The organism is Anaerotruncus sp. 80 (assembly GCF_009936115.1).
GTDB classification, from domain to species: domain Bacteria; phylum Bacillota; class Clostridia; order Peptostreptococcales; family Anaerovoracaceae; genus Senimuribacter; species Senimuribacter intestinalis.
In genome coordinates this window covers 1-54,792 of sequence record NZ_QWES01000020.1, presented here as the reverse complement: position 1 = coordinate 54,792, position 54,792 = coordinate 1, and the positions used below count along the sequence as shown (strand labels likewise).

At 44.2% G+C, this 54,792-nt stretch carries 71 protein-coding genes (1 of these 71 only partly in view); 10 read left to right on the top strand and 61 right to left on the bottom strand.

Features of this window, described 5'->3' with window-relative positions; translation table 11 throughout:
* From D1155_RS11115 to D1155_RS16015, 50 genes are all read right to left on the bottom strand, one after another.
* Positions 1 to 281, bottom strand: partial view of a type II toxin-antitoxin system RelE/ParE family toxin gene (locus D1155_RS11115; protein ID WP_160202476.1) — the 5' portion only. It extends 31 nt beyond the left edge of the window; the window shows 281 of its 312 coding nt (coding positions 1-281); the start codon lies at positions 279 to 281; its stop codon lies beyond the left edge, outside the window.
* Positions 271 to 531, bottom strand: a complete 261-nt coding sequence (locus tag D1155_RS11110) for a type II toxin-antitoxin system Phd/YefM family antitoxin (protein WP_160202475.1) — start codon at positions 529 to 531, stop codon at positions 271 to 273. Before D1155_RS11110 ends, D1155_RS11115 begins: the two co-directional genes overlap by 11 nt.
* Positions 532 to 599: 68 nt before the next feature.
* Positions 600 to 1,172 (bottom strand): N-acetylmuramoyl-L-alanine amidase, encoded by a 573-nt coding sequence (locus D1155_RS11105; RefSeq protein WP_160202474.1) that lies wholly within the window; start codon positions 1,170 to 1,172, stop codon positions 600 to 602.
* A 338-nt stretch (positions 1,173 to 1,510) separates the two neighbouring features.
* Complete coding sequence (locus D1155_RS11100; RefSeq protein ID WP_201759586.1) at positions 1,511 to 1,705, bottom strand: holin; 195 nt, start codon at positions 1,703 to 1,705, stop codon at positions 1,511 to 1,513.
* Positions 1,706 to 1,716: 11 nt separating this feature from the next.
* On the bottom strand, positions 1,717 to 1,989 hold the full coding sequence (locus tag D1155_RS11095; RefSeq protein WP_160202472.1) for a hypothetical protein: 273 nt from the start codon (positions 1,987 to 1,989) through the stop codon (positions 1,717 to 1,719).
* A 10-nt stretch (positions 1,990 to 1,999) separates the two neighbouring features.
* A complete protein-coding gene (locus tag D1155_RS11090) occupies positions 2,000 to 2,410 on the bottom strand; it encodes a carbohydrate-binding protein (RefSeq protein ID WP_160202471.1) in 411 nt (136 codons plus the stop codon).
* Complete coding sequence (locus D1155_RS11085; RefSeq protein ID WP_160202470.1) at positions 2,400 to 4,208, bottom strand: hypothetical protein; 1,809 nt, start codon at positions 4,206 to 4,208, stop codon at positions 2,400 to 2,402. The genes D1155_RS11090 and D1155_RS11085 overlap by 11 nt, the downstream gene beginning before the upstream one ends.
* 8 nt (positions 4,209 to 4,216) lie before the next feature.
* The gene (locus D1155_RS11080; RefSeq protein ID WP_160202469.1) at positions 4,217 to 4,534 is read right to left on the bottom strand and encodes a hypothetical protein; all 318 of its coding nucleotides are present in this window, start codon (positions 4,532 to 4,534) and stop codon (positions 4,217 to 4,219) included.
* A 4-nt stretch (positions 4,535 to 4,538) separates the two neighbouring features.
* Positions 4,539 to 5,999, bottom strand: a complete 1,461-nt coding sequence (locus D1155_RS11075; RefSeq protein WP_160202468.1) for a hypothetical protein — start codon at positions 5,997 to 5,999, stop codon at positions 4,539 to 4,541.
* 2 nt (positions 6,000 to 6,001) lie between these two features.
* A complete protein-coding gene (locus D1155_RS11070; protein ID WP_160202467.1) occupies positions 6,002 to 7,072 on the bottom strand; it encodes a hypothetical protein in 1,071 nt (356 codons plus the stop codon).
* On the bottom strand, positions 7,072 to 7,629 hold the full coding sequence (locus tag D1155_RS11065; protein ID WP_160202466.1) for a putative phage tail protein: 558 nt from the start codon (positions 7,627 to 7,629) through the stop codon (positions 7,072 to 7,074). The genes D1155_RS11070 and D1155_RS11065 overlap by 1 nt, the downstream gene beginning before the upstream one ends.
* The gene (locus D1155_RS11060) at positions 7,622 to 8,683 is read right to left on the bottom strand and encodes a baseplate J/gp47 family protein (protein WP_160202465.1); all 1,062 of its coding nucleotides are present in this window, start codon (positions 8,681 to 8,683) and stop codon (positions 7,622 to 7,624) included. Before D1155_RS11060 ends, D1155_RS11065 begins: the two co-directional genes overlap by 8 nt.
* Positions 8,676 to 9,098 carry a DUF2634 domain-containing protein gene (locus tag D1155_RS11055; RefSeq protein ID WP_160202464.1) on the bottom strand — a complete coding sequence of 141 codons (423 nt, stop codon included), beginning with the start codon at positions 9,096 to 9,098 and terminating at the stop codon, positions 8,676 to 8,678. The genes D1155_RS11060 and D1155_RS11055 overlap by 8 nt, the downstream gene beginning before the upstream one ends.
* Positions 9,099 to 9,407 (bottom strand): DUF2577 domain-containing protein, encoded by a 309-nt coding sequence (locus D1155_RS11050; RefSeq protein ID WP_160202463.1) that lies wholly within the window; start codon positions 9,405 to 9,407, stop codon positions 9,099 to 9,101.
* 1 nt (position 9,408) lies between these two features.
* Complete coding sequence (locus D1155_RS11045) at positions 9,409 to 10,929, bottom strand: CHAP domain-containing protein (protein ID WP_160202462.1); 1,521 nt, start codon at positions 10,927 to 10,929, stop codon at positions 9,409 to 9,411.
* Positions 10,930 to 10,933: 4 nt separating this feature from the next.
* Positions 10,934 to 11,647 carry a LysM peptidoglycan-binding domain-containing protein gene (locus D1155_RS11040; protein ID WP_243151078.1) on the bottom strand — a complete coding sequence of 238 codons (714 nt, stop codon included), beginning with the start codon at positions 11,645 to 11,647 and terminating at the stop codon, positions 10,934 to 10,936.
* A complete protein-coding gene (locus tag D1155_RS11035; RefSeq protein ID WP_160202461.1) occupies positions 11,648 to 13,564 on the bottom strand; it encodes a tape measure protein in 1,917 nt (638 codons plus the stop codon). It abuts the gene before it with no gap.
* A gap of 3 nt (positions 13,565 to 13,567) precedes the next feature.
* Positions 13,568 to 13,723: a hypothetical protein gene (locus D1155_RS11030; protein ID WP_201759589.1), complete on the bottom strand. Its 156-nt coding sequence runs from the start codon at positions 13,721 to 13,723 to the stop codon at positions 13,568 to 13,570.
* A gap of 23 nt (positions 13,724 to 13,746) precedes the next feature.
* The gene (locus D1155_RS11025) at positions 13,747 to 14,175 is read right to left on the bottom strand and encodes a hypothetical protein (RefSeq protein ID WP_160202460.1); all 429 of its coding nucleotides are present in this window, start codon (positions 14,173 to 14,175) and stop codon (positions 13,747 to 13,749) included.
* A gap of 11 nt (positions 14,176 to 14,186) precedes the next feature.
* Positions 14,187 to 14,669 (bottom strand): phage tail tube protein, encoded by a 483-nt coding sequence (locus tag D1155_RS11020; protein WP_160202459.1) that lies wholly within the window; start codon positions 14,667 to 14,669, stop codon positions 14,187 to 14,189.
* A gap of 10 nt (positions 14,670 to 14,679) precedes the next feature.
* Positions 14,680 to 15,984, bottom strand: coding sequence for a phage tail sheath family protein (locus tag D1155_RS11015; protein WP_160202458.1), 1,305 nt, complete (start codon positions 15,982 to 15,984; stop codon positions 14,680 to 14,682).
* The gene (locus D1155_RS11010; protein ID WP_160202457.1) at positions 15,985 to 16,167 is read right to left on the bottom strand and encodes a hypothetical protein; all 183 of its coding nucleotides are present in this window, start codon (positions 16,165 to 16,167) and stop codon (positions 15,985 to 15,987) included.
* 3 nt (positions 16,168 to 16,170) lie between these two features.
* Entirely contained in the window at positions 16,171 to 16,596 is a 426-nt protein-coding gene (locus D1155_RS11005; protein WP_201759585.1) for a DUF6838 family protein, read from the bottom strand.
* Entirely contained in the window at positions 16,593 to 17,063 is a 471-nt protein-coding gene (locus D1155_RS11000; protein WP_160202456.1) for an HK97 gp10 family phage protein, read from the bottom strand. Before D1155_RS11000 ends, D1155_RS11005 begins: the two co-directional genes overlap by 4 nt.
* Positions 17,063 to 17,437, bottom strand: coding sequence for a hypothetical protein (locus D1155_RS10995; RefSeq protein ID WP_160202455.1), 375 nt, complete (start codon positions 17,435 to 17,437; stop codon positions 17,063 to 17,065). The genes D1155_RS11000 and D1155_RS10995 overlap by 1 nt, the downstream gene beginning before the upstream one ends.
* Positions 17,413 to 17,808 carry a hypothetical protein gene (locus D1155_RS10990; RefSeq protein ID WP_160202454.1) on the bottom strand — a complete coding sequence of 132 codons (396 nt, stop codon included), beginning with the start codon at positions 17,806 to 17,808 and terminating at the stop codon, positions 17,413 to 17,415. The genes D1155_RS10995 and D1155_RS10990 overlap by 25 nt, the downstream gene beginning before the upstream one ends.
* Complete coding sequence (locus D1155_RS10985) at positions 17,765 to 17,986, bottom strand: hypothetical protein (RefSeq protein ID WP_160202453.1); 222 nt, start codon at positions 17,984 to 17,986, stop codon at positions 17,765 to 17,767. The genes D1155_RS10990 and D1155_RS10985 overlap by 44 nt, the downstream gene beginning before the upstream one ends.
* 10 nt (positions 17,987 to 17,996) lie before the next feature.
* Positions 17,997 to 18,875 carry a N4-gp56 family major capsid protein gene (locus D1155_RS10980; protein ID WP_160202452.1) on the bottom strand — a complete coding sequence of 293 codons (879 nt, stop codon included), beginning with the start codon at positions 18,873 to 18,875 and terminating at the stop codon, positions 17,997 to 17,999.
* A gap of 17 nt (positions 18,876 to 18,892) precedes the next feature.
* Positions 18,893 to 19,495: a phage scaffolding protein gene (locus D1155_RS10975; protein WP_160202451.1), complete on the bottom strand. Its 603-nt coding sequence runs from the start codon at positions 19,493 to 19,495 to the stop codon at positions 18,893 to 18,895.
* 161 nt (positions 19,496 to 19,656) lie between these two features.
* Complete coding sequence (locus D1155_RS10970; protein ID WP_160202450.1) at positions 19,657 to 19,836, bottom strand: hypothetical protein; 180 nt, start codon at positions 19,834 to 19,836, stop codon at positions 19,657 to 19,659.
* On the bottom strand, positions 19,833 to 21,434 hold the full coding sequence (locus tag D1155_RS10965; protein ID WP_161908945.1) for a minor capsid protein: 1,602 nt from the start codon (positions 21,432 to 21,434) through the stop codon (positions 19,833 to 19,835). Before D1155_RS10965 ends, D1155_RS10970 begins: the two co-directional genes overlap by 4 nt.
* On the bottom strand, positions 21,424 to 22,863 hold the full coding sequence (locus D1155_RS10960) for a phage portal protein (protein ID WP_201759584.1): 1,440 nt from the start codon (positions 22,861 to 22,863) through the stop codon (positions 21,424 to 21,426). Before D1155_RS10960 ends, D1155_RS10965 begins: the two co-directional genes overlap by 11 nt.
* Before the next feature lie 28 nt (positions 22,864 to 22,891).
* The gene (locus D1155_RS10955) at positions 22,892 to 24,130 is read right to left on the bottom strand and encodes a PBSX family phage terminase large subunit (RefSeq protein ID WP_306770893.1); all 1,239 of its coding nucleotides are present in this window, start codon (positions 24,128 to 24,130) and stop codon (positions 22,892 to 22,894) included.
* Positions 24,120 to 24,560 carry a terminase small subunit gene (locus D1155_RS10950; RefSeq protein WP_160202448.1) on the bottom strand — a complete coding sequence of 147 codons (441 nt, stop codon included), beginning with the start codon at positions 24,558 to 24,560 and terminating at the stop codon, positions 24,120 to 24,122. The genes D1155_RS10955 and D1155_RS10950 overlap by 11 nt, the downstream gene beginning before the upstream one ends.
* A 69-nt stretch (positions 24,561 to 24,629) precedes the next feature.
* On the bottom strand, positions 24,630 to 24,848 hold the full coding sequence (locus tag D1155_RS10945; protein WP_160202447.1) for a hypothetical protein: 219 nt from the start codon (positions 24,846 to 24,848) through the stop codon (positions 24,630 to 24,632).
* 246 nt (positions 24,849 to 25,094) lie between these two features.
* Positions 25,095 to 25,502: a sigma factor-like helix-turn-helix DNA-binding protein gene (locus D1155_RS10940; protein ID WP_160202446.1), complete on the bottom strand. Its 408-nt coding sequence runs from the start codon at positions 25,500 to 25,502 to the stop codon at positions 25,095 to 25,097.
* 25 nt (positions 25,503 to 25,527) lie between these two features.
* Entirely contained in the window at positions 25,528 to 25,749 is a 222-nt protein-coding gene (locus D1155_RS10935) for a hypothetical protein (protein ID WP_160202445.1), read from the bottom strand.
* Positions 25,736 to 26,014, bottom strand: a complete 279-nt coding sequence (locus D1155_RS10930) for a hypothetical protein (RefSeq protein ID WP_160202444.1) — start codon at positions 26,012 to 26,014, stop codon at positions 25,736 to 25,738. The genes D1155_RS10935 and D1155_RS10930 overlap by 14 nt, the downstream gene beginning before the upstream one ends.
* Positions 26,015 to 26,103: 89 nt before the next feature.
* Entirely contained in the window at positions 26,104 to 26,442 is a 339-nt protein-coding gene (locus D1155_RS10925; RefSeq protein WP_160202443.1) for a DUF4406 domain-containing protein, read from the bottom strand.
* Positions 26,439 to 27,833 carry a DEAD/DEAH box helicase gene (locus tag D1155_RS10920; RefSeq protein WP_160202442.1) on the bottom strand — a complete coding sequence of 465 codons (1,395 nt, stop codon included), beginning with the start codon at positions 27,831 to 27,833 and terminating at the stop codon, positions 26,439 to 26,441. Before D1155_RS10920 ends, D1155_RS10925 begins: the two co-directional genes overlap by 4 nt.
* A 3-nt stretch (positions 27,834 to 27,836) precedes the next feature.
* Complete coding sequence (locus D1155_RS10915) at positions 27,837 to 28,160, bottom strand: VRR-NUC domain-containing protein (RefSeq protein ID WP_160202441.1); 324 nt, start codon at positions 28,158 to 28,160, stop codon at positions 27,837 to 27,839.
* Between the two features lie 292 nt (positions 28,161 to 28,452).
* Positions 28,453 to 30,846 (bottom strand): virulence-associated E family protein, encoded by a 2,394-nt coding sequence (locus tag D1155_RS10910; RefSeq protein WP_160202440.1) that lies wholly within the window; start codon positions 30,844 to 30,846, stop codon positions 28,453 to 28,455.
* Between the two features lie 9 nt (positions 30,847 to 30,855).
* The gene (locus D1155_RS10905; RefSeq protein ID WP_160202439.1) at positions 30,856 to 32,823 is read right to left on the bottom strand and encodes a DNA polymerase; all 1,968 of its coding nucleotides are present in this window, start codon (positions 32,821 to 32,823) and stop codon (positions 30,856 to 30,858) included.
* A gap of 42 nt (positions 32,824 to 32,865) precedes the next feature.
* The gene (locus D1155_RS10900; RefSeq protein WP_201759583.1) at positions 32,866 to 33,477 is read right to left on the bottom strand and encodes a DUF2815 family protein; all 612 of its coding nucleotides are present in this window, start codon (positions 33,475 to 33,477) and stop codon (positions 32,866 to 32,868) included.
* Positions 33,478 to 34,653 (bottom strand): DUF2800 domain-containing protein, encoded by a 1,176-nt coding sequence (locus D1155_RS10895; protein ID WP_160202438.1) that lies wholly within the window; start codon positions 34,651 to 34,653, stop codon positions 33,478 to 33,480.
* Positions 34,650 to 35,114 carry a hypothetical protein gene (locus tag D1155_RS10890; RefSeq protein WP_160202437.1) on the bottom strand — a complete coding sequence of 155 codons (465 nt, stop codon included), beginning with the start codon at positions 35,112 to 35,114 and terminating at the stop codon, positions 34,650 to 34,652. The genes D1155_RS10895 and D1155_RS10890 overlap by 4 nt, the downstream gene beginning before the upstream one ends.
* Before the next feature lie 10 nt (positions 35,115 to 35,124).
* Positions 35,125 to 35,490 (bottom strand): hypothetical protein, encoded by a 366-nt coding sequence (locus D1155_RS10885; RefSeq protein WP_160202436.1) that lies wholly within the window; start codon positions 35,488 to 35,490, stop codon positions 35,125 to 35,127.
* Positions 35,472 to 35,651: a hypothetical protein gene (locus D1155_RS10880; protein WP_160202435.1), complete on the bottom strand. Its 180-nt coding sequence runs from the start codon at positions 35,649 to 35,651 to the stop codon at positions 35,472 to 35,474. Before D1155_RS10880 ends, D1155_RS10885 begins: the two co-directional genes overlap by 19 nt.
* Entirely contained in the window at positions 35,648 to 36,022 is a 375-nt protein-coding gene (locus D1155_RS10875) for a glucosaminidase domain-containing protein (RefSeq protein ID WP_160202434.1), read from the bottom strand. The genes D1155_RS10880 and D1155_RS10875 overlap by 4 nt, the downstream gene beginning before the upstream one ends.
* A gap of 42 nt (positions 36,023 to 36,064) precedes the next feature.
* Positions 36,065 to 36,187, bottom strand: a complete 123-nt coding sequence (locus tag D1155_RS16015) for a hypothetical protein (RefSeq protein WP_275557944.1) — start codon at positions 36,185 to 36,187, stop codon at positions 36,065 to 36,067.
* 636 nt (positions 36,188 to 36,823) lie between these two features.
* Between D1155_RS16015 and D1155_RS10870 the strand changes: the two genes are divergently transcribed.
* Complete coding sequence (locus D1155_RS10870; protein ID WP_160202433.1) at positions 36,824 to 37,033, top strand: hypothetical protein; 210 nt, start codon at positions 36,824 to 36,826, stop codon at positions 37,031 to 37,033.
* 108 nt (positions 37,034 to 37,141) lie between these two features.
* Here the strand turns inward: D1155_RS10870 and D1155_RS10865 are convergent, their stop codons facing one another.
* Entirely contained in the window at positions 37,142 to 37,342 is a 201-nt protein-coding gene (locus D1155_RS10865; RefSeq protein WP_160202432.1) for a hypothetical protein, read from the bottom strand.
* 147 nt (positions 37,343 to 37,489) lie between these two features.
* Between D1155_RS10865 and D1155_RS10860 the strand changes: the two genes are divergently transcribed.
* On the top strand, positions 37,490 to 37,855 hold the full coding sequence (locus tag D1155_RS10860; protein WP_160202431.1) for a hypothetical protein: 366 nt from the start codon (positions 37,490 to 37,492) through the stop codon (positions 37,853 to 37,855).
* Here D1155_RS10860 and D1155_RS10855 read toward each other — a convergent pair.
* Positions 37,845 to 37,997 carry a hypothetical protein gene (locus D1155_RS10855; RefSeq protein ID WP_160202430.1) on the bottom strand — a complete coding sequence of 51 codons (153 nt, stop codon included), beginning with the start codon at positions 37,995 to 37,997 and terminating at the stop codon, positions 37,845 to 37,847. The two genes, D1155_RS10860 and D1155_RS10855, sit on opposite strands and share 11 nt — an antisense overlap.
* Before the next feature lie 115 nt (positions 37,998 to 38,112).
* Between D1155_RS10855 and D1155_RS10850 the strand changes: the two genes are divergently transcribed.
* Positions 38,113 to 38,331, top strand: coding sequence for a hypothetical protein (locus tag D1155_RS10850; protein ID WP_160202429.1), 219 nt, complete (start codon positions 38,113 to 38,115; stop codon positions 38,329 to 38,331).
* A gap of 217 nt (positions 38,332 to 38,548) precedes the next feature.
* On the opposite strand, the gene D1155_RS10840 is transcribed toward D1155_RS10850, so the two are convergent.
* Positions 38,549 to 38,770: a helix-turn-helix transcriptional regulator gene (locus D1155_RS10840; protein WP_160202428.1), complete on the bottom strand. Its 222-nt coding sequence runs from the start codon at positions 38,768 to 38,770 to the stop codon at positions 38,549 to 38,551.
* 138 nt (positions 38,771 to 38,908) lie between these two features.
* On the opposite strand from D1155_RS10840, the gene D1155_RS10835 reads away from it, so the two are divergent.
* From D1155_RS10835 to D1155_RS10805, 7 genes are all read left to right on the top strand, one after another.
* Positions 38,909 to 39,256, top strand: coding sequence for a helix-turn-helix transcriptional regulator (locus tag D1155_RS10835; protein WP_160202427.1), 348 nt, complete (start codon positions 38,909 to 38,911; stop codon positions 39,254 to 39,256).
* 246 nt (positions 39,257 to 39,502) lie between these two features.
* A complete protein-coding gene (locus D1155_RS10830) occupies positions 39,503 to 40,354 on the top strand; it encodes a hypothetical protein (RefSeq protein ID WP_160202426.1) in 852 nt (283 codons plus the stop codon).
* A 246-nt stretch (positions 40,355 to 40,600) separates the two neighbouring features.
* Positions 40,601 to 41,464 carry an Abi family protein gene (locus D1155_RS10825; protein ID WP_160202425.1) on the top strand — a complete coding sequence of 288 codons (864 nt, stop codon included), beginning with the start codon at positions 40,601 to 40,603 and terminating at the stop codon, positions 41,462 to 41,464.
* Between the two features lie 207 nt (positions 41,465 to 41,671).
* Positions 41,672 to 43,204 (top strand): recombinase family protein, encoded by a 1,533-nt coding sequence (locus D1155_RS10820; RefSeq protein WP_160202424.1) that lies wholly within the window; start codon positions 41,672 to 41,674, stop codon positions 43,202 to 43,204.
* A gap of 61 nt (positions 43,205 to 43,265) precedes the next feature.
* Positions 43,266 to 43,613 (top strand): cell wall hydrolase, encoded by a 348-nt coding sequence (locus D1155_RS10815; RefSeq protein WP_161880237.1) that lies wholly within the window; start codon positions 43,266 to 43,268, stop codon positions 43,611 to 43,613.
* A 61-nt stretch (positions 43,614 to 43,674) separates the two neighbouring features.
* Positions 43,675 to 44,409 (top strand): hypothetical protein, encoded by a 735-nt coding sequence (locus D1155_RS10810; protein ID WP_160202422.1) that lies wholly within the window; start codon positions 43,675 to 43,677, stop codon positions 44,407 to 44,409.
* A 206-nt stretch (positions 44,410 to 44,615) separates the two neighbouring features.
* The gene (locus tag D1155_RS10805; RefSeq protein ID WP_160202421.1) at positions 44,616 to 45,845 is read left to right on the top strand and encodes a hypothetical protein; all 1,230 of its coding nucleotides are present in this window, start codon (positions 44,616 to 44,618) and stop codon (positions 45,843 to 45,845) included.
* A 262-nt stretch (positions 45,846 to 46,107) separates the two neighbouring features.
* Here the strand turns inward: D1155_RS10805 and D1155_RS10800 are convergent, their stop codons facing one another.
* The 8 genes from D1155_RS10800 to raiA form a co-directional block, all read right to left on the bottom strand.
* Positions 46,108 to 46,677, bottom strand: coding sequence for a TIGR01440 family protein (locus D1155_RS10800; protein WP_160202420.1), 570 nt, complete (start codon positions 46,675 to 46,677; stop codon positions 46,108 to 46,110).
* A 47-nt stretch (positions 46,678 to 46,724) separates the two neighbouring features.
* The gene (locus D1155_RS10795; RefSeq protein WP_160202419.1) at positions 46,725 to 47,975 is read right to left on the bottom strand and encodes an adenosylhomocysteinase; all 1,251 of its coding nucleotides are present in this window, start codon (positions 47,973 to 47,975) and stop codon (positions 46,725 to 46,727) included.
* Positions 47,976 to 48,002: 27 nt separating this feature from the next.
* Positions 48,003 to 48,512, bottom strand: a complete 510-nt coding sequence (locus D1155_RS10790) for a GerMN domain-containing protein (protein WP_160202418.1) — start codon at positions 48,510 to 48,512, stop codon at positions 48,003 to 48,005.
* 11 nt (positions 48,513 to 48,523) lie between these two features.
* The gene (glmS, locus tag D1155_RS10785) at positions 48,524 to 50,353 is read right to left on the bottom strand and encodes a glutamine--fructose-6-phosphate transaminase (isomerizing) (RefSeq protein ID WP_160202417.1); all 1,830 of its coding nucleotides are present in this window, start codon (positions 50,351 to 50,353) and stop codon (positions 48,524 to 48,526) included.
* 35 nt (positions 50,354 to 50,388) lie between these two features.
* Positions 50,389 to 51,741, bottom strand: coding sequence for a phosphoglucosamine mutase (glmM, locus tag D1155_RS10780; protein WP_160202416.1), 1,353 nt, complete (start codon positions 51,739 to 51,741; stop codon positions 50,389 to 50,391).
* 9 nt (positions 51,742 to 51,750) lie between these two features.
* Positions 51,751 to 52,956 (bottom strand): CdaR family protein, encoded by a 1,206-nt coding sequence (locus tag D1155_RS10775; protein ID WP_160202415.1) that lies wholly within the window; start codon positions 52,954 to 52,956, stop codon positions 51,751 to 51,753.
* On the bottom strand, positions 52,946 to 53,791 hold the full coding sequence (cdaA, locus tag D1155_RS10770; RefSeq protein ID WP_160202414.1) for a diadenylate cyclase CdaA: 846 nt from the start codon (positions 53,789 to 53,791) through the stop codon (positions 52,946 to 52,948). The genes D1155_RS10775 and cdaA overlap by 11 nt, the downstream gene beginning before the upstream one ends.
* 158 nt (positions 53,792 to 53,949) lie before the next feature.
* Positions 53,950 to 54,477 (bottom strand): ribosome-associated translation inhibitor RaiA, encoded by a 528-nt coding sequence (gene raiA / locus D1155_RS10765; protein ID WP_160202413.1) that lies wholly within the window; start codon positions 54,475 to 54,477, stop codon positions 53,950 to 53,952.
* Positions 54,478 to 54,792: the final 315 nt, after the last annotated feature.

The following is a 54,792-nucleotide window of genomic DNA, read 5'->3' as shown; positions in this document are numbered from 1 at the left end:
TAGAAAAGCCGAAGAATATAAACAGTTTTCTCCTTTTCCCCTACTCTGTAAATCAGAATATAGTTTTTGATTACAGCTTTGCGATATCCTAGCACACGAAGTCGTGAATCACGACACTGCTCATACATCAAAGGCATGCCCTCAAGATTAGTATAGCATTTTTCAACCTCATCGGCAAATGCTGCAGCGGCTGAAGGATTTGCGAGGGAATTTGCAATATATCCCAAAATCCCATCTAAGTCCTGCACCGCCTGCTCTGTTTCAACTACCTTATAACCCATACTTTCCTCTTAAATCGTTTAATGCGGTACGTGCCTCTACAAGCTTTCCTTCGCTAACTTCCGCTTCGGCTTCTGCTAATTTTGCATAAATTTCCTGCATCCATAGTTTTTCTTCATAAGCTTTCATACTCATGATAACCATATCGCCATATCCGTTTTTTGTGATATAAACCGGTTCCATGGATTCATTGCACATTTGAGAGATTGCTGCGGTATCTTTCAGATCCCTTATTGGAATTATTCTTGGCATAGAATCAGCTCCTTTCATGGCATAATTATATCATAATTGTGTCGCAAAGACAAGAACCGTAAATTGCTCTATTTATACTTCTCCCAGTACTTAATCAGCGCTCTTGCCGTCGCCTTGCCGTAAGCCTCTAGCTCTTTTTTTGTGTCAAAACCTTTCCGGTCGGTTTTGTTGTCCAAAAAGCCGTATTCCACCAGTACTGGCACGCCAACGCCCTTGAGGAAGTACAGGTCATTGGTATACTTAACGCCTCTGGTGTTCTGCCCTTCCTTTTTCAGTTCCGCGATAATCAGATCAGCTAGCACCTTGCCGAGGCGACTCTTTGTCACGGTGCCCTTCCATACCCAGACTTCGTCACCATCGCCGCCACCGGCATTAAAATGTCCGTCAACGGACACTACTCTGTAGCCTTTCGCTTTGTACCTCGCCATGTCAGCAACGTGCGCCGCAAGTGACATGCCGCTACCGTCCTTTTCCGGGTATGCAACCTTGTATGTACGCCCCTTGTGCGCCAGCAATTCCTTTCTGCATGCTGCCATCACAACTCTTGCCATATCTGCTTCCACAAACTTTCCGCTGACGGCACCGGGGTCGCTGCCGCCGTGCCCTGCAGATAAATAGAATAAAATTGGTTTCTTTGCCATAATACACCTCCAAAATAAAAAGCCCTGCGGAGTGCAGGGTAAATTGACTATTGCATAATCTCTTTTTTCGTGGTATATTGGAGTCAAGAGGAAAGCCAAGCGGCCGACCCTCTAAGTAGAATTTGAATTATGTTTCAAATAACCGCCTATTGGATTGCAGCCTGGGCGGTTATTTATTTTCGGTGGTTATCCCATCTGACAATCCCAATAATCATCAATACGATGACGAGGATTTCGTAGTCAGACATTCGGTTCCCCTTTCCGAAGGTCAACCGCTTTTATGGCTTACTCTTGACTATATGTATTATACCACGCCTTGTTCCTGCGGACAAGGTTGTTTATTTTTCATCGACTTCCGGCAGCCCTGCCACGCTTGTAAGCAACGACAAAATTCCGGCTAAAACTGCAGCTGACACCGTTACCTGCCAGCTCACATCTGTTAGTACCACGCTTGTCCCAATCATGGCAACGGCTGCCTGTGCCATCGTCTTAATTGCTCTGATTCCTGCTGCTTTAAGCCATTTCTTACTCATTTTCATACCTCCTACTTTCCTTTATGTTCTAAATATGCTATTTCCGCTTTGTTTTCGTCTACGCGCTTAAATACTGTTTTCACATCTCGCTCCAGAACTGCGGTGCGCTCGATAAGATTGTTATGCTTGTCCTGCTTTTCCTCAAGACGCTGGATATCTTTTCTGACTTCAGCTAGCGCCGCATCAACCTTAATGTCCTGCGCTCTTTGCTGTTTACTGGACACTATCAGCTGGACAACAATCAATCCTGCTGCGGTAATCGCCGCTGTCATAATTTCTGTCATATGTACTCCTTTACTCCGTTACTTCCGCCCACAGACTTTCTGTTCCTACGGCACCCGGCTCCCATACGTTACCGTCAACTAAGGATTCCCACGTTTTACCGTTATGGATTACTTTGTCACCTGCTACATACGCATTAGTGCTGTCAGGCTGCTCCCACGCCGGGATAATGTCCGGATTTGGGATAAGCACCTTTGCCCAAAGACTAGGTGCATCTACTGGTGTCCAGGTTTCCTGCGTGTCGTGTTCCTGCAGACACCGGTATAAAGCGCCATCATATGTAAGCCTGTCCCCAACCTTGACGCAAATCTCCGGGCGCCACACTGGATACCAGTCTGCGTGTTGCAACGCTACCTCATCTGGGGCGGTTGGCAATGATCCTTTAAGCACTCCTATCAGTTCCTTTTGTTTATTAGTTAGCATTTTTTATTACCTCCCGTTTAATTTCATCGACTACCCTATCAACCATACTGTAAGATAATCCATATGCAGTAGCTTCTGGTATAGCCTCAGGCACATAAGCAACGCCTACCGATCCTGGAAGCATCGCTTTTTTTGACACACCATATAGCAAATCATTATACGGCTTTACATAATGCGTAAATTCGCCTGTACTCAGGTTTAAGTTGATAGGTTTTACGAATATGTCAACAGTAGTTGTATTGGATTGTGTAGTTATATACGTTCCCCACAAAAGTTTAGACCTGATATAAAGATTCTCAACGCTGTAGTCTTTTGTTTTTTCTGCATCAATCTCTTGCGCATTCTCGGAGTCGAACGTTTTAATATCATTAATATCTATTAGTAATAATTTTATGCCATCTGCACAAGCCAGTAAAGGTCTTGTGGCTGATGTCCAATCCTTAATCACGTCTACCATTAAGTCCCCGGATTCGGCGATACATACATTCATATAGCACAAATTTGATTTTAAAGGTGCTATATAGTAGCCAGAATTCTGACTAAACAATCCGCTAAACGAGCTGAGATTGTTTTGATTAACCACCGGCGCAACTTTAGTGGATTTTATGACAATCTCACCATTGTCCTCCAAAGAAAACAGTGCCGCAGCAAACCAATTTGAAGAGCTTTTGTTAAAATACATACTTACCAGCACTTTCGAGTCATCTATAACTTTGCTTGCCCAATGCGAATATCCGTCGCGAAAAGTGAATTCTGTAAACTTTTTGGTTGGTATCACCTTTGTAATAGTTGGTGTACCGTCATCTGCAATTAGCACCTGAATCCCTCTATATAATTGATTTATATAAAGAGACTCCACAAACACATTATTAGTTCCAAGCACTGCGCTGAATGCACCATATGTATTACTTACCGTTGTTGCTACGTTATCGGACACACTTTTATAAATATTTGTGGTAATTTTAGTAAGATCCGTCACGTAACACGTTAAATACCCCCTAACACAAAATACACTTATCAAAAATGGACCTATTACATGCGAATTGATAAAAACGCATGCTGAAGCGCTGGTTTGATGTTCTGAAAATGTAGTTTTTTCTACAGTAAATCCTGTAGACGCATTTGGACGAAATACTAAAAGTATCGCACTAAAATACTGGGCGGTACTGCTCGAAATTTGATTTGGCGTATATGCAAAAGCATGCGTATACACCCCATTAATATATTTTATATTTTGTACAGCCTCTTGACCATTCTGGGCTAAATCCGAAAATGAGTAAAAAGACATATTGTACGAAAAGCTGCCAGCAGTAAGATTCATGCTATTGTTATTAATCTGTTGGTACACTAAATTACTAACGCCAGAGTCGTAACCAATTTGTCTAAATTCCATTACAATCATAATATTGCCATTACTATCCTCTGCACAGCCTATACTCTTTAAACGGTCCATTAGTTTATAGCCTTTTCCGACTAAACTTATGTCCAAAGTATTAGAGTGAAAAATTATATTATCTATGTTTTTAATTATAGTAATATGCACTTCTGAGGAAGTAACATAATCGCCATATCCCTGCGTACAAATTAGTACACTGTGATCTGTAAGTTCTGCTGTACAGGTCTTTAAATATGCAGGGCTTTGGATATAATTTTCGCTGTAAGATATATTAGCAACATTATTGATATCCGCACTAGGTGTTCTTTGCAAAAATACATTGCCTTCAATTTTCTTGTCAGTAGCGTTTATAACATTTCTTTGCATTGAGTTTTTCACTTTTAAGCCTTGCCCCCCCCCCATACATAATTTTACATTTTCCCATTGATAACTCCTTCCTGCACTTGTGCGATAGTATCATTTTTTATCTGTTCCACCAGTTCGTCAGGGATGCCGTATGGATTCGGCTCTACGTAATCAGGATTTTCATAAAATCCGTTTTCTGCAGTATAACAGTACTTGCCCACTACAACGTTTTCCGGTATATCCACACCTGTACAAACCTCAACATCATCAGCAACAAATGCAATATCTTTGTTCACCAGTCTGGGATAACCGTTGCTCATGTACTCAACTTCCGTGTCAAAATCCACCAATACATGTGATATTCTATCTACAATTATGTTCATAGCGTTATTCCTCCATATTTCCTAGAATTATAACTTTACCGCTTGAGTTGTATTTCATATTATTTTTTGCAACTCCATCTATCCGGTCAGTACTGATATCCCAAGTCTCAAATAACGGTATCCAGATATTGTCCGGATAAGCCGTACCGACTCCGTGTGAAACACTGGCTATTGATACAATGGAATTTGCATGTATTATAGGTTTCTCCACGGTGCTTATACTCTTCAGACTTCCGGAACCTACATCTGTACCAGTTGCAATACCACTTTTAATAACAGTGGCTGTAACGATATTGCTTGCGTCCACATGGACCCATGATGTTACTAAATCCGGATAACTGGTATATATGAGTAATGGTTCTGTATTTATATAATCAAAGGCTGTGAGCAGATAGACTCCACTCGTAGCGTTTTTATTCTGCATAGGGATGTCAATTGTTGCAGATGTACTAGACAATACAAAAGCATCGGAAATCGTTAAGATAGCGCCTTTTAGCCTACTCTCCACGCCAGAAGAAGAAGATTTTGCTGCCCACAATATCAAAAATTTATTATCACTGATTTGTGTATGTGCACTCGGAACCGAGATTACTCTGTAATTACTGTATGTAGGGTCAACCTTTAGTTTCGTGCCGTAGGTTATTTCATCATTATCATCTATCGTGATAACTCGTGCACACAAACCATCTCCCTCATATGTTCTCTCTGAATAAACCATAAGCAAGTGATTTACGTCAAGTCGTGTAATATCAATGTAATAATCGTTTCTTGGGTCGCCCGTCGCTTTTTCTTGGGTTATTATCACGTATGGATTATTTGAATCGTTTGTAAACTGCACAATCATGCAAGCAAGCCAATTATTGCTTCCGCCATCTACGAACAACAACATCCTGTCATCATCTTTGTCTAACCAAAACATATGCATGTCCTGCTGATACCTTCCCGATGACCCCGATGAACGCAGTAGCTTAGTCCAATCTTTCGTAATTGACATATCGCTGTAATTAACTGATACTTGTACAAGCACTGTGTCATAGGAAGATTTTCCAGAAGAATAATACTGTCCATACCCGATAATGATTTTTCCGTTAGTCCTACATGACATATCTAATGCTCCTACAGGTCCTACATACCCTAAGTCCAGCACTGTGGATTTCGTTAGCGAACGTGTATCATCGTCCAATGTAACGATGTAAACATATATATGCCCATAAGTAGTACCCGCACCCGTGGCCCCACTTTCCGTTATCGCATACGCAACAGCTACATGGGTATCGTCAATTTCACACTGTTTTATAATCGCTGTTTTTCTTGCACCTGGTACTGCTGAAAATGCATAGCTATTGTCAATCCGCTGTACAAAATTTCCAGATTCAATATCAGCATCTGTGCTATATCCAAGTAGTTCAATACCATTTCTTATGTTTATTCCACCACCGCCACCTATAATTTTCGCCTTTCCCATAATTAAACTCCTGTAAATCTTACGTTAATATCAATTTCCGGTATTTCCAGCGCCTTAGCAATCACATATCCGTCAAATGTTTCACACTCCATAATCAGTCCAAATGCCGCCCGCTCGTCTTCTGCCATTGCTGCGGACGTGATGACTAAATCAAGTACCGGGTTGTACGCCATCTTCATTTCAGTGACGGTTACCTGATTAGTAAACCAGCCCTCTGCGTTCGCCTCAGTGCTCCAGCCAGCCGCCGGGATTGTCGCTGTCAGAATTTGTACTGCTCTGTCAAAAGCCTGCGACGGCGTTCCGTTTGTAAGACCGTAACGGTCAGAAGTGGCAGCGTCAATCTTGCTGTTTTGCTCTATTTCGTCCGGCAGGTCGTCCAGCGTTGCTTTGTAGGTATTAGTAAAATCATTCGTCGATAGCCCTTTGCCAGGTACCTTGTCCACTTTATTGCCCAGTGTGGCATTGGTATCCGCCGGAAGATTCGTAACCTTGTTTTTCTCAGCAGTCGTATAGTCATTCGTGGATAATCCCTTTCCTGTTACCTTATCCACCTTGCCGGAAAGAGCGTCATCCATCGTTTCTTTTCGTAGATACAGCGCATCTGCCTGTGATAATGTCAGCTTCCCTGCTTCGTTTACCGCAACTTCGATAGATGATGCTTTGCTAACCTTTACGGCGATATTCCAGTCAATGGAATATCCTGCGGATTCCGCAGCTCCCGGCACGCTTTCACCGCTGATAATATCCGTCTGGGCGATGATATACAGCACTTCTCCGCCGTCTGGGTCCTCTGCATAAATGCCTACCTGATATAAGGTGTACCCTTCCGCAAGTCCGGCATTGGAAAGCATTACCGGAATCGTTGCTGTATTCTCCTCCGATAAATACACAGGTCTTAACTCAAGTGTCTGTTTTGGATCTGAAACCGCTGTCTGTTTAACAAGTTGGGTCGGATTCACCTTTCCCGCACCGCTCCTTGCTGACACAAGCCGTAGCGGTTTTTCCTGTGTCAACAGTTTCTGTTCCAGTGCCAGACCCTGTTCCGTTTTCGTTACATTATTCCACGATGCCATTATGTAGCCACCTCCATAGTATAAGTTTTTGATGTGGACACCGCACAAGCATAATAACTACCAGCAATGCCAGTATGTCTATCAAATAAAGATGAATCATACGTAAGATTGCAAGGTTTAACACGCTCCACATAATCATCTACAGCACGAAGCAGTCCTTTTGCATCCCTGTCTGTTGTTTCCGCTGCAACCCTTACTCTCGCCTGCAGAAAATATTCCTCAGGAATCAGCATTATGTCAAAACCATCTTCTCCACAAAGCGCTGTAAGAGTTCTCCTCAGTGTTCGTATTGTAAACGGTCTTTGTTCAGCCATTTTACTCAGAATCGTGTCACGCCGTTCTTTTAAGGACCTATATCCTCTGTGATGGATTTGCAAAATGCCTTCCCATCGCCTGCAGCCCTCTTCACCGAGCGTCTCGATGAACTGGTTCTGCCAAATCGACTCCAGCGTTTTCCAAAGCCGCTCCGCCTGCACCTGTTCTTTATCTGTCAAAAATTTCATTTCCCGAAAGTCTCGTAAAAACTCCGGAAGATATTCAATCAATTTTCTATCCATCGAGTTCCCCCACAATCGGTACTTCGGTATCCGCCATCACATAGTTACCTGATCCGCCGGCAATTGATACCCCCGTCACATCATCAACACCGGGAATGTCCAGCAGAATGCTTTCAATGCGTCCCTGCCGTACTACAAGCCCATCTGTATCCTCCCAAGTCTCACGCAAAGACTTCAAATATGTCTCCACGCTGTCCACGAAAGAATCTTTAATGTCTTCCCAGCTATAGCCATCGGTATAGATAATCTGACAGCTGATAGGAAGCGCGACTTCTGTAGCTGACTCTACAGTAACCACATGTCCGATGGGAGAGATTCCTACGCCGCTACCATCTTTTGTTGGGTCGATAGACTCTTGCACCGCCTCGACTACCTTCGCAGGCGCTGCACGGTAATCTGCGCCCAGGATAACCAGCTTCACCGTACCACCGCCATTCCAAACCGGATACACCTTACAGCCGAAGACGTTGTTCATCTCGTTGACCTTTTCCCGGTACTCCGCCTTATTTCCGCCAAACGCAACTTCGTCAAAGGACGCATAGTACCGTTCTCTCAGGTGTTCGACGTCCTCATCATCAGTGCCGGCAGTGATAATGCCAACAATCCCGATTGATTCCAAGCCCGAAACGTCTTCCAAAGGAATCACGTCGTCTACGGTGTTGTTTCCTTCACTCCCTGCTTCTTTACAGGTTAATGCAAAAAATCCATTCCCCAAATTCTCCGTAACCGTGTAGTTCAGTTCTCCAATGCTGAATTCTGTATCTATTGGAATATCAATATTTTCCGGTTCTGCCTGCGCCTTTAACACCGCAGGAATCCCCAGTCTGACAAAGATACCGCGTTCTGCGGCTCTTTTAATCAAATAATAATAGCTGGCAGTGTCCGCAAAAGTCTCTGACAGTAAGATATCCATGTCAACGTACATCTGCGCGTTTTCCAGCGCCATAGGCGCCACCGCATCATAGATTACAGAGCCTTGCCGGGTATCGATGGTTTCGTCCACCGTGTCCAGCATTTCTTCCATCAAAGATTCATAGGTCTTCTCCTCAAACATCGATTTCCACCTCCTCTACTTCAATTTCTTCACCGTCTACGCAGGTCACTGTTAGCGACAAATATAACTTTCCTCTCTGCAGCTTTTCCTCCGTAAAGGTCACTGACTCAAATCTATCGTCGGCGAGTATGCCCTCTCTGATACTGTCCCTTACTTCAGACTGCACCAGCGGCGGTTGCTCACCGATTAAATCCACCAAAGCGCAGCCGTAGTTTTCATCGTAAATCAGATACTCTTCCGCTTCTGTCATGATGATTTTCTTGATGGCCTGCTTTCTTGCTGTCATCTCATCGACAAGTCCAGCAATTCGCAGGTTCTCAAAATCCAGCTGATAGGTCTTATCGGGAATCACGCCCTCTTCAAAATCGTTTTCCTGTTCTTCGTCCAGTTCGTATGCATCAGGATTTGGAATCATTTATACCACCACCTTATCAATCACCAAGTAGCGCTGACCGCCTGCCTGACGAATCATCACTGCAGTGTCGCCCTTCTTTAGGGCATTGTGTATCGTCACCTTCGACTTGCCTACACTCCCGGGAAGCGTAATCTCTGTCTCGTAGTCTGAAACATTTCTTCCCAAAATCAAAAAATCCTCAGACAGCGTCAGCTTCTGAGAAACTTTTATCTTTAATGGTTTTACCGAAATCACAGTTCCGGTAATAATATCACAAGGCTTTCCTGCAGCCACAGCCTCCGCTGCTATCTGCTTAATTAGTTGTGTCATGTTAGTAGCTGCTATCGAAATCACCTCCACTTAGTTCTAAGTCCATGGTATGCTGGCCAGCAGAAAACTCATGGGTCACTTTGTCCACCAGAAGATAGTTAGACACCTTCACATCGTAAATCGTCATTAGCACCGGAAGTAGACACCCTGCACGCACCCTCGTCGAGCCGAAAGCACCAGATATCTTAAGCGTCCGCGCGACTTTGTTGTACATCTTCAGGAGAACTTTTCCCTTTAGTTTTGCTACCTTTGGATCATCAATCTTCTCAAAGTACTGCAAAAGTCCCCACTTGTTGATTGATTTGGAGGACTTGCTGACATATAGGTCTAGGCTGCCGGTTTCTTCATTTTCATAGGCAAGTTTAATCTGGTTATACACGCCGTCATCGATGGAACGGCTGTAGTTATAATCCTGGCCAGTTTCGCTGTCGATAAGGACGTTGACTTTCCACGGCTCCCTGAGCCTGAGCTTTCCAAACTCATCATACAATGTATAGATTTTTCCCGTACTCATCAGCGTCTCGTCCAGGCTGTTTCCCACAATGTCAAAGAGGGTCATGTTGTCATCGATTCGGCTGAACGCCATTTTCGTATTGGCAAGGGTTCCTGCCTGCAAACCAAAATCCTTTGCAATCATTCTGATGAGCTGCGTCGTCGTTTTTTTCTTGTACATGTATGTATCTTTGTTCTTGAAGTACCGCAGCTGGTCGTACACCGTCACATCAAGGCTGCCGTCCTTTTGCGGTTTCAACGTAAAGATAAAGCCAAAAAAGAAATTGGTGCTACCTACTTTCAGCGTAACTGAGTCACCATTGTAAATCTTCCGCTTGCTGTCTTGGATTGTAGTGAATGTCAGTTTCCCAGGGGCATTTTTGCGCTCCCAGGTGACCTTCATGCCGTCTTTTACCGGAAGCTCGTAGTATTTGTCGTTATGCTTAACAATCAGCTGTATTTTGACCGTATGCACCTTTACTGAGGATATTTCATACTCCTTAACCTCCTGGCTGACCTTCTTGTCCAGCTTCTCCTGCTGCGCCAGCACTTGTTTCAGGTATTTTAATTCCTCAGCTGAATCCTTTTTCTTACCGTCTTTTTTCGTACCAGAAGAAGTGATATGCTCATGCACGAGTCCAAATCCTGTTACGTAAGAATTGCTCAAAGCATACTGCCGGCGCGCCACACTGTTTGTGGTATTCCCCTCAATAGTGTGCAGCGTCTGACCACTGACTTTCTCTACAATGCCTACATGGTTGCCGCCGCCGAAGAAGACGATATCATTTCGCTTTGGAGTATAAGAACCGCGCCCTTTGTACCTGCCCTTGTTCTTGAACCAGGTCATACCGGTTGGCACATAGGCAAACTTCGGCACAACAGAGGTCTTAACTCCGGCTTGATTCGCACACCAGCTGACAAACATGGCGCACCACGGTCCTTGTGTCCCATACCATTTACCGTATTTGGTGTTGCTCTCTGAGGCTTTATACCCAAGCTCACCCTTTGCCACATCAATTAAGTCAGACATAACATCACCCCTTTGGTATAGTCAGCTTTGTTCCCGGAAAAATCCAGTGGCCGGTGGCGCTGGATGCATAGCCGTGTTTCTTAGCTGTCTTTTCAATGGTAGATTTATTGGCGTTGTAAATGGTCTTCCACTTACTGCCGCTGCCTAAAAACTTCTTGGCAATCGCCCAAAGGGTATCCCCGGGCTTCACCGTGTAGCTGCTGCCCTTATTTTTCTTTGAGCTGCTTTTCTTCGACTCTTTCTTTGTCACTTTTGATTTTGACGATTTTTTATCTTTCTTCACTTTGATTGTCGTCACACCGTATTCCCGGTACTCCTTCAGCTCAATGGAGACTTTCACATCAAAGCCCTCCTTTGCGTCCTCTGTGACAGTGTAGCTTTCAAGCGTCACATCTAGGGACGTATCAAAGAGACTATTTCCTTGCGGATCCGTCCTAAGCAATTTGAATTTGAATGGTTTTTTCTTTGCCTTTAGCTTTTCGAATTGCTCTAGAAAATAGGACGGAGCTCTAAAAGTCCCGTCCTTGTACAGCGCAAAGGGGTACGCTTGGTTCGGCAGCAGTACCTCAAATCTGATATCCGTCAGCTTATTGGGTTTGACCTGATTGACCTCAGCTTCGTTAATCAGGCTAATAGTCTGGTTCCCGCCTTTCACCTTTATCTGCACCTTTTCCGGCGTCACCGGCATGAGTATCTTATTCAGATAGAGATAATACATTTAGTGCACCCCCTCTGCAGTTGAAATCATTTCTTCCTCCAGCTTACCCTTCAGTTTAGCTACGATGCCGTCGATATCGTCATCAGAATTGATGTTATTGTTGTTTGTCATGTCGATTTTGATTTCTGTTGCTGTGTAGCGGTTAATCGCCTTTTCGGCAGCATAGTCACGGATATATTTCAGGTTTGAATTGGTAATGTCAAGAGCATCGGCGATTTTATCAGTATTGGCAGCGGTTTTATCTGCTGCACTGAGTATACCTTCTGTCGTCTCATCATTACCGCCACCAAAGAGATTTGACCCTTTGCCATAACCCCAGTTCCAAGCATCGGAATAGTCAAAGCGATAATCAATATTTGGAGCTTCTCTGTCCAGTGTTATTGCCTTATCATTTTTACCCCAGGAAATAACACTCTTCTGCAGATCATTTAAGCCATCTGTCCAGTTTGTGCCGAAAATCGCATCAATAATTGTTGTCACGATTTTTCCTAATGACAGAAACCAAGATATAATTTGTCCAATGAGATTTGCAACGGCTCCTCCAAAGCTATCAAATCCACCGTCTACGACATTTAAAATCCATTCCACAATTCCAATAAACGGTTCAACAAAAGCCCAAACAGCTTGCAAAATTCCATTAATTGTTCCAATCGCAATATTTCCTATGAGAGCTCCTGCCACTGCTATCGTTCCGACAATAAGACCTGTAGCACTAATGGACTTTCCTGTTACTTTATTGATAACTGCTACAATCGCATATAGCATGGTAATTAATAAAATGATTCCACCAACTATCCATGTAATCGGACAAGCGAGCAGTGCTGCATTAAGTCCGTATTGAGCAGCTGTTTCTGCAAATGTTGCTTCGGTTCTCAGCATTTGTGCTGCAGCGCAAATACTTGTCCACGTAGATGAAATTGCAGCCGCCGCATTATACGCCAAATGTGCCGCAACTAATCCTCCAATTGCGGCAGCTATGCCTAGCACAATAGGCTGTAAAAAATCCCAGTTCTGTGCAAGAAAACTAATCACGCTAAGTAGCGGCTGCGTGGCAGCAATCAGTTTATTGCACGTCAGTGTCCAAACCTGCGCCCAGGTCATCGGCATACTCTCAAATTGTGCATTGATGTCTTCTGTGGCTCCCAGCATTGCTTGCTTGACTATGTCGGCAGTAATCTGACCTTCTGACGCCATCTCTCTAATTTCTCCGATTGGCACGCCCAAATAATCCGCAATGGTCTGAATAACATTCGGCGCCGATTCAAATACAGCATTCAGCTCTTCGCCGCGCAGTACGCCGGAACCCAGCGCCTGCGTCAACTGCAACGATGCTGACGCCATTTCCTGTTGGCTGGCGCCGGCAACAACAAACATCTTGCTCAAGTTTTCCGCAAACTGAATTGTTTCATCATTGGAAGAAAACGCATCTGGCGCCCTCTGCCCCAGTTTCGCTATGATATCCGCCTGCGTTAAGAACGAGGCTCTTGAGCGATTTGCTGATTCCATGATTTTGTTCTGCAATTCTGCCGTTGTTTGCAGTCCGTCATTCATCAGATTCAGTCGCGCAGTAGTCTGAGTCACTTCATCGGAAAGGGCTACTAAGCGTTTGACTCCCTGTATTCCTGCATAGGCGGAAACAAATCCCATCACTTTTCCCGTAAGAGAATCAAAGGCATTCTCAGTCTGCCGCACAGGCGCCGGAATACGACCTGCAGCATTTGCCATTTCTTCAAGTTTTACATTCAGCATATCGCATTCCTGCTGCGCTGCCCTGAGTGCCCCAGAATCAAGTCCACCAGATAATTGCCCATCTACCGAACCAAGGGAGCCAATTACACGAGAAAGGGCAGTATTAATATTGCGAAGACCTGCTGTCATATTGTCATTCAGGTACATTTGTGTCATAATTGTAGCCATCTTTTATACTCTCTTTCTCTTTGCTTTTTCTGTCGCCTTTTTCTCACTCTCCGCCCGTAGCTCAATAGATGCGATTACAAAGGCTTTTTCCTGCCTGCCCATCTGTAAATATTCCGACGGTCTTATATGCAGTTCCTGGAGGCAATGGTGTGCAAACACTGCATCACTATCGCCTCCCTCAATTAGTTTTTTGCTTCGTCCACGTCTTCCTGCATCGATGTAAATCCGTTAAAGTCATTGATAAACTCAACGAATCTGTTGTATTCACCAGATGTTGGAATCATCTCCTTAATCAGTTCGATATCGCTACTAACACCGTAGGAATCCTGCAGTTTCTTGTCGTGCAGATTTGGATAGACCACCGATGCACAAATGACTTTTGCTTTCAGCTTTGATTGGTTTACTTTTGTTCTATATAGCCCCGGCTTTCCGGTCACCTGCACTTCATAGGAGCATTCATCTACAATTCCATCGTTCATCGATGTTGTAATTGGTCGAATTTCCCAGAGTAGTGCCTTTCCGTCTTCGTCAACCAGACTTTCCGTCGCCGGATAAGTTGTATTTTCTTTTTTAATCTGATTTTGTTTCATAAACCTTGAAAATTCACTCATATACTGCCTCCTTAAGCCATCATGCCGTCAAGTATTTTAAATTCCTCCGGCATGCTGAAATCATCAAATGTAAAGTCAAATGTCTCATCCAGGTATTCTCCATCCGCATCGAATTTGGCAAGAATAATGCTGTCAAAATTGCAGTCGGTGAGAACTACGGTCTGTTTTCCAGCAGCCGATGTTGGGTCCTCGTTAGAAATCTGGATATCAAAGTAGATATCTTCTCCGGTTTCTTTGTAGTGCTTTGCGATTTTCCGGAAAATGGACGTGTTGAAATGGAAAGTCGCAGAACCGATTCCCTTCCAACCTGTGGTTTTATTGCCTTTTCCCGGTCTCCCTAAAATAGGAACTTCTGTTTTTGTTCTTTCGATTTTTGCTTCTAGGTTAAGTGCCTGCATGAAATTGTACCGATCGCTGCCGATTGTTACATAGCACTCTGCCATCGCCGCCTGAATTGCGTCTTTGCCGCGCATTCTGATATTGTTAATCGCCATCGTTTACCTCCTATACTACTTTTACTGTCATGTACAGCTTTTCCATCGCTCCAATGACGGTAACCTGTTGTGACACCAAGACGGATTTTTTAGATTCTCCCGGACCCACTATGATATCTGCATCGGTAAAGCCTTCGATTGCCCTGATATCATTCAGCAGTTTTCGGGATTTTACAAGATCGTTCCACAAACTGATTCTTCCCGCTTCATCATTTGGCACCTTACCAAGATACTTGGTGTTAAACAGCACTGCGTCATCATTTGCAATCTGGTCGATAACTCTGATGGTCTGATTGTCCGCAAAGAGTTCACCTTTCTCATTCTCAAAAGAAACGAAAGAATTGATGTCCTGCAATACTCTGACTGCTGCACCTGCTCTGTGGAATGTAAACTGCCCTTCCTTAATTGCACCAGCAAGCTGTGTCTGTGTATAATCACAATCAATGGTAAACTCTCCATCATACGTTCTGTTTGTGTTGGATGCATTCACCGCGCAGCCCGCAGCAGCCCCAGTCACCCAGTAAACGGCAGATTCCTCTGGCCAGTTCGCATCCGTTGTCACATTCTTTACGTTAATCACACCTTCAAAATCCGCCGGCGCGTTGTGCATAACCAGCTGGAACTTCACGCCTATTTCATCGCGCATGCGCTTCACATAGTTCGTGCAAAGTTTCTTTGTTTTCTCATCGTTGGTAACAATACCCATCACATTAAAGCTGTAACTTTCAGCCTTGTCCAAATAACTCTGATAAGTATCTCCTGTTATATCTCCGTTCGTCCCGCCGGTTAAAGATGTCCCTGCTGTTTCTGCTAGCGCAGCGTCCTTTTTCCAGACGAAAAATTCATCGTCTTTCAGTTCGCTTGCTGCTGCGACAGTCTGTGTGCTCAGCTTTGAAGTGCCCATATAGCCGGACACGTCAAACTTGTCCGTATCGTCGACATTCTTAGTAATGATCACTTTCAGGTCATTGCCTCGCACACCGCTGTACTTTGCAGTAGCATAACTGCACGCTGCCTTTTCCCCACTATTCAGTCTGTAAGCATACAAAACTTTCGCATAAGCAAATAAGTCCCGCAAACCTTTCAGCTTCTCGTGGGTATAATCATATCCAAAGATAGAAAGAGACCGATTCTGAAAATCTTCTGCTGTCACCTCAAAAATTTCTCCATCGGGTCCCCAGTCCAGTTCCAACGGCATACTTGCATAGCCTCTTTCGCTCAGTCTTGCATCAGCTGCAGCAACAGAGATAAAATTGATATACGCGCCCGGAAGCACCTTATCCTGCGCAGTCCAAATTCCTCCGCCAAATGCCATTTACTTCACCTTCCTTTTCAAAAATTCTGCAAGCCTTGTCTGTGCCTCTGCGATGGTAATTGACTCGCCATCCTCAATCAGCACAGCTAAAGCATCTTTTCTGTTATCAAAATAGCCGGAAGTAAGCAGGGCTTCTTTTGTAAAAACCTCCTGCGTCTCCGGTGCTTTCTTCTTTACTGTCATCTTTTATCCTTTCACCTCTGTTTCGGTTCCTTCGAATACTTCCATAGTCGCTTCGGTGTTTGCCACGTAGCTAAAGTAGTTATAACTTACCGTAAAGGTAAGCACATCGTCAGGAATTTCAGCATTCATATCTGTGCCTCTCATAAGATTCCCGTCTACGGTAATCAGTTCCAAACAGGAGAATAATCTCTCTGCTACAGCTGCGCATTCTGTTCGGGGTTCCTCCGCATCAGTTAAAAACTGGATTGCAAACTGATTTTCGTGATAATACCGCCTACCACGAAACAGTTTTGTTCCTGGGCTAATACAAAGTACAAAAAAACAAGGCTCTTTCATGCCCTGTTTCACGCTTTCAGTATAGAGAGTGTATTCCTCACCAAATTCTTCGCTGATAGCGGCAAGGATACCGTTAATAATCTGTTCAATCATCGCAGCGCTGCCTCCACTAACCTTTGAATTTTTCTTTCCAATTTTGGAAACCCATTACGCTGTACCTCCTCAACAGAGAATTTCATTATATGGTGACCCGGAGCCCAGCCGCCGTTTACAGTTCGGTGTCCGTACTCCACATAGCTAGCGTATTCGATAGGATTTTCAATTTCCAATGCTATCAGATTTCCACTCCGATAAACTCTTGACGTCCAGTTTTTTTTCAAAGTGCTGCCATTATTTCCGTTCGTCTTACGCATCCCCTTATGATGCAGTTTGCCTTCACAAACATAAGCCTTGCCGTCATACCTGCCCACCGGTGTGCGCTTAATGGCTGTCGCAAGCAATAATGCCGCAGTCTGTTTCGCTAAAACTTCAATATTGGCATTCATATTGTTCGCCAAAGTTTCCATCTTCTGCTGAAACGCTTCAAGTTCCGAAAAATCACATCCGCCGTTTCGTCCCATTACGTCCATCCTTTCCACAAATCAAGCATGATTTCCTGATGAGTCGCATACACTGCCGGCTGTCCGCTTCGGCAATAATCCTGCGTCACACCATTTTGAGTAACTGTGATTTTACTGCCTGGGGCAACTTCAATTTCCGGCGCCAAAAATAGCTTGATAACCTGCTGCTTGCTGGTGCCAGTTTCTGTCTTCTCTGCCGCTGGTGCACTGCTATAGGAAAGTCTGCACGGCTCATCTTCCAGCAAGATAATCTCACGATGTCCCGTTGCTTTGTTTGGTTTCATGTAGGGCTCGTAAATTGTAATGGTGCAGGTGCCTTCGTAGAGCAGCTCGATGGCTTTTCTTCTCTTTACCAGCGCAATCTTCTGAAGCATAGCAGCTCATCCTTTCCTGTCTCACTGAGTCGTTTTAGCAGTATTTGAAACTTTGCATCGTCTGATAATGCGTTATCAAATGAAATGCTGACATCGCCTTCACTGACAGATGCCAGCGCTTCACCGAGATCCAGTGATTCCAAATTCAGCAACCCAAAGCTATATTTTGTTTCGAGAAAGTCACTACAGACCCAATCAATATGCACATATTCAAGTTCCTGCGGAACTTTTGGCTGATTGCATTCATTTCTAATGGACTGTGCCACTTTTTCAATTCCAAATGCAAGAGCAAGAGAATCCTCTTCAGTGACTTCGTATCCAAAAGTCTTAAGCCTTTCCTTTACCTTTTCCAGTAGGTCCACTCTTATCACCGACTTTCTTATCTTCCTCCGGCACCGGTGCGTCTTCTGGAGAAACTACATTCTGAGCATTGTTAGCCTCTTGAGAACTATCATTCGCAGCCTCGTTAGGGGTTACATCCAAATCCATTGGTTTTTCAAGCTCGGAAGTTCTCGTTAAACGATCCTGTTTATGTCTTCTTAATAGCATTCTTCATCACCTACGCTTTAAACTTCGCCAAAACAACCTTAGAATCATTGGATAAGACCGCAGTGTAATGTTCATCCGCAGAAATTACAGTGGTCTTTGCGAGAATATCTCTGTCATCTTCCATCATTACATCCCTCTTCATGTAAATTGTTAATGCCGGAGCCTCTTCTTCAACACCATCTGCGGTAGGGTCTTCGTTAGGGTCTTTAGCATCTACTACTACAATCGGGTTTTTATAAACGCCATCTTCACCTAGTACAATTTTCTTAGATGGAACAACCTGACAGCCTGCAATGGATCCGATTGTTCCCGTCATAATAACATCCATCGGATATTTGTTTCTGTCCTTGAAGTTATCATCAAGTCTCAGTGTAGTTACCTGTTTCGGATTTACAAAAATAATTTTATTAGTCGGTGTATCCGATTCATCTTCAAATAAGTCAACCGCCTTTACAACGCCATCATAGCTGATTGCTGCTGCTGAGCCGTCATAAATCAGGCTTGCACTTGCTAATGCATCGTAGCAATCATTATCTACCTTTGCTGCGATAGCTTTTGTCAGCTGACTGGTTGCTTCTCCTACCGGATCGCCATAGCCGGAAAGTACTGCCTCGTCCGTAAGTTCTACTGCCTTTCCTGCTTTCTTTACAGTCGCTTGTGTAGTGCTGGTAGTCAACACGGTTGTGCCCATTGCCACGCCTTCCGCTACGTCCTCTGCATCACCAATGTACGCATATTTCGGTACTGTGATGGTATTTCCCGGCTGACCTTTCAGTGTGTTGTCAATTCCCGCAATCGGTGAGAATTTGATTTTCTTCGGCAGCTTCGCGGAAACCATCGCTGCCATAACCTCCGGATTGATTAAGTTCGTCAATTTTGTCTGAGCCATAATATTTCCTCTCTTTCTTATTCTCCCGCTGTCCCTGCGAGAGCCTCATATGTTTCTTTGTCGGTATTGTAGAGATTCAGCCTTTCTTTGTAAGACATCTTATCAAACCCCTTCTTTGTGATTGGTGTTGGTTTACCATCACCCGGTTCTCCCGGAATAGCCCCTCTAATGTTGGGCTTGCTTTTCTTCTCCTCTTCAAAGAGGAATTTGCTATCATCAGCACTTCTTAAAGTCTTAATCTGAGCATCTAGTCCTTTGATTGTACCGTCATCAAGAAGCTCCGCTTTATCCAAGTCCTTTAGTAACGCCTTAACTGCAGTTAGGTTCTTCGCTTTCGCTCCCGTTAAGGCTTTTTCAATCGCAGCATCTACTTTGATTGCCTGATTATCCTTCTGTAACTGCTCAATGGTTTTCTTTAGATCCTCAGCACTTCCTACGGACTTTTTCAGCTCATCCAGCTGCTTATCACGATTAGAAACGGTATTCTTTAAGTCATCACGCTCTTTCGTAATCTTTTCCAGCTCTCCTTTTGCTGCCTCGATATCTTTTCCATTTTCTTCCATAATTTTGTCAATCACGTCTTTCTCCAAGCCTAAATCTTCCAAATACTTTCTCTTCATTTCTTTTTTCCTCCTACGTTTTTTACGGGTTCACTTCCCTCGGCTGGACACTTTTACGCCTTATCCAGGGCAATATAATTTCAATCCCCGCCTAAAAGACGACAATATAAAAGGACCACCGCTTTGGTAGTCCTTAATAAACTTTTTATTTTTCTCTTCCCTCACTCTTCTGGTTCAAAATTAACCGTTTCACTGCACCGACTATCTTTATCTGTTCTAAAAACAAATTCTAAAGGTATTCCGTCCGGAAACGCCCCACAAGTGTATTTTTTATTAGAATCATCAACCTTCTCATCATGATTAAAATGTTTACAGTCTGCACATATTGAAACTACTATCATCGTTTCCACCTCATAACATAAAGTTCCACTAAAAGCTTCGCGCCATCTGGCACAGCTTCACCATTTTTTATTCGTACAAAAGCTTCCGCAATAGATTCCGCTCCATCTCGACAGCTTTCATTATATGCTGAAATCCCAGAAACATACATTTTCCGTATCTGTCTTTCCATCTCTCTGAATGCCTCCCAAGTTTGGCACTCCTGAAAGGTCATACAATGAGCAGCTTCGTGGTAAATTAAGTCTTCTAAACTTTTTCCCGCAAGAAGTCCTTTCTGGTAGTTTCTATTATAAATCCTGTCGTTTAAAGCGTCAAGGCTTTCATTCCAGTCATACTTACTGTTAATCACAAGTTGAGTCTTAAAATCCTGCCCAGTGCTCATTGGGGCAAATTGCAGTGGCACTTTACCAAAATACGAAAGATCCTTGTAAGCAACCTCGTCAATTCTCACATTATACTCAGACTGTACTTTGTTGATGGCTTGCTCTATTCCCTTCTTTATGTCTTCCGATAAGCCCTTATCTTCCACCATGTCACTCGGTAATTTTATATTTTTTATGACATTTTGTGATTTCCACTCAGGATACGTCATATCTCCCGGCACCTGATAGGTCTTCCCGTCTTCACCTCGTGCTGCTCTCATCTCGCCTACGGTAAACTCATCGTCAAAATACGGGCAAGTGGTTGACCTGCACGAAACATGAAAGGGCTGCGCTGTAACTCCGGGTTCATACTGACTCATCGGGAAGTGTTTGCCGTTAAGCTGTTGACAAATCTCCGATGTATGAGAATCCAGCGTCGCTACAATCTCATACTCTTCCACACCCAGCTCATTAAATGCGTCTTTCTGCGCTGCAGCACTAAAAAAGGCCTGCTCTGTCATTACGAGCCGGCCAGCTTGCACTTTTGCATTCTTGAAGCGCTTATCCACGTATTTACTTAAATTCTTGACAGCCTCATCAGGACCTTTGCCCAAGATGCATGCCCGGGTCAGTTCGCTATGAAGGTCGTACACCATTTGATTCTTCGCCTGCCAAATACGGTCAGAGAAATTCCTTCCGTCTGCCGCCCAAGGCTTAGAAATCAGTTTTGACAGTTTTTTCTCGTCGATTGACGAGATATTCCACCCTACGCCTAAACCTCGCTGTAGCTCAAAGGCAGACCGATAATAACCCTCTTCATAGACCTTCCTTGCCATAGTATCTACATCGTCAAGGTAATTTCCAAAAGCTTTCTCCGCGGACTGCTGCACCTTTATCTTCAGTGCCTCCAATCTGCTTATGTGAAACTTTGCGGAAGCGTTTTCAAGCTCCTTTACCCACTGCTGATTGATAGCGTTTTCTTTGCCGTACTTTATGTATTCCTCAACAGTCCACTTGAATTCCTCCAGTTGTCCAGCGTCAAGCAGCTTTCTAGCATTTTTCATGCTAATTTCGTTGTTCTTGGCAATGCGATAAATCCAGGTTTCAATATCAGCATTGATTTCCCTGAGGGCTTTGTCAAAATACGGTTGCACACCTCTGTAGGTTTCTTCACCGTATTTTCCGAGTGCCTCTTCAAGGATTTCGAATCGCTTCTGCCAGTAAGCACTATTCTTCATCACCATCACCACCAGGGTCATTTATGCTGCCAAAAGCGCCTGCATATTGCTCCATCTGCTTTTGCCGCTCTTTTTCCAGCAGTTCGAGTTCTTTCTGTGGATCCGACACCCACGGGTGATTTGCGACCAAGGTTTCTTTCGACAAAATACCCTCGCTGCCGCTAATGTTTTGAATCGTCGTAGACTCATCCATCGGCATATCTGTATTGAATACGATTTCTACATTTTCACCCTCGAAGTCTCCTTGTCCGGTATTTGCCAAATGGAGATTTATAAAATAAAGGAGTTCCTCCATTGCTGCCTGAAACTCTGTTTCCATGTCCGCTGCATCCAAATCGATATCGTTATACATACTCTGTATATTCATCTGGTTCGGAGTACCAGACATTCGCTCGTCCTTCGCATCAAAACCCATGCAGTTTTCTATAATCGCTTTCTTGAAAATCTCAATTATCGCTTTGTAGTTCTCCGCATTGACCTCCACCTGCAATGTTCTAACATCGCCTTCTTTTCCTTCCACGGTTCTAACTTTAACAGCGCCATAGGTTGCTAAATTCTGGCGAAACTCGCCCAAGTTTTCTCCGTCGTAGTTAACCAGCACGAGGATTGTATTTCTCATATCCTCCTGCATGTTATCTTGAAAGTTTGATAAAATTGTGTTCAGTCCGTCCTGCAGAGATTTACAATTTGCAATCAATGGTAGTTCTTCATCATTGTAGCGAAAAGGTACAAAAGGCAGCTTTTCCCAATTGTATGTTTCATTTCCAATTACAAAGTAATTCTCGTGATACGGGGCGCAGGATACCATTTGTCCGCTGTGATACTCAAAATAGTCAATACCATTTCTCGTATAATACTCCACTTTCGTTATCTTCTCTTCTTTCCGACCGTCAAAGGAGTTTACTTCATAAACTCTGATGACGTACTCAAGCTGCGTATGATCAACATCGGACCACCCTGGAATAATCTCAAAAGGTCTAAACCTCTTCAAACACAATTCTCCGGATTCTGTATAGTGCAGGTAAATCCACCCTATGCCACAGTTTAATGCATCTTTCGTCACACTCTTTAACTGCTTAAAAAACTGCTTATTGAAGAACTGCATTAACAAGTCTACATAACTATCATTTTCGCACTGCACAGAAAATGGCTTTCCAACGAGATAGTTGGTCTTCTGTTTTACCATCTTTTTGTACTGATTGTCTACCTGCTTTGCATTCGGTAAGTTCTCAAGCGTCTCCAGCTTACCGCCTACTCCTACTGCAGTCCTCTTCTTGTTCAGGATATCGTGCAGCCCCTCATAATAGTTCACGCCATCTAGCATCATTTTAAATTTTTTACTCTGGCGGAAAATCCTGATTTCGTGGGCTAAAAAAGCTGGAGTCGTCACATTGTTTCCGGCTCCCCCCGTCACGATTCTGTTTATCATATCTCTGAATATCAAAATAACACCTCACTTAATCGAAGCTGAATGTATTCGGCAGCAACAAATCGCTGACGCCATATCGCATACTGTCCATGCCATGCGAAAATTCATGATCTGGTTTGTTGGTCAGTTTTCCGTTTTTATCTTGCTCCCAGCAATAGTTTTGAATTTCACTGTAAAACTTCGCACATCTTGGATGTATCACTATCTCATAGTTTTGAATCAACTGTATTCCATGATTTACGCTGTCTTTCCCTTTCCTAGAAGGAATCGCATGGATTCCCTCTTCATTGAGCTCTGCAATGGACTTCGGCTCTGCGCTGTCGCAGATAATCCGCTGCCCGCCGTATCCCATATCTTTAATCTGCTGTGCAATCACTCTGTTTGTCACACCGGTCTGATACCATTCGTCGAAAATATAAATCCTCATCGCCGTGTTGTCTACCAATTCACAGACAAAGGCGTTCGGGTCAGTAAATCCAAAGTCCAAATTAAAAGCCGCTTTAATCCCCGGAACTTTCTTTATCTCTTCTAAATCAAAATCCTCAATCCGGAATCTGTCATAAATAAGACCTTCTGCAATACCCCAATCCCCTGCACCTTCAATTCGGTAACGCCGAGGATTCTTTTCTTTCATGCTGCGAAATATATCCCTATCAGCCTCATCAAGCCACTCGTTACATTCCCACGTTGTCGTCTTTGTGAAAGTGTTCTGATCTGGTTCATCGAAGAAGCGTTTCTTCAGCCACGAAGTCGCAGACCAGGGATTGAAGGTCATTGTAATCTGCTTGAAATATCCTTCTGGCAATTCACCACGGATAGACATATCCAGCTTATTGAAATCATCTTCGTTGGTCAGCTCGTATGCCTCTTCAATCCATACCCAGCAAAGAACTCCCGTTGGTACCGATATAGACGTAATCTTCATGCCGTCGTCTAAACCACGAAACAGTATCTTTTGTCCTGTAGGGATATACTTAATCTCCATCGGTGAAACAGTGCAATCAAAAAAACTATCAACTCCTAGTTTGTTGATAGCCCATTTTAAATCACTGAATACGCTGTCACGCAGCGTTGTTTGGTATCGTCTCACGCATAAGGCGTTGGCTAGCGGATACTGCATGATTGATTTAATCAGCCATAGCACTGTTGTTTTCGATTTCTTGGAACCTCGGGACCCTTTGCAAATGCGATACCTCTTTTTCGTGTTCCAAAAGTCGCCATATCCGGCGCCGATCAGGTCCAGCATACTGACATCTTTACGCATCATCTGGCACGTCGTCCTTTATTACGATTGGAACAGTCCCAACGCTGATATTATCTTTGAAAATGCCATATCGCTTACCCAGCAATTCAGCTGCCTTTAGCCGTTCTTTCTCAGAAGGTTCTTTCGTCATTGTTTTGGCTTCGCTCATGCCATCTCCGAGTCCCTCGATTACGATTTCGGTAGACAGGCTTTCACCGCGCAGAACAGAAGTCAGATATTTTAAAATTTCATCCTGGCTTGCAATCAATTCTGACTCTTTCGCTGCCATACGCTGCTCTATATATGCTTTGATTGTAGTAATTTGTAGTAGTTTAGACGCATTTGTGTTTGCGTACTTCTTAGAATATCCCGCCCTTATAGCCGCCTGCGTGGCGTTAAGGTCAATCAGGTATTCATCACAAAACCGTTGCTGTCTTGTTGTTAATTTCGCCACCGGGCTCACCTCCTTTTACTCCAAGCAAAAAGCCCCTAGATTCAAATGATTCTAAGAGCTCTTGTATCACTATAATGTTTTGATATAATCCAAAATATACTTTCTATATTCTTGAGGAATTTTCACAAATTCTCTAGGCCTCCCCTTGCACTCAAAAATAATGGCAAACGATTGTTCGCTGCTTACTCTTCCAGAATAATCTTGAGCAATTTCCTCAATCGGACCATTGCCTACAATTTTGTATCCCTCTTTTAACAAAGATTGTATTTTATCCTTCACTTGATTCATTCTTCAGTTACCTCCTTTTTCTTTTGATTATACACCTTTCGACATATTTTGCCAACAACAAAAGCGCCACTATGCAGCAGCGCTCTGTGTCAGCTATTATAAAAAAATAAGGAGATCCATAGCAAAGAGACCGCACTAGATACTGTGAATTAAGGAGTTACCTCCAATCTTTTTTTTTTTGAATTCTCATTGTCTCTTTGCAGTTTATACTATATCACAGGACAAACATGCAAAACAATGATCCCCCTACAAAATCTTTTGGATAGACTTAAGCGCCCTGCCGTGTAGCTCATAGGTATTCCTCAAAGAGATATCCAGCTCAGCAGCAATTGACTCCCAGGTCTTTCGCTCTATGTATCTCGTGTGCAGAACAATACGCTGCCGTTCATATGGGACCTGCTTAATCACGCTTTCAATCTCCCGCAGCTTATGGAATGCCTGCGTGCGCTGCTCTACAATCCCTCGTTCCGCATCGGCAATCTTTACGGCCAGTTCTGCCATGCGGTCTTTTCGTCCGGAAGACTGTACACGTTCTCCATCAGCGCTGACAGTCACGCTCATCGCCAGATTCTCAAGTTCCAGCTTCTGCGCTTCAAGGATCCTGATATCCGTCAAGATATTTTGATACTGCTTTAAAAACTGCTTTGCCTCCATGCTACCTCCTTCTGCGCTGCTTTAATTACTGTTCTACGTCCCTGTAGAGATAATCCATCTTGTTTCGATAGCAGCCTTGCTGCGCTGCTCCAAACTTGCGCTGGTAGTTCTCCGGTGCAAACAAGCATAGAGTGCACATCCCATCTCTACAAAACCTTAGCAGCTGCCTGTCGTCATCGACACGGATCATGAATCCTACAATCCCCGTGTCCGCGGATTTAAAATTATCTTTTTCAAAGTTTTTCATCTGCCTGTCCTCCATTCTTCTCGTACCTGTCGCATCCGCCTGGGCGAACTTCGCAGCCTCTTGTTACTCCGGTAATTAAGAGATAATCACAGGTCTTCATGCGTGTTCCTTTACCCAAATATCTGCAGTCTTTCGGACAATCCTTAACCGGATCCTCTGCGCTACCCGCCGAAGGCGTGTTTTCTGCTCTGCGCTTCGCTCCCGAATTTACCCTGTGAGAATTTTTAGTTTCTGCACTGCGGACCGCAGAAGATCTGTCTGCCATATGCGGTGAACTCTTTGCCACATATAGGGCAAATCCTTGTTCCAACGATTCTGCTGCCGCCTCGCTTATTTTTATCTTCCTGCTTTGGCTTAGGGGGGGGGACAAGCTGCTGCCTCGGCATTTAGTGCGTACTCAGGCAAAATATGCCTTGCGTGCACAACCTCTTTTCCCTTAGCCACCGCATAGCCATATTCCACACATGCCCCGGGCGATTCTTTCCATTCTGGCAATAAGCAGACGACTTCTGCCAGCTCCAGCATCTTTAACGTTATCGCCATGTAGTCATGCCACGTACAGCTGGCAGGAAGACTCAGGCAAGCCGGATTAATGGTTTCGTGACCGATTGCGGCAAGTGCTTCCTCGGCGTCTCTAAATTTTTCTTTGTATGCGGGATCTCCCGTAATTTTCCCGGCAATGTATACTCTCATTTCTGGTTCTCCTCTCGTATTTTCTTAATTCTTGCTTTCAAACTCTCCATCACCCAGTTCTGGACATCGTCCTTATGCTGCAGGGCCTCCATGACATCCTCGTCGCGGGTATCCTTGGTGATTAGGTGATGGATAATGACTTTCTCGGTTTGCCCTTGACGATGCAGCCTTTTATTGGCCTGTGAATACTGCTCATAATTCCACGTAAGTCCGAACCATACAACATGGTTTCCGCCCGCCTGCAGGTTCAGCCCATAGGCAGCAGACGCAGGGTGCGCAAGCAGGACGTCGATTTTCCGCGCATTCCAGTCAGCCTGATCCTGCGTGGTTTTAAGCTCCCTCACTCTAAGATGTTTCTGCGAGGCAAGCGCTGCCAGAATCCGGGCTTTATCATGCTGAAAGCTATAAAACACCAAAACCGGCTTGCCCTGCAATGACTCAATCAATTCCAAGAAAGTCTCAATCTTGCAGCTATGCACTTCATGAGTCTGATGGTCTTCATCGTAAACTGCGCCATTGGCCAGCTGCTGCAGCTTGTTGGAAAGGGCAGCTGCACTGGTAACAGAGATTTCCTCTTCGTCCTCCGGCAGCTCCAGTACCATCTGCCGCTCCATATCTCGGTATGCCTTTGCCGCTTTTGCATCCAGCACGACCGGCACCTCGTCGTAGATGATATCCGGAAGCTGCAGATAATCTCCCGCTTTCATGCTGACACAGATGTCCGAAATCTGATTCAGTATACTCTGCTCACTGCCAGGCTTCGCCTCATAGCTGTACACTGTGCCAGTATAGCCGAATCGGTCCGGCTGGAAGTATCGTTCCCTGAAATGGGTATACCGCTTGCCAAGGCGCTGCCCTTCGTCCAGTAAGTAAATCTGCGCCCATAGATCCGCGAGACTGTTAGGGGAAGGCGTACCAGTCAGCTCCACCATACGGTCAACGTGGCTGCTGACACCGGCAAGGGCCTTGAACCGCTTTGCGCTGTGGTTTTTAAAGCTGCTGGACTCGTCTACAACGACCATGTCAAACGGCCAATTATTCCGGTAATAGTCCACAAGCCATACAACGTTTTCTCGGTTGGTTATGTAGATGTCTGCCGGCGTGTGCAAAGCCTTAATGCGTTTTGCTGCGCTACCAAGTACCTGCGATACCCGAAGTATTTTTGTGTGCTCCCATTTGTCTTTTTCAAGGGTCCACGTGCCTTCTGCCACTTTTTTAGGGGCAATGACAAGCACCTTTCTCACTTGAAATCGGTCATACATCAGCTGCCTGATTGCAGTCAGGGTAATTACGGTTTTGCCAAGGCCCATATCCAGAAACAGCCCCAGCTTTGGGGTTTCTAAAATTTTCTCGACGCAATATCGTTGATAGTCATGTGGGCTAAACCGCATAGCTTACACCTCGCTTTCGTACTTTTTCAGCAACTTGTAAGATACCTCCTGATGTCCCAGGCTGCTGAAGAACAGAATCAGTCCGTGGACGCCGGTTACTACCCTAACGTCCTGGCCAAGTTCAGATAGCCGCATAATCTGAAGCTCCTGCAGCCGGGAAAGTTTACCGCCAGTAGCTTTTAGTTCGACGAAGATGGGCATTCGCTGCGGAAATATGACAATTCGATCTGGCACGCCATCATTTCCTGGGCTGACCCATTTATAAGCACGACCACCTAGCTTTTTCACTTCGCTGACCAGTATTTTTTCGATATCTCGCTCTTTCATTCTTGCACCAGGTTCTCCTTTCTGTAAACCTCCTCGCGTGTGCGCACGCGTATACACACCCACAAACAGGCGTATTAGGCGCATTAGGCGTTTTTGTATACTCTCTATTTTATTTATTTTTACCTTTATTAGAGAAAGTTTGTTTACATTGTTTACATATAGTTATAACTATTGATTTTTAGAGGCTTATCCCGTGAACAAGGGTGTAAACATGAATGTTTACGTTGTTTACATTACATTTTTTTCCAGTAAACAAACTTTTTTTGTTTACACCCATTGTTCACACCTTTGTTTACACTTTTTCATATCCACGCTGTGTTCCATACGGTCCATACCGCCTTCCGCTCTTATTTCGCTTCCAGCCATTTAACCTCGTTAAAATGGCGTTTATCTCGGCGCTATCGGTGCGCTTCATGTGTTTTATATCACCGCCAAAGCACTCTACCCAAATCTCTAGTGCACACACCTTATCCCGGGGTACTAAAGTAACATCCTCCAAATTCATGCTACCTGCAAGATACATCTTTCTTGCAGATATCCCCATTTGGTTCCAGCTCTCTGGTACAGGCTGCTCCAGGAAGTCAATCACCATGCCCTCTCTTCCGGTAAATTCCCGGTGTTCATCCTGCTGGACCTGCGCCAGTGCCTCAACCTCTGGATCCAGGAAGAGCTCTTCGCCTAACAGATAGTACGCATAGCTCTCAGCCCATATTTGGTCAACTTCCTCCGGCAAATCCCGCCAAACAGACTTTGTCGGTGCATGCAGTCCCGCATCTACCGGCCAAAACCGGCGGTTTCCCGTGTGATCTTTTAAAAACTCACTGTCATTAGACGTGCCGAAGAAAACGCACCTGCGGGGATACTTTTTCGTCTGACGGCCATAGGCAGCCCGGTATATATCATCTGTCTTTGAAAGAAATTGTTTGATTACCTGAGTCTCCTGCCTCGTGAAAGCCGTCAGCTCCCCGATTTCATTAATCCAGGTGCCCTGGATCAGCTCCGCTGCATCTTTTCCCTCAAATGTCGTTAAACTGTCTGAAAACCAATCCTTTCCCAGCAGTCTTAAAAAAGTACTTTTTCCGATGCCCTGCGGCCCGGTGATAATAGGCATATAGTCATACTTTATCCCACCGTTTACCGCACGCGCTACCGCTGCACACAGTGACTTTCTCATGACTGCTCTGGTATAGGCATTATTTTCAGTCCCTAGATAATCAGGTAGCAGTGTATCAAGACGTTTCTTTCCGTCCCAGTTCAAACCGTCGAGGTATTCCTTAACAGCATTAATTTTATTTGCGCTGCTCACGATTAAAAGTGCATTGTCCAGCTTTTCTTTCCCCGTGATGCCGTAAAACAGCTCCATGTAGTTATAGAATCCTGCGTAGTCCACGTCTTCCCAGCGTCGTCTTTCGTTGCGGCTATCCCACGGAACTTTTCCCATCACAAGGCCGCAGCTTGCAAATTCATCTGTGGCGATCTTTCCCGCCAGCAGTGGGTCATGCTCCAGTATCGTTACAGCATTATTGATGGTCTTTTCAAATCTTCCGTTGCCGTCTCTAGTCAGCCTTTTAATCCAATCAAGATTTTCTTCCTCTGTCGCCTCTTGCGGCGCACCAAAGGCTTCTCTTGCTTGTTTGATACGTTCCTGTGTCATCAGCTGGCTTACAGCTTCATCTTCCAGCGCCAGCTGGCTCATGGCCGTAAATGACGGCATTCTATTTGCCGGCGTACCATCTTTTGCCTCAGCGTCTCTGTCTCCAAACTTATGTAGTCTTACTAGGTCAAAGGCATTCACCAGCTGACCGCTGCAAGGATCCGTTGCATGATGTGAATACAGAAACAAATCGTCGTCATAAAGGATTGCGCCGCCCACAGTGGAGCCCCCTGTGTAGGTATATCTGCCGGTTATCGCAGTTTCTTCGTAAAGCCCGGGGATGAAAGTTTCCATTGCCTGGGTGATGGTATAACACCTGCAGAATGCCCCGATAACGCCGCGCTTTCCCAGCGGGTTTTCCTGTCTTGCTACCCGACGTTTTTCTATCGCTTCACTGCCCGGAACCTGTGGCCAAGAAGTAACATCTTGCCAGTTTTCATACATGGCCAAAAGTCCATCAAGACTGCAGAACGGCTTATCGTAAGCCTCACAAATATAGGCGCTGTCTGCACAGCAGCTTGGCCAATACATCAGCCGGCTGCCTTCAAACGTGGTCGGATCACAAAATTCAATGCCAATAATAGCCGCTGCTTTTCTTGCCGCTGGTTCATATTCGTCCGCTGTCGCAGTGCGGTCAAGCGGAATAATCACCCGGAGTCTTGGCGCATAACCTGCGTGCTTCCTTGTACTGTAAACGGCAGCCGCGCAGCCAAGCCCTGCTACCCGGCGCAGGATATTATCAGTCTCGCCTGCGGGAATGTTATCCATATCAAGCGTCAGTAGGTCGCGTCCTATGAGGTTCGATGCCTTTCGTCTGTCTCCAGAAAATATCCCGCCTACAAAGCCGCCAACATCCTTTAGTTCATCTTGCTTTGACTTCGCAAACTTTAGATACTCCTCTAAGGTTTCCGGTCCTCTGACTGGTGTTTTTAAGCGGGTAATAAATTCTGACCAATACATATCCGCTGCAGGCCAGTAGGAGGTCTTCCTGCTAGCGCCCAAGCTGATTTGTATTTTTTTATCGTTTTGCATGCCTGCCTCCTAATCTTTCATGTAATAGCTTCCTTCAAATCCTGCGCCCTTTAAGATGAGCCCTGGCGCCCAAGAGATAGACTGTGCCATCAAGCCGCAGATTTCATCTACCGTCACGTCCATCGGTGCGTCGATGATAACCTCATCGTGCACATGAAAAACAACCTGCAGTCCTTTTTCATCGATTCTGCGCAGTGTCTCCGCCAAACAATCTCTTGCGATTGCCTGTACGATATTTTCTGTCAGCTTTCCTCCGTAGGTCGATTCCTCTCCCCATTTTTTGTTCTGACCAAGCCCATAGTAATGCACCGCCTCTCGCCCGAACCGATTTTCTTTCAATGATGGCTGCGGATAGAATAGCTTTCTACCACTGGGAAGCTGTATGGTCATAAATGTCTGACCGTAAACTAAATCGCCTTCCATCGATAAAATCAATCCGTGAGTTACCTCTGTTTGTGCCGTTTTTACTACGGATACAGCTGCAGCTCCAACGTCTGCCCACAACTTTACAATGTGCGGGTTCGCCTGCCTCCATCTGCTCACGATATCCGGTAGTTCCTCTTGGCTAAGCCCCATCGAAAGCGCACCCATTGCTTCAAGTGCTGCAGTACCGCCCTGGTATCCGAGCGCAAGTGTTGCGACTTTTCCCTTCTGCCGTAGACTGTATTCAGGGTTTCCTTTCGATATCTTTTCAATTGGCACATGGAACATCTGAGATGCTGTCGCTTCATAGATTTTCCCGTGCGTGGCAAATACTTCATTCACCCACGTCTCTCCTGCAAGCCAGGCGATGACTCTCGCCTCGATGCCAGAAAAGTCCGCCACAACAAATTTATACCCCTCTGAAGGGATAAACGCCGTTCGGATTAGCTGCGATAAGGTATCCGGCACATTGCCGTAAATCATTTTGACCCCAGCGTAGTTTTCTGCTTTGACCAGGTTTCTTGCGCCGTCAAGGGTGGAAATATAGTTTCTCGGGAGATTCTGCATCTGCACCAGTCTCCCTGCCCATCTACCAGTTCTGTTAGCTCCATAAAACTGCATTAGTCCACGGATACGTCCGTCTTCACCCTGTGCGGTTTTCATGGTGACATACTTTTTAATCGACGTCTTTCCAAGCTGCTGGCGAATCTCGAGTACTCTGCGCACGTCTTCAGGCAGCTCCTCTGCCAACAGTTCTCCAACTGTTGCTTTCTGCAGGTTGGGAATCTCCTTTCCGAGTTTTTCTGTCAGCCAGGGCAGCAGCTGCGCCGGGCTATTTGGATTATCAAGCCCGGTCAGATTTGCCGCCTCCCGAAGCAGTACTTCTCCACTAATATCGTTAATCTGCAGCGCGCCGTCTATCATCTTGCTGTCAGCATTTACGCCATAAGCGTTCATGAGGACGTCCCTTTGCCAAAGACGCTCTTCCATTTCAGGAACTGGAAATAACGATAGCCTGTCTAAAATAGCTCTTTCGGTTACAACGTCCTGCACGCAGTATTCTTTGAACAGCTCCCATTTCTCCGGCGCATGTTGCGGCAAGTTCCAGGTTCTGCCGCTATTCGTCTTTGTGGGCTTACAAGGTGTGCAGAAATATTTAATCAGCGCCTTTCCTGTCATCAGCTTCTTTTTATCCTGCGGAAGACCGATTGCATTTCCTGCTGCCTCAAGCCCGGAGGGATACCCGCAGTAAAGACCGTGTATCATTGTGCATCGCCACTGCTCGATCGGCGTCTTATATCCCGCCTTGTTCAGGCAGTACCACTCGAAAGCTGCATTATACGCGTGTTTAACCACATTGTCATCATTCAGGGCATCAACCAGTTTTTTCGGCATTTCCTCTTGCGTTAGGTCAATCAGTCTCACCGGCTCTTCGCCCCACTGATAGGCAAAGAGGAGGATTTCAAAATCCTCCGCCTCAGCATATCTGTAAGCTCCTGCCTTTTTGATATCCACGCTGCTCTTTGTCTCAATATCAATACTAAGATGTACCATCCTCGAATCTCCTTACAAACGGGAGCACTCTGCTCCCACAAATTACATTGCTTTTCCGGTAATTGGGTCAATCTGTACGCCGGACATCTGCGGATGCGCCTGTGTAACCGGCGTCGGACTGCCAAACGCCTGCGCTGCACTCGGCGCCCCTCCGGAAAGAGGTTCTCCATCCTCCAGTTTCTGCACCGGACCCAAGCTACAGCCAATGCCTTTCTTGCCGCCGTAGACATATGGAAAGAAAGTCACATTCACTCTGCCATAGACGCCGCTATACATTTCTGACTGGTTGATGATTGGATTCCCCATCTTATCAACCACTTCAGGGGCATGATCCACGCTGGCTCTTGCTGTAAATACCCAATGCCCTTTACATTCTGGGCCGAACTCAGTTCCATCAGAAGGCTTCACCCCGTCTCCATCATAGATAGGAGTCGGAACAATCGGCGGCATTACACCATTCCACTTGTCGGTAACACCTCTCTGCTTTGCGACTTCGATAGCTGCATCGATTCTTGCTTTTGTATCCACATCTGTTTTTGGTACCAGCACGGTTGTACTGTACTTTTCCTCCTGGCCTGGCTGAAAAGCGTACGGCTTAAAAACGTGCACGAATGATAATCTTACTCTACCTGTTGTTACATTTGTCATATCCATTTATTTTTCCTCCTTAAATGCCTCTTCGGCTGTTACTATATTTGTGATGGCTTCTCTTTTGTCTGATTCCGGTACCAGCGCCGGCTTTCCCGGCTTCTTTATGACATATTCACCTGCGATAGCAGTGAATTCTTTCTTGCCCACGACCTTTTCCACCTGCGCAAGGCTGAGAGGCTTTCTCTCCCAAAGCAGCGCTTCGCTAATGCCTCCTTTTGTAAGCGCCGCAAAGGCGGTATCCATGTCTATCCAGTCTCTGGATCCCCTGCCCTCGACAGCTTTCCACCCAGGAATCTCTTTTCCTGCAAGGCACTGTGATAGAGCATAGTCTTTCAGATCGGCCAGCCACTTCGCCACATCTTCACCCTGTTTCAAAAACGCCCCAACTTCGTCATTGGTAATCAGCGGTGGCTTCTTGTCTGTGAAGAACGCCAGCTTTACATTATGCTCGGCCCTTGCTCTGCACTGCGTCTTTGCCCTGCAGAATCTGCAGGCACTTTCCTCCGGATGAAATGGTGCGTCTTCCTTCAGAGCTTCCTTTGCAGCCGCCTCTGCGCAATCTGCAAATACCATCAGTCCTTCAGTCGTACACGTCCACTCTGATGCGTCTGAAGAAAGCCTTGGCTGTACGATGGCCATATGGATGCGTTTGATTGGATACAGCATTCCGTAGGCAGCGTAGGCGCCAAGCGCATAAAGCTGCAGCTGCGGATTTCTCTCAGCATCAACCTTTACGCCCTTCCCATATTTAAGGTCTATGACGCAAAGAGTATCACCGGAGATTAAGATACAGTCTGCAGTGCCAAACCCTTCCGGCACCCACCGGCTGAAATCCACCCGGTCCTCGATGATGACGCTGGGTTTTGCGTCAAAACTCAACGCCAGACGTTTTATATAGTCCAGGTAATCATCGGTGTATCCCATCATTTCATCGTCCCAAAGCGGATTTTCTTTCAGCTTTTTGATATCCGCGTTCAGCTTCCGCTTTCCACACTCTTTCGTATAAAAATAATTGCGAAGTTTGAGTTCTGCCAGTTCATGTGCCAGCGTACCCTCTCTGGCTGCTTCAGATGTGGTATCTGGAAACTGCTGCTCAAGGTGCACGCTTCCAGGACAGGTCATCCATCGGTGAGAACTCGATGCACTTAAAACTGCATGGCTTCTTTCCGCATGACTCATATCTGTGCCCCCATTCCTCTAAGCGCCGTAGCAAAGGCCCCGTACTGTCCTTTTGGTAGCTCCGGTAAGGCGATTACCCCAAACTGCTGTAAGAGTTCCTGCAGTTGCGGCTGCATGCCCTGCTGCATCAACCCCATTGCGGCAGTCGCAAGCTCATCAAGGCTATATGTTCTTTCCTTTGTTGCAATCGGCGCAGCCGGTGCAATGGCCTGCCCTGCAGGTTTTGCCACCGGGCTTGCCGGATCAGGCTGCTGCGCCGGTTCTACTTTGCCAGGCACATTTTCTGCTGGCTCTACAGCAGGCTCCGGTTTTACTTCCGGCACCGCTGCTAATGTATCGGGATAGCTGCAGCACATCTTTTCGTTCTGCACTGGTTCTTCTTCGTTTAACAGCGCAAGGAGCGCTCCGCTACTTACTGCAAGTCTTCCTTCTTCTCTTGTCATTTCAATGATAACTTTCATAGTCTCCTCCTTAAATCTCTCCGCCTATAGTCAGCGGTAGTTCTATTAAATTAAGTTTCTCAGCGTATACATTCAGTCGTTCTTGGGCTTCGCACCAGTCATCGGTGTCCGGGTTGACCCTCTTAATCGAAACGTTTTCATTGCCTTTTGTTCTCAAATCTGCTCTACGACACTTCCTTTTTACGGTACTGAAATATCCCACGTAGCATTTTCCGGATTCTTCTTCGACAGCTGCTAGGATCCCTGATTTATCGGGTGCACGGTAAATGTGTACTATAGAAAATGTTCCTTTACTACCTGGCCGAAGTATGGTACAATTAGATTGTTTGATAGGATCGGCTGCTTCGCAGTCGGTCTTTATTTTTTGTTCTGACATGCTTCTTCCTCCTCGTGATATCCTTTTCGACTTCCTGTGCGTTTTTCGAGTTCATCCTCATACCATTCTCTAGGTAACCCTCCAACAGGGCACATCCCGTTTTTATCCATCCAAATGGCATTTTTTAGTTCATTAATCGTCATTCTTTCTAGCAAGCTCATAACTCGTTCTCCTCTCTCATCAGTTCCTGCACTGCTTCCGCCCATGCCTCCGCATTGACCGGGCAATACTTCTTGCTAATTTTCTCTACGTCATCGTATCCTTTGCCAAAATAATTCCTGGCCAGATTTCCTACGAATGCGTCAACGCCATCTTCCAAGCTGTCATATGTAATGGGCACTTCATCAACGCTCATACCGCCGACATTGTTACACTCGGTAAAGGCTGCACTGGTAAAGTTTCCTGTTTCCAGTCTTGCTATTGCAAGCGGAATATCCGGTTCGATGTCGTGCTCCCGGCAAGCTCGCACTATCATCTCCTGCACTGATGGCGTATAGATTCCTTCTGCTGGTTCAGGCTTGTCCGTTTCCACTACTTGCTCTGGCCAGCAATCTCTTACTACCGGGACTGACTTTCAAACCGGGATTGCCGCCCAACCACAAAGGCAAATCCACAGCATCGCAATGCCGGCTGCCCATGCCAGGCTCCAGCCTGTCCACCAAATGGGACTAAACTTCCTGATTTTGTACTTTTTCATACTGTACTCCTTTCTATTGTTTTCTACTGTTAATTTCTCTCTTCACTTCATCGGACAGACTATCCCAGCACCGGCTCATTATCTCGCTAAGTGAATCAGATATCTTTAGCTCGTTAAAATATGTAACATCTCCCGAGTCGTGAACGACTTTATACTTGTATCCTTCTAAGTCTGAGACAGTTCTGACCATGGTTTCCCTCCTTTCTTTATCGTATGAGCAAAGAACTTTGTCCTATGCTTCAGAGTACTACCTTGCTCGTGTATTTATCGCAGACATTATCCTGACTCTACGATTGTGATACTAGACCACTTTGATGTCATATCTCGTTTAATACGACTTTTATCATATACAATGTTGCAATTGCTTTGGATTTTGTGATATAATCTCTAACGAATAAGCGTAACTCCTTATTCAGCAAATATACCAATGGCGGCGGAAAGTGTGTAAATATATTTCTGCCGCCAAAACTCTTTCAGGCTCATACGAAATCGACAACTTTAGAAAATCCACCACTCTCATCTCTTCCTTTCCCTTCTCAATTTCTCTTTCGTTTTGCTTGTCCGATTCTCCGCCTTGTTTTATAATGGATACACAGACCATTGCCGTGGTCGAGTAGTTAAATAAGGAGGTATTTTATGAATCAAGAGTTTTTCCAAGACGCTTGTAAAAGAGCTGATGCATCTTTCTCTTCACTAATTGAATCTGAGATGGACTCCCTTGCAACAAGACTAAAAAATGTACAAAAGGAAGATGTTTATCTCAATATCGCTGTTGAAGTACTCTCATTGTCTAAAAAATATACTAAGATTCTTGCTCAAGAGCTTCTTGTAAACGACAGCGAATAACATTTACAATATGATTCACATCCGGCTGAGTTTGTAGTTCTTTTACAATGTCAGCCGCTTCTTTTGCATCAATCTTTATGACAATTTCCACAGTTATTCACCCCCTCCTCAAATCTTCGATAGGTATTTGATTTCCGCATCAAATACAGTCTGTACAGCGTTCTCAAGCTTAGAATAACTCTCAGACAATATTGCGTTTTCTTCGGCATCTATATTTTTCTGATACGACTCTGCAAGTTCTCTTCTAAACTTTGAGAGCGTTTCAATTCTTTCCATTGCCTTGATTTTTATTGCCACGTTCCTGTTCACACGTTTTCACCTCCCTCTTTAAAAATTCCTTTTTATCCTGCGTCTTTTATTTTTGTAAAAACTTTTTCCGGTCCGCCTTTCTCCCTTATGCTTGTTCGCAATTTATTGCTATGATATAATTTCCTTATCAATACCAAGGAGATTATTATGGCATCCATCAAAGATCAGGAAAAACTTCTCAATTCTCTCATTCATCAGAATGACCTTGAAATATCTGATGAAACATTAGAATATCTTCGCAATCCTACTACGCCAGAAGGGGCAAAGCTGGATGCGCTTATCGACTTAATGTCTAATACGATGCGTTCCCTAGAGGAAACAAACAAGCGACTTGATGTCCAACATCAAGAACACATCGAAAATCAACAAAAAGCCGAAGTTTGGCATGAAGAAGATTTAAAGCGCTACGAGAATGACTCTGCACGATTAAAATCCGAATCACGCAAATCTTGGCTTAATATCGTACTTGTAGCCGCAACTCTTGCTGCAACTATTTACACAATTATCCATTAAGCAATTTTGTGATGATTTCGTCTCCCACGTGTATCAAAAGCGCTATGCTAAGCACGTTAATGCAAATCCTTAGTAGGTGATTTGATTTCGTCAAGTCGTCTACTTTCATTTTGATTTGCCTGATTTCTTTCTCAATATCCATTCCTTCACCCCCTTCTCAAATTCTCTTTCATTTTACTTGTCCGATTCCCCGCCTTGTTTTATAATGGATACACAGGCCATTGCCGTGGTCGAGTAGTTAAGAAAGGAGAATGCAAATGGCAAAATATGATTCTTTTGTTTATACAGGTCAATGCCCATATTTAAAGTCGCCTCAAAGTATTCGTGTCGAAACATCTGAGATTCATATCCTTGGTAATCTCAGCCCCGGCTACAAAAAGGTGGGATATTTCTGCGACTACTCAGAAGATTGTCCACACCTTGATGAATACGGCAGATGCCCTGTATTTATCTCGGCTCCCAACGAACCACGCTAAATTCTAAATCTGATGGTTTTGTATTGCCGACTTTTGAAATCCAATCTCCGCCGCAGTCTAACCAGTACTTGCAGTCTGAGCATGGTTCTCCAAAGTCGGCTATTTTTCTATCCATAGCTTGTCTATGAAAACTTTCTAAATGGTTCCACAGGCAGTACATAGATTTTTCCGGTATGTTCAATTTGCTTTCACCTCCCTCTTCAAGTTTCTAAATCATCTACTTTTTATAGATTGGACTTCCTGCACTATCATCATCTGTCGCGAACAAATAATCGAATGACTTATTAAAGTACTTACAAAAAGCCTGACATTCTTTAGGCCAAAATCTCCCACTTCGAATTTTTTGACTATATGAATTACGGCTTACCCCGATAATGTCTCCCATATCCTGATCGGTAAGATGATAAAATGCTTTTTGACCCAATAAGTTTGCGTACATGCTTTCACCTCCTTGTTAACGTTTCGCCAACTTTTCTATAATTGTATCCGCATTTCGCCAACTTGTCAATTATTTTTTTAAAAAAAGTTGACTCTCCGCCAACCCAGTGTTAAGATACTCTTGAAATGAGGTGAACATATGGGATTTTCCAACCAACTAAAAAAAGCGCGTCTAAATATGCACTATACGCAGCAGCAAGTTGCCGATTTGATGGGCATTACAAAAAGTACCTATTGTGGGTATGAAACCGGAAAAAGGAAACCAGATGTAGCTAAAATAAAAAAACTTGCCCGCATATTAAATACATCTGGAGATGTACTTCTTGAAACAGGTTTGGGGGATAATTTAGAACAAAATGGTGAATTTGTTGCCTATATGTTGATGGATAAATATCTTACAGAATATGCAAAAAAAATATATTCCTTGCCAGAAGAACAACGGCAAAGAGTTTATGGGTATATCGACTCTTTGCTGGAACTGGAATAAAAATAAAGAGGGCTTACCGCCCTCTCACACCAGCAGCCTTGACCGTGACTAAGAAATCATAAATGAACTTGAAAACCATAATATCGTCTAATGTGTCAAGTAATCTGTATACCTCTGTTTTATAATTCATCATATTAGTTCCTCCTTTTAGTCATACTTTAGAATTTTTGTCAAGGTTGCTAATATGCTAATTATATATTAAATTCCGCCACTTTTTAAATTAAAAATACCGATGAGGAAATATTTATGAAAATATTAAAGATTGTATTTGGCGTTATGTTTCTCTTAGTAGGAATAATAGCAATTTTCACGAATCAAAGAGAACCAAATGATATCCTTGCTATGGTGGTCAGTATTACCATTGGATTTTTGCTTTGTTTACATGCTTTTAAATCACAAAATAAAGCTTCAAAGAAGCACTTGAATAAAGAACATCAAAATAACGATGAAAGTTTCGATATAGACAGTGCTATCAAAACTCTTTCAAATGAGATAGCCAGCAGCATTCAGTTCTCTGTCCCTGAATTAACCGAGCAGCAACAAAGAGATCTTGAAAAAGTCAAGGAAATGCAAGAAGCATCACCAAATCCAAAATACCGTCGCACTCCTCGAGAGGAGGATTTATCCTTTGATTTTGAGGAAAAATGGGGTAGCCAAATTCACTTCTTAGAAGCTGAGATGCAAAAAAAGTACAGTGCAGCCACTCAAGCACAAGATTACGACACTGCAATAGATTTAGCCAAAGAAGCTTTGACACTATACCAAACCCTTAAGACATTCTGTTATCAAAAAGGAAAAGGCGGCGAAATCTATTTCCAAGATATATGGGAGTATATGCACAACTCAGATAGTGAAGTATTCTCTTATAAAGATACTATCGATAGTCGCATAGCATATTGGGAAGAAATGAGAACGCTTAAAGAAGAAACTTTATCATTAATCGCATCTAAACGCGGAGAACTTCTCCAAAAAGATATTTACAGCTTACTGCCCTCTCATAGCAAAAATAATATCCAGAAAATTATTCGTGAATTAGAATCCGATGGATTAATTCATCGAGAGAAAAAGGGTTCGACTTATCTACTTATTGCCAAGTAACTCAAATAGCGCTCCAAGGTAGATACACGATTATAAGTATATGGGATTAAGATTTATTTTGATAGGGTCTATTTTCGGAGGTTGGCAAAATGGTGAATCACTTTGCTGCGCATCACGCTGAACTGTATAAATACATTTTTTACCATTGACATTTTGGGAGATTTCGCATATACTATGTATTAACAGAAGCTCCCGCACCTCTCAATGATGTGTCAAATGGGAGCACATTTATTTTTTGGAGAAACTATGAAACTAAAAGAAGCAACTACTTTTGAGGAGCAGATTGAATTACTCGAACAAAAGAATATCCTCATAGATAATCGCGAACAATGCCTTAATCTGTTGAAAAGAATTAACTATTATAGACTGTCCGCTTATTATTTGCCGTATAAAGGTCCTGATGGAAAATGTATTTACAACATTCCCTTTTCGCAAATCGCAGAAATTTATGAGTTTGACAAAGAACTTCGAAAGTTAATTCTATCTACCATTGAGCAGATTGAAATCTTTCTCAAAACACAAGTGTCATACTACCACGTACATAAATATGGACCTGATGGTTATATGTCCCCAAAGGTATACAACAAAAAACACAATCACGCCCTTTTCTCTAAGCACGTTACATCATGTATAAGCGAAAACAGCAAGACTCTTGTTGTACAGCACCATATACAAAAATATAATGGCAAATTCCCATTATGGGTAATCATTGAATTTTTCTCGATCGGAATGCTTTCTCACTTTTATCGAGGAATGAGTAACCCTGATAAAGCGGCATTAGCTAAGTCGCTCTATGGTGTAAACTATCAAACTATGGACAGTTGGTTACGTTGTTTAACAGACTTAAGAAACAGGTGCGCTCATTACTCAAGATTATATTACGTAAAATTCCCTGCAATGCCGAAAATGCCAAAAGGTGAAAGCTACGTGCCTACTCGTAGACTTTTTGCTCAATTTTATATGTTGAAACTGATGTATCCTGAAAAAGATAAATGGAATAATGACGTTTTAAAACAATTAGATAAGCTGATAAAAAAATACACGCCGTACATCAGCCGAAATCATCTTGATTTCCCCTATCATTGGAAATCATTACTAACCATAAAGTAACCCTTTAGGAGACCACCCATGCACCCTAACCTCGCTAACGACCTATACTCCATCTACCTCCGCAAGTCCCGTGAGGACATGGAAGCGGAGCTGCACAACACAACTCAACTTAAGCAATCATGTTGTGTCATTGCAGCCCTTAAAAATCAAGTTTTAGAGGTATTTTTGTATCCTTTTTCATAAAATGCCCTCAAGGAGGAGTCCACCATGAAACCAATGGAACTATGGAACACATACATGTACCTGCGCAAGTCCAGGAAAGACGAGCAGCACCTCGATGAACCCATCGAAGTGACTCTTGCCCGGCACCACGATACCCTGAACCGGCTGGCAAAGGCGAAAAGCCTGAACGTTGTCAAGGTCTATAAAGAAGTGCAGACCGGCGACAGCATCGCAGTAAGACCCATGATGCTGGAACTACTTGCCGACATCGAAGAAGGACTTGTCGATGCGGTTCTTGTCATGGACATCGACAGACTTGGTCGCGGTGACCTGCAGGATCAGGGCTACATACTGAATCTCTTCAAGAGGAAACATGTTCGCATCATCACGCCTGACAAAACCTATGACCTTTCCGATGAGACAGACGAAGACATGTTCGACTTCAAGGCATTTTTCGCCCGAAAAGAGCTTGTCACCATCAAGCGCCGTTTTGCCCGCGGAAAACAGGCAAGTCTCAACGCCGGCAATTATATTGGCACTAATGCCCCGTTCGGGTACCGCAAGGAAAACAAAACCCTTTGCATTGTGGAAGAGGAAGCCAAAATCATAAAGCTGATGTTTGACCTCTACGTAAACAAAGGCTACGGCGATACCCGTATCGCCCGGTACCTAAAAGACCACGGCATAAAAAACCATAATGGAGCAGACTGGCAGCGCACCACCATTCGCAGGATTCTCAACAACCCTATTTACATCGGAAAAGTCGCATGGAATAAGCGGGATTTCACCTATAAAGACGGGCGCCGCGTTGGCAGCACACTGAAATCCATCGAAGACTGGAATATTTACGAAGGTAAACACGAGGGCATCATCGATGAAGAAACATTCTGGAAGGCGCAGGACCTTGCCAAAGAGCGCATCGTACCGCACATCTATTCTCGGAACCTGAGCAATCCCCTTTCCTATCTTATCAAGTGCAGCGCCTGCGGTCGCACCATGAGTCAGCGCTCCTCCACCAAGAAAAAGCCTACCCTGCGTTGTTCTCAAAGCTGTGGAGGCGTAATGTCCACTTACATAGATATCGTCGAAGAGCGGCTCATTTCGCAGGTCAGAGACATACTCGAAGGGCTGCAGTGGAAGTACCGCGACATTGACCCGGCAGCTGAACTGGAAGAAGAGATTGACCTTACCTCGCAGGTCATCGAAAACGCCAGGAAAGAAATTAAAAAGCTGATGGAAAAGCGCCAGCGTCAGTATGACTTACTGGAAGAAGGAACTTACACCTCCGAGGATTTTCTGCAGCGTGGAAAAGTAATCGCTGCTGCCACGGAAAAAGAGTACGCTCTCATCAGTGAAGCAGAGGAAAAAATAAAGATACTGGAAGAGAAAAAACTACATTCCGAAAGCACACTGCCAAGAATCACCTCCGCAATAGAATTTATCGACCACGTTTATGAAAATCTGGATCCGCAGCACAAAAATGAGTTCTTATGTGGTCTCATCGACCACGTTGTGTACGATAAGCCAAAAGGCTCTAATCCGCTAGATTTCAAGCTTGAGATACATCTCAAGTTATAAAAAATACCCTTGGTGGTAAACCAGAGCGCATATAGGTATGCGCGCTGTCGCAACAGTGATTATGAATCGCGCTACAATAGATTACGGTGAGTTTGCCCGCGTTAGCAATGGCGGCGACATTCGCGCCATCATTTTACAGCAGGGGCAGTTTGTATGTCTGCGCGAGTCTATAGGCGGCACTTACAACAGGCAAAATATTTATAATATGACCCCGACACAAGAGCATTATGATATTGTAGACTGGGCAATGGGCGGCGGCAGGCTGCCCGGTGTGGATGGTTCTCTATTCTTTCACAACCCTTACAGCCCAACCTGTCCCACCTATTTCCCTACAAATGTGGGCGTGATTCATAACCGAATCGGTGATCACTGTTTTTATCTTCCAACTTCCTATTATGCCAATACTTAATGACAACCGAATCAAAAATCGACATTCCTATGTTATAAAAATTTAAAGCGAGGTAATTTATATGGCAACATTATGTAATGCAAAAAGCGGATGCGGTAACGTGTCCCTGCAGCCAAAACCAATAGATAACCATGATATCAATTTTGTTCCCGCACCAATTATTACTTACCCTCAAATGACAAATTGCACCAATCACCCATACACACCGCAGCAAATGCCCGGCACTTCAAATTCTCCTACCTTTCCTGGGATTGTCGCTTCAACCGTGCCAATGCCAGGTACACAAGCAGTAAATCAGAGTGGTGCAGAAACGCAGGCACCTTCCATTATTCCTGCTGCCGAAGGACCCTTCGAAACCATTCCAGGTCAGCCGGATCCTCCGGCGCTTTTCACAAATGCTAACGCAGATGCTGGAAGAGTTACTTCGTCTTCCGCAACGGGCAGCACGCAAACACCAAGCAGCAGTAGTGTTCCTCCAAGTATTCTTCCTGAAGCCCCGCAGTTTCAAGTACCTAATAATCCCCTCCTTCCGCCAGGCTATCAGGAGACAATCGATTATGAAAATCTTCAGTACTTAAACGGTTTTCTCAGAACACAGATTGGAAAGTATATGCGTGTTGAGCAGCTGGTAGGTTCCAGCAACGTTGAAGACCGATACGGTTACCTTATCGGCGTCGGCGTCAACTACATTCTGCTGCAGGAAATCGGCACAGGTAACGTCAGTGCAATCGACTACTATAATATTAAATATGTCTATATTTATTACGCAACCCCTCAACTGCCTTATTTCAGATAAATAACTCTGTACCCCGCAGATGGAAAGTTCCAAAAGACTTTCCATCTGCTTTTTTCATTAAAATATGCGAGGATAAAACCAGCAGAATCTGTCTAATTTTCCTCAAACTTGTACATGAAATTTTTAGCAAGAATATTGCATTTTTCTTCCATAAGGGGTATAATTTTTATGAAAAAAATCAATTAAGAATATGAAAGGACACAATAATGAGAAAATCAAAATTAATCAGTCTCACTCTGGCACTGGCTTTGGTTTTATCCACAGTATTTGCCGGAACAGAGAGCGTATTTGCGGATACTGTAACGCTTCCTGAAGGAAACATTACATTACAGGGAGCTCCTTTCCAGGATGCCGCTAAGTTCAAAGCTGCAGACGACACAACAGAGTTAACTCCGGTTGTTGCACAGAATTTAAACACTGTTGCAGACAAAGACCTGAATATGTATACCACCACGGAATATACAAGTCAGGCAATTTATTATGCGGTAGAAATTCCAAAAGCAGGAAACTTTATCTTTGATATTTTATCTGTCGGCGATACTAATGTCTATCTGTACGAAGACCTTAATGACTCATATATCGACGCACGCCGCATTGCTGCTGCTGAGACAACAGACGACGTTCAGACTTTCTCCGTGCAGGTAAAGAAAGCTGGTACTTACTACTTAGTATTCGAGGCTGCTTACGGTAGTGCACAGAGCGCTTTCACTGTAACTTATGCACCAACAAAAACAACCACCAGCAGTTCTACACTAAAATCCAACAAAGACTTCTATGCCTCCGTATCAGGAAGCGGTTATCGCTACTATAAAGTTACTACCGTAGGAAATAGAAAATTAACAATTTCTTTCCCTTGGGGCGATGGAACCAATTCAAAATATAAAGTGAAAATCATGGATTCCAAAAAGAAAAAGACCCTGAGTGGCGTTACAACTGTAAGCTCCTCTATCGATTATACTACTTTTGGCGCTGTTCCAAAGGGAACCTACTATGTAGCTGTTTCTACCGCTACTGATTCTTGCTACAGCATTAAGGTAAAACAGACAAAGGTGACCGAAAACAGCGGAAGCAGCAAATCAAAAGCAAAAAGCATTTCTAAAGGCGGAAAGAAAAAAGGTCTGGTTACCGCAACCCAGTCTAAGACTTCTGCTGACTGGTACAAGATTAAAGTCAACAGCAATCAGGCAGTAAACTTAGATGTTTATACAGAAACCGGCGGTTCTGGCGGAATCAAGATTACCGTTTACAGCGGTTCCAAGTCTATGGGATCTTCCGAGTTTTATAACGGAAGCAGTCCAGATTCCTATTCAGGCAGATTAGAGCTTTATACTACAATCAATGGCGTTCATATGGGATATCTGCAAAAAGGAACCTACTACATCAAGGTTACCAAATACGGTTCTGGTAATGGTTATTACGAAATTCAGTGGAAATAATCCTAAATTAAAAAACAGTATGCCAAAAGGGCTCCAAGTGGAGCCCTTTTCTAATAGGTAATGTTTAGTTTCCGCAGTTGCAGAAAATGATTACTAACAGTAAGAAGAAGAACAATAAGCTAGTATCGATTCCACCTTCGTTGTTGAATAATCCACAATTGTTTGACATAATATTTCACCTGCTTCTTTCATAGATTTTACTTTACAGTATGATGAAACCGGTGTATTTGTTCCTGTCTATGTCAAAGATTTTTTCTCTTTTCTATCGCTTCACATCGCCGCCAGACAGGATATCGTCATAAACAGCGCGGCTACCGCCGATAAATTTTGGACGGGTTCTAGCGCATACCACATGCGCCTCTCCGATTTTCTTTACAGAAATGCGAACTGGCACCGCCACACGCGCGAGCTGCATACCGATTAACGTATCTCCAATATCCATACCTGCGTCCGCTTTGATTTCCTCCACAGCTACAGGATTCTTTGCGTTTTCATAAACTGCCATAGCAAAGGAGCCGCCTGCATGGGTCTGTGGTACTACATTAGCAATCTCTGTACCGGGAAGAAGAGCTTCCCTCTCCACAATAACAGCACGATTCAGGTGTTCACAGCACTGTGCCGCCAGAAAGATTCCTCTTTCCGCCAGAATCGGATAAACGCCGTCATAGACCGCTTTCGCCGCATTGAAGTCCGAACCCTTCCCAATCCGCTCTCCCTTAATTTCACTAGAAGAGCAGCCAATAATAAAGATATCGCCTTTCTGCAGCTTTGCAGCTTCTAAAAGTTCCTTCACCGCACTTGCTGCCTGCTCTCTGATTTCTTCATAAGACATTTATATCACTTCCTTAAATGAATTTGCATGTTCACATGTCGCTTCTGTTATACATTCCAGCTGGCAAGATACTTTTCCTGCTCTTCTGTCAGTGTATCAATTTCAATATCCCAAGCTGCAAGCTTTCTTCTTGCAACAACATCGTCAATTTCAGTGCTGACATCGACAACACCTTTTCCCAGCTCACTGTAATGCTCCTTGATGTACATGGCAGAAAGGGCTTGCACTGCAAAACTCATATCCATGATTTCTGCAGGGTGTCCGTCAGCTGCCGCAATGTTGACCAGACGACCTTCCCCAATAACATTGACCCATTTTCCATTTGGGAGCCTGTATCCCATAATATTCTTACGGGTTTCCTTCTTCTCTAACGCTGCTGCTTCAAGGCCTTTCATATCTACTTCGCAGTCAAAATGACCTGCATTAGTCAAAATGGCTCTGTCTTTCATGGTGAGCATATGATCCACAGTAATCGTCTTGCAGCAGCCTGTCGCCGATACAAAGATATCGCCGTAAGGCGCCGCCTTTTCCATAGTCATCACGTCAAAACCATCCATCTTGGCTTCAATGGCTTTTACAGGATTTACTTCCGTAACGATCACCTTTGCGCCCAGAGCATTTGCGCGCATTGCAATGCCTCTACTGCACCAGCCGTAGCCGACTACTACCACAGTCTTTGCTGCTACAATCAGGTTGGTGTTTCTCATGATACTGTCCCAAACGGACTGTCCAGTACCGTAACGATTATCAAACAAATGCTTGCAGTCTGCGTCGTTTACTGCAACCATAGGGAATTTCAAAATACCTTCTTTTTCCATAGCCTTTAAGCGAATGACGCCGGTAGTCGTTTCCTCACAGCCGCCCCAGACTTCTTCTGCTAAATCAGGACGCTTTGTATGCAACATGCCGACTAAATCACCGCCATCATCGATGATAATGTTTGCCTTGTGTTCAAGGCACATTTCAATATGTTTGTCATATTCTTCCGGTGTTGCACCGTGGTATGCAAATACCTTCATGCCGCTGTCTGCAAGGGCTGCTGCCACGTCATCCTGCGTAGAAAGCACATTGCTGCCTGTTACAGACATTTCCGCGCCGCCTGCCGCCAAAACCTTGCAAAGGTATGCAGTCTTCGCCTCCAAATGCACAGAAAGAGAAATTTTGATTCCCTCAAAAGGCTTCGTTTTTGAAAACTCCTCTTCCATTCCGCGAAGAAGCGGCATATTGTTTCTGACCCATTCTATTTTCTGATGCCCCGAGGGCGCCAGTGAAATATCTCTGATATCGTAATTCTCCATGATTCTGATTCCTTTTCTTATATGTATTTATACTGCTTCCAGCGGCGAAGCAAAGCTGTACGCAATACAGACATGTCCCATCAGTGTTTCCGCCGGCTCTCCGTCCACAGTGAAGCGCACTCTGCTCACCTCTTCAAATGAGCCTGTCAAAGTGGCTACAATCTGTGCAATTAAAAGCCTTTCCTCCAGCTCCGTTCCAACCAGATTCCGACTGGAAAAATCAACAGTGACTTCGCCTTCTACTTCCTTAATGTAGTTTATCTTGTACTGATTCTTAAAAGCTGTACCCGCCTGCATATCTGCAGAAATTTTCTTTTCCTGCAGGCACTTCAGCGCTTTTCCGTAAAGCTCCGTTCTACCGCCGCTTGAAACTTCATCAGTTCGTTCCAGTAAGATTTCCTCTATGCTACCTGTTTGCAGCGCATTCATATTCAGCAGCACAACCTTTACTCTTACTTTGTTTCCAAATCCGGTACATGCCATAAATAATGAGATGATTGCAAGAATCACCAGTAATTTAAAATAAATATGCTTCATCGGTGATTCCTTTATTCTACAGTAACACTCTTTGCCAAATTTCTCGGCTTATCAATATCCTCACCTTTTTCCCTTGCCACATAGTAAGCAAACAGCTGTAGTGGAATCACAGACAGAAGCGGTGAAACTTCGTCAGCACAAGGTGGAATGTAAATAACTTCATTACTCTGCTTTTCAATCTGCGCCTTGCCCTCTTTTGCAATAGAAACCACATGTGCAAGCCGCGCTTTTACCTCTACAATGTTGGAAAACATCTTCTCAAACAGCGCATCCTGTGTTGCCAATGCAATAACAATGGTCTCAGGCTCCATCAACGCAATAGTTCCATGTTTCAGCTCCCCTGCCGCAATAGCAAAGGAATTGATATATGAAATTTCTTTCAGCTTCAGAGATCCCTCATACGCTACCGCTGAATCCATACCTCTTCCAATAAAGAATACCTGCGTTCTATTATAAAGTACCTTGGCAAGCTTTTCTATCTCTGCAGATTTTTCGATAATCCGCTCCACCTTTTCCGGTGCTGCCATAAGTTCAGCCAGCATTGCCTGATAGTATTCTTCCGTAATAGTTCCCTTCAAGTCCCCCATATAAAGGGCAATGAGATACATGCAGACCATCTGGGTGGTGTATGCTTTAGTAGACGCCACTGCGATTTCCGGCCCTGCCCAAGTGTAGAATACATCGTCGGATTCTCTTGCTACCGAGCTTCCCACTACGTTAACTACGGATAAAATCCTGGCACCTTTGCTCTTGGCTTCACGCAGCGCTGCCAGCGTATCCAGAGTCTCTCCCGACTGGCTGATTGCAATAAACAAAGTATTCTCATCCACAAATGGATCTCTATATCTAAATTCCGATGCAACATCTACCTCTACCGGAATTCTTGCCATCTTCTCTATGGCGTACTTGCCCACAAGACCAGCATGATATGCTGTTCCACAGGCAACAATATAAATCTTGTTAAATTTCTTCAGGTCTTCCAGCGTCAAAGAAATACCGTCTAACTTCACTCTGCCGTTTTCACCAAGACGCCTGGTTAAAGTTTCTCTGATCGCTTTCGGCTGCTCATGAATTTCTTTTAGCATAAAGTGCTCATATCCGTCTTTTTCAGCATCCTCAAGGCTCCAAGTCACTTGCAGCACATCTCTCTTAACTGGCTTTTTGTCCTGATTCAAAATCTGAATCTGCTCCGGTGTGCAGATTACCATCTCGTTATTTTCAATCAGATATATTTTATTCAAATATTTTAACAGCGCCGGAATATCTGAAGCGATGAAGTTACAGCCTTTTCCCAGACCTGCAATCAGCGGCGCATCTTTTCTGTATGCCACGATTTTGCCCGGTTCATCCTTTGACATCGCTACGATGGCATAGGCTCCCCTCATCATCTTTACCGCCTCAAAGACGGCATCCTCCAGGGTTGTCTTCTTTAGAACACCCAAAAGATGTGCAATAACTTCTGAATCCGTCTCAGTCCGAAAAGTAATGCCGTGCTCCTTGGTGAGCCACTCCTTTAATTCCACATAGTTTTCTACGATTCCATTATGCACAATGGCGATAGAACTATCGCCATTTATATGCGGATGTGCATTGGCGTCAGATGGAGCGCCATGGGTTGCCCACCTTGTATGTCCGATTCCCGTTGTTCCATAAAGGTTTTCACCGGCAATATCTTTTTCCAGATTAGCAATCTTGCCCTCTTTCTTTCTGACGATTAGTTCACCGCCACTGTGCAGGGCAATTCCCGCAGAGTCATATCCTCTATATTCTAACTTTTTAAGTCCATCAATGATAATATCCCTGGCGTTATCAGCCCCGACATATCCTACAATTCCACACATAAGTTATACCTCTCTTATCTCTCAATTCCTTTTTTCTAACTGAATTTCCTGCTAATTAAATCTGCCAGTTCTGTTGCCAGCTGATGAATCCTCTCTATATCACTGCCCTCAATCATCACGCGAACCAGCGGTTCTGTGCCGGATGGTCTGATGAGAACTCGACCACTTCCTTCCATCTCTTTTTCAATAGCAGAAATAGCCTGCTGCACCTCTTTATCGGTTAGATAGGCTTTTTTATTTTCATTGCTTACCCTCGCATTTTCAAGAACCTGTGGGAAAATTTCAATCTCAGCGGAAAGCTCCGAAGGCTTTTTTCCTGACGAGGCTACCGCCTTCACAAACTGAAGAGAGGAAAGGGTTCCATCCCCCGTCGTGGTGTGATTCAGGAAAATAATATGACCGGACTGTTCTCCACCCAGAATGCAGCCAGTTTCCTGCATAGATTCCAGCACGTATCTATCACCTACACCAGTCACTTCTACCTCTGCACCCACAACATCCTTGATATATTTATGGAAGCCGATATTGCTCATTACCGTTGCAGTGACCTTATTCTCAGCAAGCTGACCTGCTTCCTTTAGCATTTTAGCACAAATGCAGATGGTCTTGTCTCCGTCAATGACCATACCCTTTTCGTCTACAACGATAAGTCTGTCTGCATCTCCATCATAAGCAAGACCAATATCAGCATGCTCTGATACCACTGCCTGCTGCAATTTTTCAGGATGAGTTGAGCCAATTTTATCGTTGATGTTAAGACCGTCAGGCTCGCACCCGATAGTAATTACCTCTGCACCCAGGGCACGATAAACTGCTGGTGCTGTTTTAAATGCTGCACCATTGGCACAATCCAACACCACTTTCATGCCTTCCAGTCTGATATCGATGGTTGACAGAAGAAACTTGCAATAAAGCTCCGCCGCATCATCATCTGCATCCAGACATCTTCCCAACTCATCACCAGTTTTATGGCTATTAGTGTCGATTCCTCTGATAATAATATCTTCTATTTTTTCTTCTATGGCATCGTCCAGTTTAAAACCCTCGCTGTTAAAAAATTTAATTCCGTTATATTCAAAAGGGTTATGTGAAGCAGAGATGACAATCCCAGCGTCCGCATGATAATGTTTTACCAGATATGCAACTGCCGGCGTAGGAATTACGCCAACTTTAATCACATTTCCGCCGACAGCCAAAATACCAGCAGTCAAAGCATTTTCCAGCATATCACCGGAAATTCTTGTATCTTTACCGATTACAATAACTGGTCTTTTGCTTTCTTTGCGCAGAACATGAGCGCCTGCTTTTCCCAAATTAAACGCCAGCTCCGGCGTCAGTTCTGAATTGGCGATGCCTCTGACACCGTCTGTTCCAAATAATCTTCCCATAAATAGCCTCTATTCCTTTTGCTCAATTTCAACGTGTACTTTTTTCGGAGTCACTTCAATTTTAGTACAATCTTTTTGACATACGACTTCCAGACTCACCTGATGACTACCTTCTTGTTTATCCTTCAGTTCCACTTGCAGTATAATATCTTCCTTTTCTATAGCTGCAAGTTGTTCCTCTTTACCTGTCAGAACAACAACCAGACGATCAATTCCCGAAATTTCCGCCTGTAAATCCGCTGCCAAATTCTGCATATCAATTTCATCGCTGTTAAAAGTAAACGTCCTAGTGCTAAGGGCTTCCACCTTAATCTCTGCAATCATAGATTCTGCTGACCTTCCGGAAACCTGTACATCTGCAGGAAGTACTGGCACAATCTTCACCGTAGTATCCTCTGTAACATCGGTCAAATCAATAGCCTCAGCAGTAACAAATTCAATGGATTCAAGGACGCTGCTTTTTCCCTTAATAGTAATAGTCTTCGGAGCAGAAACGGATTTTTCCAATGTGCCGTCGGATAGATCCACAACTGGCACCTTTAGCGGTACGGTCTTCGCCATTCCAAGCTCCGCTGTCACCTGTACAGACCCTGCAGAAAGTTTGACTCTCTCTATCATTTCGCCTCTTTTATCTACAGGTTCCAATTTGCAGGCAATGGTCTTCAACCTATCTGTTACTTCTCCTTCTTTTACCAAGGCACTAGCATGATCTACCTGTTCTACCAGTGACTGTGCACCAGTTACCGTAACCTTGCTGCGGCTCAATTCTACTGTAATCGGTTCCTGATCCGTACTGAAAACTCCCTCATACTGCGGCAGAATGTCAATTTCCTTTGAGACTTTGTTTTCAACTGTAACAGTGACTTTATTTAAACTTTTATCTTCAATTTCCACATTATCCGGCACTCTGATATTGACCCGTAACTGATTCTCACCTTTCGCTGCCTCCTCTAAGCTGACAGAAGCAGTAATATCACCAGGGCGCAGTCTGCTTACGTTGGCTCTGGTGCCCGTCACCGTCACGTTCAAAGTCTCAGCGCTGATGTCTAAAATTGCCAGCTCGTTTTCATCCAGCGATTCTTCCCCCAGAAACTGAATTGGGACATCCCTGTAAGTCTTGGTGTCGGTCGGGTTGGTTTCCCCAATAACATATGCCCAAATTCCAATCGCTATGAGCACAGAGAGGACGATATTGAACTTTTTGTTATCTAGCATCTTTCTTCCTCCCCAGTTTGCCTATAATCTTTTTCAGCTTGTCGCCGCGATCTCCTTCCTTGTTTAAATATAAATTTAAAAGAGTTTTTTCAACAGTCTTAGTATCTAAAAATCTCGTCAGCTTTCCATCCACTGCCATAGAAATAACGCCCGTTTCCTCACTCACAATGATGGAAATGGCATCAGAATGTTCGGTAATTCCAATACCAGCTCTATGTCTGGTTCCCAGACTTTTATTTAAATTTTTATTTTCTGTCAAAGGCAGAACACATCCTGCAGCATAAATCCTGTCTGCACGGATAATGACAGCTCCATCATGGAGCGGCGCACCCTCATAAAATATATTGCCCAAAAGCTGTGCAGAAATATCCGCATTGACTTCAGTTCCGGTCTCTGCGATATCTACAAGAGCTGTTTCTCTTTCCAAAATAATGAGCGCACCAGTCTTTGTCGCAGAAAAAGAGTTCACTGCCTTGACGAATTCGTCGGTAATATCCTTTGCCTTTTCTTTGTCCAACTGACCGAAAGGCGCTTTCACAATCTTACTTCTGCCTACATACTCAAGGCCCCTGCGCAATTCAGGCTGAAATACTACAACCAGAGCAATAATACCCATGGTCAGTGTCCCCCTTAAAATCCAATTAAGCGCATACAAGTCCAGCACATCTGAAAGGAAAAAAGCGGCAATTAATACAAGCAGTCCTTTCACCAGCTGCTGCGCTCTGGTATCTCTGATAAAACTAATGACTTTGTAGACGATAAAGGCCACGATGAGAATGTCCAAAATATCGTTAATTCCAATACTGGAAATGATGTTGTTGAAAAAATTTTCCATATGCCTTCCCCTTATATATAGCTTATATAATTCTACCGTATCTAACTAAAAAATTCAAGGGAATTGGCACAAAAACCATGGTAAACTCATGAAATCTTAACAAAGTTTTCTATTCAAAAAGGACCGCCCAAACGGACAGTCCTAAAACATTTCCTTTATTAGTAAGTTGTCTCCAGCACACCATAGTTTCCATCTTTTCTGATGTAGACCACATTGACGCTGTCTGTTTCCATATCAAGGAAGACGAAGAAATTATGCTGCAGCATTTCCATCTCCAAAATTGCTTCCTCCACTGACATCGGCGAGAGCTCAAACTTCTTGGTTTTCACAACCTTTACTTCTTCCACTTCTTCCGGAAGTTCTGGCAGACTCTCAAATCTTACGGATTTGTTGTCGTTATAACGCTTCTGCAGCTTGCCTTTAAATCTTGCCATCTGGCTGGACAGCTTATCTACAACCTTATCAATTGCCTCATAGATATCATCCGAAACGTCTTCGCTTCTGAATACTGCCCCTTTGGCGTTGATAGTTGCCTCTATCTTGTCCTTGCCTCTCTCCTGAGATAATACCACTTTTACAGTAATGTCATCGGAGAAATATTTCCCAAGCTTATCAAATTTCCTCTCCAGTGTGTCCTGTAAATGCTTGTAAGTGTTAAAATTCTTACCTGTGATGTTTACCTTCATGTGATGACCTCCTTAGCCACTCCTCTGAGTCCGGCCTTTCAGCAGAAACGCCGAAAGCAAAGGTGATTTTCTTTAAAACCATTATAACATACTTTTCTGAAAAATCATATATCTTTTTTGTGCCAAGTCCGACTTTTTTCCTGAAATTATTCCTATGTCGATGAGGCTACCTATGCAGCTGCCGCCGCTGTCCCTTTTTCTACGCTTCGCTATGCTTTCCACCCTTCGGGCGAAAAGCATAGAAAAACGGCAACGTTCGCTTTGCTCTCTCCTCCGTTCTCTTCGTTCACTTCGCTGTCCCTTTTTCTACGCTTC

Bases quoted from the DNA above. Each gene is read 5' to 3' on its own strand.
- D1155_RS11015 (WP_160202458.1), bottom strand. From the start codon at position 15,984: ATGGCATTTGGCGGAGGAATTTGGACTGCGCAGGATAAGGTGCTTCCG.
- D1155_RS11025 (WP_160202460.1), bottom strand. From the start codon at position 14,175: ATGAGTGAATTTTCAAGGTTTATGAAACAAAATCAGATTAAAAAAGAA.
- D1155_RS11100 (WP_201759586.1), bottom strand. From the start codon at position 1,705: ATGAGTAAGAAATGGCTTAAAGCAGCAGGAATCAGAGCAATTAAGACG.
- D1155_RS10825 (WP_160202425.1), top strand. From the start codon at position 40,601: ATGAAACTAAAAGAAGCAACTACTTTTGAGGAGCAGATTGAATTACTC.
- D1155_RS10920 (WP_160202442.1), bottom strand. From the start codon at position 27,833: ATGCGGTTTAGCCCACATGACTATCAACGATATTGCGTCGAGAAAATT.
- D1155_RS10895 (WP_160202438.1), bottom strand. From the start codon at position 34,653: ATGAGTCATGCGGAAAGAAGCCATGCAGTTTTAAGTGCATCGAGTTCT.
- D1155_RS11105 (WP_160202474.1), bottom strand. From the start codon at position 1,172: ATGGCAAAGAAACCAATTTTATTCTATTTATCTGCAGGGCACGGCGGC.
- D1155_RS11010 (WP_160202457.1), bottom strand. From the start codon at position 16,167: ATGACAGTAAAGAAGAAAGCACCGGAGACGCAGGAGGTTTTTACAAAA.
- D1155_RS10855 (WP_160202430.1), bottom strand. From the start codon at position 37,997: ATGGATATTGAGAAAGAAATCAGGCAAATCAAAATGAAAGTAGACGAC.
- D1155_RS10910 (WP_160202440.1), bottom strand. From the start codon at position 30,846: ATGCAAAACGATAAAAAAATACAAATCAGCTTGGGCGCTAGCAGGAAG.
- D1155_RS10985 (WP_160202453.1), bottom strand. From the start codon at position 17,986: ATGCTATTAAGAAGACATAAACAGGATCGTTTAACGAGAACTTCCGAG.
- D1155_RS10935 (WP_160202445.1), bottom strand. From the start codon at position 25,749: ATGAAAAACTTTGAAAAAGATAATTTTAAATCCGCGGACACGGGGATT.
- D1155_RS10805 (WP_160202421.1), top strand. From the start codon at position 44,616: ATGAGAAAATCAAAATTAATCAGTCTCACTCTGGCACTGGCTTTGGTT.
- D1155_RS10960 (WP_201759584.1), bottom strand. From the start codon at position 22,863: ATGATAAACAGAATCGTGACGGGGGGAGCCGGAAACAATGTGACGACT.
- D1155_RS10945 (WP_160202447.1), bottom strand. From the start codon at position 24,848: ATGAATCAAGTGAAGGATAAAATACAATCTTTGTTAAAAGAGGGATAC.
- D1155_RS10925 (WP_160202443.1), bottom strand. From the start codon at position 26,442: ATGAGAGTATACATTGCCGGGAAAATTACGGGAGATCCCGCATACAAA.
- D1155_RS10830 (WP_160202426.1), top strand. From the start codon at position 39,503: ATGAAAATATTAAAGATTGTATTTGGCGTTATGTTTCTCTTAGTAGGA.
- D1155_RS11075 (WP_160202468.1), bottom strand. From the start codon at position 5,999: ATGGGAAAGGCGAAAATTATAGGTGGCGGTGGTGGAATAAACATAAGA.
- D1155_RS10840 (WP_160202428.1), bottom strand. From the start codon at position 38,770: ATGTACGCAAACTTATTGGGTCAAAAAGCATTTTATCATCTTACCGAT.
- D1155_RS11070 (WP_160202467.1), bottom strand. From the start codon at position 7,072: ATGGCATCGTGGAATAATGTAACGAAAACGGAACAGGGTCTGGCACTG.
- D1155_RS10955 (WP_306770893.1), bottom strand. From the start codon at position 24,130: ATGATGCGTAAAGATGTCAGTATGCTGGACCTGATCGGCGCCGGATAT.
- D1155_RS10800 (WP_160202420.1), bottom strand. From the start codon at position 46,677: ATGTCTTATGAAGAAATCAGAGAGCAGGCAGCAAGTGCGGTGAAGGAA.
- D1155_RS11000 (WP_160202456.1), bottom strand. From the start codon at position 17,063: ATGGGACGAAACGGCGGATGTGATTTTTCGGAACTTGAAGCGTTTCAG.
- D1155_RS10940 (WP_160202446.1), bottom strand. From the start codon at position 25,502: ATGGAGGCAAAGCAGTTTTTAAAGCAGTATCAAAATATCTTGACGGAT.
- D1155_RS10880 (WP_160202435.1), bottom strand. From the start codon at position 35,651: ATGAGCTTGCTAGAAAGAATGACGATTAATGAACTAAAAAATGCCATT.
- D1155_RS10930 (WP_160202444.1), bottom strand. From the start codon at position 26,014: ATGGCAGACAGATCTTCTGCGGTCCGCAGTGCAGAAACTAAAAATTCT.
- D1155_RS10995 (WP_160202455.1), bottom strand. From the start codon at position 17,437: ATGCTTCAGAAGATTGCGCTGGTAAAGAGAAGAAAAGCCATCGAGCTG.
- glmM (WP_160202416.1), bottom strand. From the start codon at position 51,741: ATGGGAAGATTATTTGGAACAGACGGTGTCAGAGGCATCGCCAATTCA.
- D1155_RS11045 (WP_160202462.1), bottom strand. From the start codon at position 10,929: ATGTCTGACTTAATTGATGTGGCAAAGGGTGAGCTTGGGTATAAAGCC.
- D1155_RS10970 (WP_160202450.1), bottom strand. From the start codon at position 19,836: ATGATAGTAGTTTCAATATGTGCAGACTGTAAACATTTTAATCATGAT.
- D1155_RS11095 (WP_160202472.1), bottom strand. From the start codon at position 1,989: ATGACAGAAATTATGACAGCGGCGATTACCGCAGCAGGATTGATTGTT.
- D1155_RS10820 (WP_160202424.1), top strand. From the start codon at position 41,672: ATGAAACCAATGGAACTATGGAACACATACATGTACCTGCGCAAGTCC.
- D1155_RS10860 (WP_160202431.1), top strand. From the start codon at position 37,490: ATGGCATCCATCAAAGATCAGGAAAAACTTCTCAATTCTCTCATTCAT.
- D1155_RS11020 (WP_160202459.1), bottom strand. From the start codon at position 14,669: ATGGCGATTAACAATATCAGAATGCGCGGCAAAGACGCAATTCAGGCG.
- glmS (WP_160202417.1), bottom strand. From the start codon at position 50,353: ATGTGTGGAATTGTAGGATATGTCGGGGCTGATAACGCCAGGGATATT.
- D1155_RS10790 (WP_160202418.1), bottom strand. From the start codon at position 48,512: ATGAAGCATATTTATTTTAAATTACTGGTGATTCTTGCAATCATCTCA.
- D1155_RS11080 (WP_160202469.1), bottom strand. From the start codon at position 4,534: ATGAACATAATTGTAGATAGAATATCACATGTATTGGTGGATTTTGAC.
- D1155_RS11060 (WP_160202465.1), bottom strand. From the start codon at position 8,683: ATGTTTGAGGAGAAGACCTATGAATCTTTGATGGAAGAAATGCTGGAC.
- D1155_RS10810 (WP_160202422.1), top strand. From the start codon at position 43,675: ATGGCAACATTATGTAATGCAAAAAGCGGATGCGGTAACGTGTCCCTG.
- D1155_RS10915 (WP_160202441.1), bottom strand. From the start codon at position 28,160: ATGAAAGAGCGAGATATCGAAAAAATACTGGTCAGCGAAGTGAAAAAG.
- D1155_RS11005 (WP_201759585.1), bottom strand. From the start codon at position 16,596: ATGATTGAACAGATTATTAACGGTATCCTTGCCGCTATCAGCGAAGAA.
- D1155_RS10965 (WP_161908945.1), bottom strand. From the start codon at position 21,434: ATGAAGAATAGTGCTTACTGGCAGAAGCGATTCGAAATCCTTGAAGAG.
- D1155_RS10900 (WP_201759583.1), bottom strand. From the start codon at position 33,477: ATGGATATGACAAATGTAACAACAGGTAGAGTAAGATTATCATTCGTG.
- D1155_RS11040 (WP_243151078.1), bottom strand. From the start codon at position 11,647: ATGTATTATCTCTATCTGAATAAGATACTCATGCCGGTGACGCCGGAA.
- D1155_RS10835 (WP_160202427.1), top strand. From the start codon at position 38,909: ATGGGATTTTCCAACCAACTAAAAAAAGCGCGTCTAAATATGCACTAT.
- D1155_RS11050 (WP_160202463.1), bottom strand. From the start codon at position 9,407: ATGACACAACTAATTAAGCAGATAGCAGCGGAGGCTGTGGCTGCAGGA.
- cdaA (WP_160202414.1), bottom strand. From the start codon at position 53,791: ATGGAAAATTTTTTCAACAACATCATTTCCAGTATTGGAATTAACGAT.
- D1155_RS11110 (WP_160202475.1), bottom strand. From the start codon at position 531: ATGCCAAGAATAATTCCAATAAGGGATCTGAAAGATACCGCAGCAATC.
- D1155_RS11085 (WP_160202470.1), bottom strand. From the start codon at position 4,208: ATGGGGGGGGGGCAAGGCTTAAAAGTGAAAAACTCAATGCAAAGAAAT.
- D1155_RS11090 (WP_160202471.1), bottom strand. From the start codon at position 2,410: ATGCTAACTAATAAACAAAAGGAACTGATAGGAGTGCTTAAAGGATCA.
- D1155_RS10870 (WP_160202433.1), top strand. From the start codon at position 36,824: ATGAATCAAGAGTTTTTCCAAGACGCTTGTAAAAGAGCTGATGCATCT.
- D1155_RS10815 (WP_161880237.1), top strand. From the start codon at position 43,266: ATGAATCGCGCTACAATAGATTACGGTGAGTTTGCCCGCGTTAGCAAT.
- D1155_RS10890 (WP_160202437.1), bottom strand. From the start codon at position 35,114: ATGAAAGTTATCATTGAAATGACAAGAGAAGAAGGAAGACTTGCAGTA.
- D1155_RS10795 (WP_160202419.1), bottom strand. From the start codon at position 47,975: ATGGAGAATTACGATATCAGAGATATTTCACTGGCGCCCTCGGGGCAT.
- D1155_RS11065 (WP_160202466.1), bottom strand. From the start codon at position 7,629: ATGGATAGAAAATTGATTGAATATCTTCCGGAGTTTTTACGAGACTTT.
- D1155_RS10905 (WP_160202439.1), bottom strand. From the start codon at position 32,823: ATGGTACATCTTAGTATTGATATTGAGACAAAGAGCAGCGTGGATATC.
- raiA (WP_160202413.1), bottom strand. From the start codon at position 54,477: ATGAAGGTAAACATCACAGGTAAGAATTTTAACACTTACAAGCATTTA.
- D1155_RS10975 (WP_160202451.1), bottom strand. From the start codon at position 19,495: ATGAAGAGAAAGTATTTGGAAGATTTAGGCTTGGAGAAAGACGTGATT.
- D1155_RS10775 (WP_160202415.1), bottom strand. From the start codon at position 52,956: ATGCTAGATAACAAAAAGTTCAATATCGTCCTCTCTGTGCTCATAGCG.
- D1155_RS10885 (WP_160202436.1), bottom strand. From the start codon at position 35,490: ATGTCAGAACAAAAAATAAAGACCGACTGCGAAGCAGCCGATCCTATC.
- D1155_RS10850 (WP_160202429.1), top strand. From the start codon at position 38,113: ATGGCAAAATATGATTCTTTTGTTTATACAGGTCAATGCCCATATTTA.
- D1155_RS16015 (WP_275557944.1), bottom strand. From the start codon at position 36,187: ATGAAAAAGTACAAAATCAGGAAGTTTAGTCCCATTTGGTGGACAGGC.
- D1155_RS11035 (WP_160202461.1), bottom strand. From the start codon at position 13,564: ATGGCTACAATTATGACACAAATGTACCTGAATGACAATATGACAGCA.
- D1155_RS11055 (WP_160202464.1), bottom strand. From the start codon at position 9,098: ATGATTCCAAATCCTGATGCATACGAACTGGACGAAGAACAGGAAAAC.
- D1155_RS10980 (WP_160202452.1), bottom strand. From the start codon at position 18,875: ATGGCTCAGACAAAATTGACGAACTTAATCAATCCGGAGGTTATGGCA.